A 56,097-nucleotide genomic window follows, 5' to 3' on the forward strand; every position below is an offset into this window, starting at 1 on the left:
CCGCTACGAGCGCAAGGCCGAACACTTCCTGGCCTTCACCGCCATCGCCTGCACCCTCATTTGCTACCGCCGACTCACCAAATGAGACGACGTCTAAGAGGACGTCAAGATGCTCACCAAGACCGCGAGCCGGCGCACATGAACCGTGAAGGCCAAGGTTCAGGCGCCTGAAAAGAAGGAGGGGCCTGTGCCCCCTCCGGGTCCTCCGGGCACAGGCCCCTCTCCGTGTTCCGTACGGAACCGCTCTCGCCCCACACCCGAACCCCGGCCCTCGTGCGGCGTACGACGAACATCGCGCCGGCACCTGCGGCGACGACGCGCCATCGGCGATCCCGATCCCCACGCTTCCCTACGACGCAGGCGCCCTCCGCGGGCTACTTCGAGAAGGCGTTCTCCAGCTCACGGTTGCGGGCTCGAGTTCCTTCAGCCTGACGCGTTCACTACCGAAAGATCCATACCGGCGGGCGACTCATGCTGCTTCTGGCGCTTCCTCACGCAGCCGCCGAGCGTCTCCGCATTCAACTCAAGCTCAGTACGCGCGTGGGCACTTATCGCGTAACACCATTTCTGCCTCCGCGTTTCCTGTTCTGGGAGTTCCTATTGGCCCCCGTCCGGAAACGTCGGGGCAGCCCAGGCTCCCGGCCCCGGCGCATCAGCGCGGAGTATGCGCAGCCTCTCGATCACCGCCCAGCTCCTTCAGGATGCGACGAAGAACCATCACAGGAGAGGGCTACCACCACGAGCAAGGGGCAGCCAGTCATGCCAGGCCCCCAGGAGCGGCGCCAAGTACCCCCACAACCTGATGCAGGGGGCGGAACGGACCAACCCCCTCGCCCCTGTCCCTTCATCGTCCGCCAGCTCATCCACCGAGAGCCATGGAATCAGCAGGTCAGAGGCACTCTCGCTTGGCTTCTCGCCCGCCTGCCCCTTATACCGACACCTCTCCCTGGCAGGCATCCGCTACGCTGTCCCTGGTCGGTCGTTGGTGCGCGGCGCTGTCTGCTCATGTATGGCTGCGGAGCAGGTCGCACCATGCCTGACCAGTGGGCTTGTACTCCTCGCCGAAGATCCACTCCCTGGATTTTCTCCAAGGTTTTCTACAAGCCCCTGCCTTCGTAGCTCAGGGGATAGAGCACCGCTCTCCTAAAGCGGGTGTCGCAGGTTCGAATCCTGCCGGGGGCACAGCAAAAGGGCCAGCTCAGGAGGGTTTCCTCCCAGGCTGGCCCTTCGTCGCGTTCGAGGCCGTGCCACTACGCCCATTCAGCAGTTCGTCGGGGCGGAAGGGATATCCGCTACTTCATGGAGGACGCGTACCCGTCCGTCACCTCACTGACCTGCAGGTCCGAAAAGAGCAGGGTGAGGCGGTGCGCGTTGGTCTCGATGCGAACCTCATGGAAGTCGATCCCCACGGCTTGCGCCCAACGACGGGTCGCTTCCGACTCCGGGAGGACCTCGGCGCCTGGGTACAAGGAGCACCCCACACGTATCCGTCGAGGTCGACGCCCGTCTCATGATCGATGAGGCGATCGTCCAAAGAGACACGCCAGGTCTCCGGCAGCACGGACGATTCACACCGGGCCTCAACGCAGTACCGGAAGAGGTACCGCAGATACGCCGGCTCGACGTCTGTGCGGGGATCCGCCGTCACGTAGACGATGACCTCGTAGTCGCGCATGTAGCTGGTGTACCCATGGTGGACGACGGCGTGATCGAAGATCTCGTCCAGCTTCTGCTCAAGCACTGCGACGTCCATGCGACCGTTTCTATCCCACACGATCAGCCCCTGGCAGCCTGATATCTACAGGTGCCAGGGGCTGAAGACTCAAAGAAGCGGCAGAAGCGCCTGACCGGCGTCGCCGAGATGGTCATCTCGCTCGCCGCGAAGGGCCTGACCACCGGCGAGGTCCAGGCCCACCTGGCCGAGGTCTATGGAGCCGAGGTCTCCCGCCAGACCATCTCCACCATCACCGACAAGGTGCTCGAGGGCATGGCCGAATGGCAGGGCCGCCCGCTCGACACCGTCTATCCGGTCGTCTTCATCGACGCCATCCACGTCAAGTCCGTGACGGTGCGGTTGCCAACCGGCCCATCCATGTCGCCCTGGCCATCACCGCCGAGGGCCGACGGGAGATCCTGGGGCTGTGGGCCGGCGACGGCGGCGAGGGCGCCAAGCACTGGCTGCACATCCTCACGGAGATCAAGAACCGCGGCGTGGGCGACGTGCTCATGCTGGTCTGCGACGGGCTCAAGGGCCTGCCCGAAGCGGTGGAGGCCGTCTGGCCCCGGACGATCGTGCAGACCTGTGTCGTGCATCTGCTGCGGAACTCCTTCCGCCATGAAGCTTCTCAAGCCCGTTCACACCGCTCCCACCGAAGAGGCCGCCCTGGACCGGTTCGCCGAGTTCGCCGATGCCTGGGGCCGGAAGTATCCGGCGATCGTGAAACTGTGGGAGAACGCCTGGGAGGAGTTCACCCCGTTCCTGCGGTTCGACACCGAGATCCGCCGCATCGTCTGCACGACGAACGCGATCGAGTCGGTGAACACCCGTATCCGCCGGGCGGTCAAGGCCCGCGGACACTTCCCCAACGAGCAGGCCGCCCTGAAATGCGTCTACATGGCGATCATGTCCCTCGACCCCACCGGCAAGGGGCAGGCCCGCTGGACCATGCGCTGGAAGACCGCACTGAACGCCTTCGACATCACCTTCGACGGCCGCCTATCCGCAGCCCGTCAGTAACTCCAACCACCCCCAGTTACACCGCTCGTTCGACAGACCCGCTTGACCCACTCGTGAAGACTCCGCCGACCGCGATCACAAGTGCGGCGTGCATGATGACGCAGTGCAAACACTTCTGGTCAAGCGCGGACGACGGGGGAATCGTGGCCTACCAACTCAGCTTCTTCTGCCGCTCTGGAGAAGACAGAGGCGACGAGGCGCTTGATCGCCTGCTGGACTACCTGCTGAAGAGCAGCGACCGTCTGGTGGGCGAGTGGTTGGGGCCGTTCGGGGATTCGGTGGCCGCGTTCAGGCTCGGTACTGGTTCCAGCGACAGTGACAGGCCAGTCGCGGACTTGCTGACACTGGAAGTACACGTGGGCGTAGCAGAGATCGCAGAGTCTGTGATCACTGCATCGCGTAATGACGAGCAGGGCATCTGGGGATGCGACCTGCTAGCCACCGTCACCCTCAGCGGGGACAACCCCGACTGGGCTCTGCTGCACCGCATTTGGGCCTCCGTGGTGAGCCTGTGGGAGGCGGTTCCTTGGGACGAGTCCTCCGGGTTCGAGATCGCTGCCGGCATGCCGCAGCTCTGAGCTCGGACGTTGTCCCAGACCAGGACGATCGGGCCACCGAGCTGGATGCGGGCGCGGATCAGCAGGTCGCGGAAGTCGCGCCAGCCGAAACCCTTGGGCTGGTCCTTGCGTCCGGTGTACTCGCGGACGGAGTAGAAGAGCCGGGACCGCCCGCCGGGCCTGTAGCAGGTCATGCCTGCCATCGATACCCGGCCCGAGCCCCGGCCGCGCACGCGGACCACCGAGGTGCAGCCCCGACGGCCCCAGGACCTGGCTCGCGGCGGCATCAGCGACTGACCGGCCTCGTCCTCGAAGACGATCCATCCGCCGCAGGCCGCCGCGGTGCTCTTACCCGCGGCCATACCTCCTTCTTCCACAGGTCCACCGCATCGTCATCACGCTCGATCGCGCGGCGGGCCGGTTGCTGCCACGACCAGCCGTGCCGCTTCAGCAACCGCCATGTCCCCTCGACTGTGTAGCTCACATGGAACAGCCGGCCGAACAGCGTCTTCACCCGGGCCAGGGTCCACCGCTGATCGACCCAGCCGTGGACCAGGGGGCCGCGCTCCAACTCCCGCTCCAGCTTGGCGACCTGCTTTTCGCTGAGCCTCGGTCGCCCGGGTGAGCCCTTCGACAGGACTCCAGCCTCGCCACGCTCGCGCCACTGGCGGCGCCACCGTTCTACCGACCGCTCGCTGACTTGCAGCGCGGCAGCTATCTCCCGGTTCTTCTCCCCGCGCTCGAAGCGTTCAGCGGCCTGAAGCCGAATCCGCTCCCGCGCGGCCCTCCCAGCGTCGGTCAACCCGCCGCCCTGCGCGTATCTCACGGTCCAGAGCTACCCGAGCTGAGCGACCACCGTCAGGCGAACGGCGCCGACATCACCCAATCAAGTTGGGTAGCCCCGCCACCAGCAAGGCGGCAAGCGAGGTGCTTGTGGTTCTGTCGCGCATTCAGCTTGCCTGCCCGGGGACCTGCTTGGTGGCGTCGACGACCGCGCGCTCGGTGATCGCGCTGGTGTGCGTGACGGTACCGACCTTGAGGGGACTGTCAGCCGTGGCCTTGACCACCACAATGCGCTCGCCGAGGAACCGCAGCGTCTTCTTGTCGAAGATCCACTCGGTGCGCTCGCCGGCTACGGGGTTCTCCCGCGCGATCGCGATCCCGTGCCTGCCCGTGGCGTCGACCGCGTCATTCACCGCGACGACGCCGGGGATCTTGGCCGCGGCCTTGTAGAGGGCGGCGCCGACCTCGGCGGGCGGGTAGCTCTCGGACAGCAGATCGCCGATCGCGACGAAGGCCGCCTGGTCGCGGGGGACTTCGGGGTCCCGGACGGCGTCCGAAGCGCGGTAGATCCGCTGCAGCAGCGCGTCGGGGTCGGTCGGCAGCTCGGCCAGGGCGTTGTAGGCGCCGCTGTCCGGGGTGTCGCTCTGCAGGGTGATGCCCTCGTCGCCGGTCTCACCGGCCTCGATCAGCCAGCCGTCCCTGCCGTCGAGGGATTTCCAGACCTGGCGGGAGTGCAGCTCGGTGCTGACCGCCTCGCTCCTGTTGTCGCCGTCGACCGCGATGTAGGTGTCGGCCACCTTCGAGGCGATGTAGATGTACTGGCCCTTGCGCGGGGTGGGCTCGGAGGTGTCGGCGGCGGCCAGGGAGATGCGTTCGAGGAGCTGGGGGGCGCCCTTGGCGTCGGCGACGCCAATCCTGGTGGTCAGTGCGGGGCCGGTGGCCAGGGCGGTCGTGCCGCCGTGGGCCCCGCCGTCGGTGAGGGCGAGGCCGCCCGCGACCGCGCCGGCCAGGGCGAAGGCCGCGGCGGGCAGGAGGATCGTACGGCGCAGGAACGGGTTGGAGCGCTTCACGGGCGCGACCGGAGAGGTGGCGGACGTACGGGAGGGGGTGCGGAGGTCTTCGTGGATCCGGGCCATCATCTGCTCCTTGTGGAACTGGTGGCGGCCCGCCGGCAGATCCCGCTCGGCGGAGGGCAGCAGACTCTGCGTCTCCGTCCACTCGGCCGGGTGGGGCCGGTGGGAGGGGCTGGCGTTCATCGGTTTCCTTCCTGTGCGGACCGGACCGCGTATCCGCGATCACCTGTTATCTGCCGGTCTGTGCGCGTGGGTTCCCTTTTTTCTCCGAGCAGTTGCGCGTCGGCGAGCTTGCGCAGCTTGGCGCGGGCGCGGGAGAGGCGGGAGCGGACGGTGCCGACCGGGATACCCAGGGCGCGGGCCGCCTCGGCGTACTCCAGCCCCTCCCACAGGCACAGCGTCAGGACCTCACGCTCGGGGCGCTTGAGCAGGCTGAGGGCGGCGAGCGTGGCGTTGATACGGCGCCGGTCGTCCAGGCGTCCGGCGGTCTCCTCGGCGTGGTCCTCGACCCGTTCCTCGGCGGCGTGCGCGGCGGCCGCGGCGCTCGCCGCGTTGCGGTAGCGGCGGTTGCTGCGGTGGTGGGAGCGGGCGACGTTGGTGGCGATGCCCAGCAGCCACGGCCGCAGCGAGCCGCCTTCGGCCTCGACCGAGGCCCGGCGCCGCCACGCCTCCATGAAGGTCGTCGACATCACGTCCTCGGCCAGCGACCAGTCGGCGGTCAGCCGGAAGGCGTGGTTGTACACCGCGCGGGCGCACGCGTCGAAGAGTTCCGCGAAGGCGTCCGGATCTCCGTTTCGCACCCGGGTTCGCATATCTGTGGTCACGTCTTGAGCTGACGTACGGTGCGGGCGAGTTCCGGTGAGGCACGTCACAGCCGTCGTACAGGTCACCGGGGCGGTGACCGCACGAGGACTCGGTGGACAGGGCAGCCGCTCAGCCGCGCACCGCTCAGGCTGCGAGGCTCGACAACAAGAGGGCCGATCTGATGCGGAACACGGTCCGGGGGTGCGCAGGCTGGTCGAATAGCTGTTGGAGGTGTCGAGGCCGAGCGCGGGCGCGGAACAGGCTGATCCGGCAACGCCCACCGGCACGGGCGGTCACCGGTCTCACCGACGGTGAACGGCGCCGTTGTCGTCGTACGCAAACCAGGCCGGGCTTCGGCAGAGCTGCTCGCCCACGGGCCGCAACACTTACGGCCCGGAGCGGCCGAGAACCGACGGGGCCCGGGCCTCGGGCTGACGATCGCGCCGGTCCAGGCACAAGCCATCCAGGCGCGCCCGGAATAGATCTCCCGTGCCCGACGATGCTCCGCCCTGTCCCGAGTGCAACAGCCCCTGTTGTCGCGCGGCCTGGTGCTCGCCGGGCAGGTAGATGCCGGCGGCGCGGCCCTTCGCTGGTGCCGGCCGGAGTGGTGGTGGCGTGCGCGGGGAGCTCCCATCCCGTCTGCCGTCGACCCAGGCAGAGCCGAGCAGACGGGATGGGAGCCGGGGAAGGTAGTGGGTCGAAGGGACCCACGTCCGGCTTCTCACAGTCAGCGCTACTCGGTGGCCTTGGAATGCTTCGCTCCCGCGTGGAGCAACCAGTTGTAGACCGCCGTCCGTTGGGCGACCCGAAGACGTGTGGCGGCAGTACGGCCTTACGGTCGTTGCGCCACGCCCGACAGATGACGGAACCGGCGAGGACGCCGCCCGACTCGCCTTGGAGACTCGGGACCAGGTTCACTGATCACAAGCCGTTCTCACCGGCAGTCAGGTTTGGTTGTGTAGCTCCGTTCGCCGGTTGGGCCATGTAGATCCAGTCGAAGCCGTCGTATCCCTCGGTGTCGAGATGCTGTGCTCGGTTGAGCCCGGCGCGTATCGCGACGCGCTGAGAAGCAAGGTTGGCTGGGCGAACGCGGGCGATCAGCGCGATGTCGGGCAGGTGATGGGATGCCCAGGTGGCAACTGCGGCCGCGGCTTCACCGGCGAAGCCTTGGCCCCAGGCTGAGGTCGCGAAACGGTAGAAGAGGTTCAGGACCGGGGCCCCGTGCAGTTCCATGGGCTTGATTCCGCAGAATCCGAGCTGCTGAGCGGAGCCGTGGTGCCGGACAACCCAGTACCCGTATCCGTACTGCTGCCACTGGTCGTCCCAACGCTGGTAGAGCGCCTCTGCTTCCTCAAGCCGGGCGAGTGCATCGGACGGGTTGTGGACACACGTCTCAGGATCGCGGTGGACGGCGAAGATCGCGTCGACATCGGCTGCGGTCGGGCGTCTCAGCAACAGCCGGGCGGTCTTCAGCTCCACGGCTGCCGGGCTCCGGTCACTCATGTCGGAACCCGTCACCGGTGCGGAAGATTCGGTTCAGGTGGTGGCCCACGACTGTGGTCGCGGACTCCGGGCTGCGCTGGCCGACGAGGATGCTGGTGCCGAGTCCCGCAGACATGGCAAGCAGGCCGGCTGCCTCCAACCGTGCGTCCACACCGGGCTCAAGCAGTGCCGCTTCTTGCGCCTGTCGGAGGAGTTCGGTCAGGCCGTCTTCGGCGGCGTCGGGGTTCTTGATGAAGGGCTGGGCTGCGAGCGCCGGGTCGTTCACGGCCAGAACTGCGTATGACGTGTAGAGGTGGTGGAAGGTGCGGCTCTCGTCGTCTGTCGGCAGCGCCGCCATCAGCAGCGCCTCAACCATCGCACGCGGTCCTGGGCTGTCCCCGGCGGCCCGTACACGGGCGGAGACCCGCTCCCCGAATCTCTCCGCCAGAAGCTCGAGCCCGAAGAGCAGCAATTTTTCCTTGGTCTGGAAGTAGTACTGCACCAGCCGCAGCGATACGCCCGCCTCCGCTGCCACATCGCGCATCCCGACGGCATGCAGCCCGCGTCGGCCGGCGACCCGGACGAGGGCCTCGGCGATCTCGGTGCGCCGTTCTGCGTGGTCCACGCGCTTGGGCATCGGCCTGCTCTCCGCTCCTGGTTCCTGCTACGGCTATCGCGGGGTGGCCCTTGATGATACAGCCGTACCAACCTCGTGATACGTTCGTATCACAAAACCGAAACGCTGGAGGTGGCCATGCCCCAGACCGCTGCCCGAACTCGGGCCGACATCGGCCGTTATGTGAGCGATGCCTGGCGGGAGCGCTACTTCACGGCCTGCGATGCGGTCTACGCACTGGGGGCGCCCTTGCTCGAGGAAGAGGACGTGGAAACGTCCTTCGGCACCACGCACGTATACCGCTACGGCCCCGTGAACCAGACCGCCCGAGACTGCACCCCCGTCGTCCTGGTACACGGGGCGGGCTCCTGCTCCGCCATGTGGTACCCGAACACCCCCGCCCTCAGCGCAGACCGCCCGGTCTACGCGATCGACACTCCGGGTGATCCCGGCCGCAGCGTGCAGCGCGAACCCATCCACCAGCCCGAACATGCGGCGCAGTGGCTGGATGAGGCGCTCGCCGGGCTCGGACTCGACCGCGTCCACCTCGTCGGCTCCTCCTACGGTGGCTGGCTTGCCCTGAACCAGGCGCATCGCAGGCCCGGTCGCCTCGCCTCGGTCACCTTGCTCGACCCCGGCGGCCTGGAGAAGGTGGGGTTGCGCTTCTTCGTCTGGATCTTCGCCAGTCTCTTCGCGACCTTCGCGCCCAAGGTGCTCCGCCCGCGACTGGCGGCCTGGCTCGAACAGCCGGTCCTCGTCGTGCCGGAACTGCGCGCGATGATCCAAACTGCGGTTCGCGCCTACCGCATACGCCGCCCGGCGCCGCTTCCCCTGTCCGAGGAGGAGCTTTCCACCATCCGGACTCCGCTCTATCTGGTGCTCGGCAAGCGAAGCCTCCTCGTGCACCCGCAGCGGCAGGTGGAGCGCGTGCCGCGTCTGATCCCCGGTGCCCGAGCCGAGATCATCTCCAGCACGGGCCACGGGCCGCAGATTGACCATGCGGAGGAGATCAACCGCCGGATGCTGAACTTCATGACCTCAGTCGACTGACAACCGCCCCGCCGATGGGCCAGGACAGTGTCGAGGGACCGACGGCCGGCCAGAGCCTGGGCCGGCAGCGCCCGGCCCGCAGGACTGTTTCCACCACGGAATCCCTCAGTCATGCGAGTGGAGACGCTTTGAAGACCACCTTGTGCCGGGCCCGAACCTCACGGTGCGGCAGCTCACGACCGTCGATAGCAACTTGGTGGTCGACGCGGCGGGATGCGGGCCGCCGCCCGTCGGCAGCCCGGGGATTGATCGTCCGTCTGCACGTGCGTCTCTGACTGCGTGACAACGTCGACACACAACGACAAACGAGCACGGACGCTTACGGATTGTCGTCCCAGGTCAAAACCGAAGCAGAGCAAGGCCGAGGGCCCCCAAGTTGCTTCGGGACGAAGAGTTCGTTGATTCAAATCCCGCCACCCCGACAGAGACGCACCAGGGCAAGGGTCTGACACCGCGAGTGAGTCAGGCCCGTGGGTGGTTGCCAGACCATTGGGACGATCACGGTCATGGAAGGCTCTCCGGCACACCGAAGAGGCAGGGAGGGTGGCGCGATGGGGGAACGCATCCGGGTCAGCACTCGGGTTGCGGAGCGGGTTGGGCAGGATTTCCCCGACCCGAAGGTGATGTCAGCGGTCATGCTTTTCCCACGATCTACATGATCAGCGTCACGTAATTCCCCACCCGTACGGTCACACTTCCCCATGGGGATGGCGGTTGCGAGTGGATGCCCAACGGCAGGAAAAGGCCCACCCCCGCCTCTCCCTGCCGTTCACATGAACAGCGGGTCGACGGGCGGCCATGGGTAGCCCAGTTGCTCGGCATCATGCGAACCTCCCCAGACCTCGGCGGTGGCACGGGGATCGCCCGCGGTCAGCCGCGCTTCAAGGCGCTCGGCTTGGACCGATGGGGCGTCCGCGGAGAGGGGGAGGGTCATCCCGAACTGGAGCCAGGGCAGATCTGCATCGGCCCGGTTACGGGGATGCCTCAGGACGACGTGGATTCGATCGGGTTCCTTGCGGGAGGCCCAGACGCCTTCCAACTCGCAGTCCCACCTGACGAGCCAGTCCCCGCGTCCCCTCAGTCCCGCCTCGAGCAGCCGCGCAACCGCTCCTGCCGGCCACTCCCAACTGCGGTCCTCTCCGGCTCGCACGAGCTCGGCCTCGTACTGACCTGCGGTGAACCGAAGCTCCGGCAGGTCGAAGTCCTGATTGGCCAGGTCGCGCCAACCCGCCCAGACAACATGATCCCCGTCACGCGCGACCGTCAAGTACAGCGCGCCACAGCACTCTTCCACGCCGCACCCGGACCAAGCGAGACGAACCTCGTGGGGCGTCGCCGTGGCATGCAACGGCCCGTCCAGGCCCAGCAGATCCCTGGGGCCTACTCCCAGGTACCGGGAACCTCCCACGCCACTGGGGACCACCTCGGCCAGAAGATCCCGGCCATTGACGATCGGGCGGACCTCCACGCCGCCCTCGTCGGGTGGAGGGCACGCGATGCTCAGACTGAGAAGGTCCGGTCTCGTGTTCATCGGCCAATGATCGCGAAGCTGGCTCGCAACTGTCATGTGCATTCGCGTGGCCTCCGCTCAGGGCGGTAGTTCGGGCCGCCTTCAGGCACGCTGGCCACGGACACCCCTCCGGAACGACGGGATGCCGGCCTGGGGGAATTACGTGATCGTCCACAGGTGACAGTCCACAGGTGACAGTCCACAGGTGACAACGGCGGTGATCGACCTGCTGGAGGATTGGGGCAACGCGTGGCCTCAGTGGGAGGTGCATCGCGTGCAGGCCGCGATCATCCTGAGTGCTGCGGGAGACGTGGATCAGGTCTTGGCGCTACTCGAAGTGGCCTACGCCGACTACCGTGACGCGCTCATGGCCACCGGCTTCGCACATGCGGACTGGAGCGAGCGCATGGAAGCGGAGTTCCGAGCGAAGTAGGCCGTGGTCGGCGGAGCAGCAGGCGCCATGTCGGTTCGGGGCCGCCTTCGGAGGGGCACTCCGACAGCCGGATCGACCACCAGGCGACGGGATGTGACCGCGTAGCCGGGAACCTGGCTGTTCTGTCAGGCCCGGACTGGTCCGGGGCTTTCGGGAGCCGGTCAGCGGGCCGGGTGCCGGGTGGAGCGCCGGATGGAGCGGGCCGCCAGGTAGAGCAGGGCGACGATCAGAAGCAGGACGCCGATGGACATCAGGTAGAACATGCCGTCGACGGCCGCGCCGATGGCGACCAGAGCGATTCCGGCGACGAGCAGGATCAGGAAGAGGACCATGACGGGATGCCTCCCGAGAAGGAACTGTGCGAGATCTGCGCGTCCTCTCGGCCACGGCAGGGCACGCTGTGCCTGTGCTCGATGTCGCGTCGGCCGAGGAGGGGTACGTGGCGGCTCCGGCGCAAGAGCGCAAGAGGCGCCACCCAGGTGGAGGCGGCGCCCACCCCAGGGCTCGCCCGGGTTCCAGGAGTCCTGGGCGCCTCGCAGCCGATACCTCCATGAGGCTTGGCCGAGGGGGTCCTGGCTAGGTGGCGCGTTCGGCGCGGTGGCGGACTTCGCGGAGTCGGACCTTCGACGGGAGGCGGTCGAGGCCGGCCGAGTCTCGTGCGTGTGCGAGCGTTTCCCGGCTCAGTCGCCCCAGAGTCCGCGCCGGGTCCGCGTGAGGCTCCAGCAGCAGCCGTACGCGTGCGGTCGGAGCGGTACGTCGGCCCGTCAGCCGGACATGAGCCCGCGAGACCCCGTCCAGGGCTTGTGCCTCTTCCTCGATCACGTCCTCCAGTGTGCGGCCGTTGAGTCGGGCCGGCGCGCCGTCTGAGCTGTCGACGAGGACACGGTCCAGGCGGTGTCTGCGTTGCGCGAGGAGCCACCACAGCAGCAGGGCCAGCAACACGGCGAGCAGCGCGATCACGGTCGGCCACCACCAGCCCTCCTCCCGCCACCGGGTGCGCCCCCAGGCGCCCAGCACCACATCGTCCGGCCCACGGAAGGGCCACCAGTCCGGCACGTCGAAATCCCAGTGGCGCTGGAGGTCCAGTGCGCCCAGCAGCACCCCGCCCCCCAGGGCGAACAGTCCGAGGCCGAGAAGCCCGAGCAGCACCCGGTTCACCGTCTTGAGCATCAGGATCACCTCAGCCCTTCTTGGGGCGCCGGACGCGCACGGCCAGTGTGGGTTGCCGGGTGAGGCCCAAGGACGTCACGGCTTCGCCCAGCTCGGCGTCCAGGTCCGCGCGGACCTCCTCAAGATCGCGGAAATGTGCCCGTGCCCGGGCTTTGACCTTCCGGCGGCCGACATCGACCTGTGCCGACTGGACACCGGGCACCTGCATGGCCCGGTCGCGCAGCACCAGAGCGGCCGCGCGGCGGTCGAGCCCGGCTCGGACGTCTTCTGTCCCCGGGATGCCGGTGGGCGGACGCATGGGCAGCAGCCTGCGCAGTCCCGGCGTCACCGCCAGCAGGAAGAGCCACAGGCCGAGGGCCATCGCCACCGCGGCCCCGACGATCATCCAGACGTCGTCCAGGGGCCGTGTGGCCAGTTCCTCGGCGAGCCGCCGCCGCCACCGCATCGCATTCCGGCCTGCCCGCACCGCGACCACGTCGTACAGGAGAAATCCGACGGCCGCGGCGGACAGCAAGGCTGCCAGGGCCGCGGGAATCCGCCGCGACGACCAGAAGCGGTGCGCCGACCGGTCTGATCCGTCGATCACCTTCGTAGCGCCCTCGGTCGCTTCCGGGGTGCCGTCGGCGGACGGAGCCGCCTGTCCCGGACCGGAGGAGAGGTCGCTGTCACCGGTCGGCTGCCGCGAGGTGTGCGCGCTCATCTCACCCTCTCCCGGTCCGTGTGCCGTGTATGCGCCGAGTGCAGTTGCTCGACCGATACCGCGAGGTCGGACACTTCCATGCCGGCCCATGCCCTGATCCGCTCGGTGACCTCCCGGCGCACCGCGGCGCACTGGGCCCCGATGTCGGACGGGTAGCCGAGCTCGACGGTGATGTGCAGCCGTGCCTCGCCAAGCAGCGCCTGCCGTCCGGCGGCGGACTCGGCGTCCCGTCCTGCGCCGGCGCTGGTCCGTTCCGGCGCCCGCCGTACGGATGTGCTCACATGTGGCGTCAGGCGGCCGGGGGGTACGTGGCCGGCCGTCTCGGCGAACCGGCTCAGCGCCTCGCGCGCCACCCGCGCCGCGATCTTCGCGACGACCCGGTCGGTGACGGCGGTCGCCCCGCGCTCCGCGCGGGGGAGGCCCGGACGCCCATCGGCTTCCCCGCTCACCGCCGCCCGTCTCCCCGAGCCTGTTGCCGGTCGTCGCGGAACCGATCCTGCCGGTCCCGGCGGCGGACGAAGTCGCCCGGTTCGAGATCACCCTCCGTCAGCCGCCCGATGACGAGGCCGACGAGGCCCAGCCCGAGCACCAGCAGGAAAGCCCAGAAGTTGCCGAAATACGCGGCGAAACCCAGCGCCATTCCGGCCATCAAGCCCACCACGGCCCTGCTCATTTCGCGCTCCTTCACTCATACGGGCTGCCGCCCCGGCTACTGGACCCGCTGCCGCTCCTCCCCTTCGTCCTCCTCGTCGGGCAGTTTCACATCGCTGACCATGATGTTGACTTCCACGACGTCCCGACCCGCCATCCGCTCCACGGCGGAGATCACGTGCTCCCGCACCGCGGCGGCCACGTCCGTGATGGAGACGCCGTAGTCGACGACGAGCTCCAGATCGATGGCCGCCTGCAGCTCTCCGACCTCGACACTGACCCCGCGCGTGGCGGATTTGCCGCTGCCGGCGCCGGGCATCCGCTCCCGCACGGATCCCATCGAGCGGGCGAATCCGCTGCCCAGGGCATAGACGCCGCGTACGTCCCGTGCCGCCATTCCGGCGATCTTCTCCACCACCACATCGGCGATGGTCGTCCGCCCGCGGGAGCCGGGCGCAGCGCCGAGCCTGACGCCGGTGTTCTCAGTCATCGGGATGTTCCTCCCTCGCGAGGCCACGAATCACCCATTAATTGGATTATAGTCTTTTTAGTACCTTTTGCCCGACTGTTGAGCGTGAGACGGGGTGGTCCGACGAGTGGCCTGAGGCCCCTGCCTCGAGCTCTCGCGGACACTCCTGGCAGAGCGCCGCGGGAAGAGAACCGCGACCGTGGAGAAGAAGGGTGAGAGGCCAGTGACCGAGGAGTGGACGCAGGCCGTACGAAGCCGGCTGGGCCTGGGCCGGCTGCTCCCTCTCGGCGGGCCCGACGACGGGACGTGGATCACCGAGCAAGCGGCCGTCGAGGTCCTCGGGCGCACGGCCGCCGAGGTCTCCGGTGCCCGACTGGAGTCCCTGCGCATCGGGTCGGCGCCGCTCCAACCCGTGTCCGAGCCGGCCGTCCGTCCGCCGGCCAGCGCGCTACCGCCAGGCCCGCTCACCATCGAGGCCGCCTTCACCGCATCCCTCGTGCGGCCGCTGCCGGAGACCGCCGACGAATTGAGGAGCACACTGCTGGGCGCGGCCACTGAGCGGCTCGGGCTGGCCACGGTGACGGCCGACATGCGCGTGACGGATCTCCGTGAGGTCCCGGAGGCAGCCGTGACGTCCCGGACCGCGGCGACGGCCACGGGGCCCACGCCGGAAGCCGCGGCCGCGCGGAGCTCGCCCCCGGTGACCGGAACAGGGTCCATGCGGGGACTCGCCGGGGAGCTGGGGGGCGTGGCAGCGGGTGTGCCGGGCGTCGCCCGCCTCACCGCCGTGCTGGGCAGCCGCCCGGTCAGGGTGGAGGACCATGATGATCCACCCGGCCGACACATCGAGGTTCACCTCGCGGTCGGCCCCGGACACCATCCCTTGCACGTCGCCCGCGCCGTCCGGGAGGCGGTGGCCGAGGCAGCCACCACTGACACCCCGGGCCCTGTCACCGTCGCCGTCCTCGTCACGGAAACCGCGGCCTGGCAACGGACCTCGCCGGTCACCGCGATGAGTGCCCCTCAGTGATCAGTCGGCCCACCCGCCTTCATCCGTGATCAGCCAGGCCGACCCGCCTTCACGGACCGACCGTCCCCGTTCTTCCTTGAATGTGCGCGGACCGCTCCGTCGGCCTGTCCTGCCGCGGTGTGAAACCTGCCCGGCAGGGAACCCGCACGCAGACGAAGGGCCCGCGCTCCCCGCCGACGGACGAAGCAGACGTCGTCCTTGCTCCGCGGTCGCGCGATGTGCATCCGCAACGGCGGAAGCGCATCCCTTGCCTGTGGGCCGGTCTCAGCAACTCCCGAGGCGGCGCCTGACCATCTGCCTCCTCGGAGAGAGTCTCAGCAACATGACCACGAACACCACAGTCCGCCCCCCACCCTCGGCGACGCCCGGCAGTGACTTCGCCCGGCTGTCGAGGAAGATCGCCGACGCCGGGCTGATGGGCCGCCGTCCCGGTCACTACGCACGGCGGGTCACGGTGGTCGCCGGGCTCTACGTCGGCGGGTGGCTCGCCGTCGCGCTCATCGGTGACAGCTGGTGGACCCTGACCGTCGCCGCCTTCCTCGCCGTCGTCTTCGGCCAGGTCGCCCTGCTCGCCCATGACGCGGCCCACCGCCAGGTGTTCCGCCGACGCCGGGCCAGCGAGGTGTCCGGACGGATCGCCGGTGCGGGTATCGGGATGGGCTACGGGTGGTGGCAGGACAAACACACCCGCCACCACGCCAACCCCAACCACGAGGACCTCGACCCCGACCTCGACCCCGACCTGCTGGTCTGGTCCCAGGATCAGGCGCGGGCCGCCAGGGGGCTCCCCCGCCTGATCGGCCGCTGGCAGGCCTTCCTGTTCTTCCCGCTCCTGACCCTGGAGGGCTTCAACCTGCACGTGTCGAGCGTGAAGGCGCTGGCCAATCACTCGCTCAGGCACCGAGCGCTCGACGGCGTCCTGCTGTTCGCGCACTTCGCGGTCTACCTGACCGCCCTGCTCTGGCTGCTGCCGCCCGGTATGGCGATCGCCTTCCTCGCCGTCCACCAGTGCCTGTTCGGCGTCTACCTCGGCTCCCTCTTCGCGCCCAACCACAAAGGCATGCCCATCCTGAAGGGCGAGGACCGGCCGGACTTCCTCCGCCGCCAGGTGCTCACCTCACGCAACGTGCGCGGCGGCTGGTTCACCGACATCGCGCTGGGCGGTCTGAACCACCAGATCGAGCACCACCTGTTCCCCAGCATGCCCAGCCCCAACCTGCGCAAAGCCCGGCCCATCGTCAGGCGTTACTGCGAGGAGCTGGGCGTGGACTACGCGGAGACCGGGCTGATCGCCTCCTACCGGCTGGCCCTCGCCAGCCTCCATCGGGCCGGAGCACCGCTCAGGCACCCGCTCGCCCCGGTCTAGAGACGCGCTGCCGCAGCCCTCGGTGCCCGTGATGCGGTGACTGACACGGCACACGTCGGTCCAGGAGCACGGCCACCCGGCATACGGCGACGACTGCGTCACCGTCGGCGACGAGCTGGGGCCGGCGGTCGGGACCCGGCCCGGCGCTACAGGACTGCCGTCGACTCGCCGTCGGGCGAGGTCCCGGCAGAACGGATACAGCGCACATGAGGCCGGGAACCCCCCGTGAACACGTGAGAATCACGGAGGGGCATTTTCCCCAGGCCAGGCACCGCGATGTTGGCGTTTCCACAGGTCACCGCCCCGCCCGAGGAAAACTCCGCAAGCGGGTGTCGCAGGTTCGAATCCTACGGGGGGCACAACGTATTATCGCCCTGACCTGGGGTTTATCCCCCGGGGAGGGCTCCTACTCGGCCTCGGACTCCTCGTCCGGGGCCGTTTGCGTGCGCGGGAGGACCTCACCGTCGCGGTGGGCCGGAGGCTCGGCCGACCCGAGTTGAGGCAGCAGGCCATGGACACCTGGCGCCGACACGGATTCCAGCATGCTCAGGAGGACCACGCCGCGAGGAGGTCCGCCGGGCCGTACGCAGCGTCGAGCCCCGCGCAGTCGATCCCGCTGCGCGAGACAGCGATCACAGGTACGGGAGCGGGCGTGAGCGCGGCGCGATGCCGGTGCAGCGCCGCGAGATCGTGCCGGTCGAACGGGGAATTCTCCAGCCACTTCACCGAGCCGACGAACAACAGGTCCTTGGCGATCGGCGCGCGGTCCGCTCCCACGATGTCGATCTCCACATCGTTGGTACGGGTCCAGTAGCCGCCGATGGCGGGGGCGGCGGGGAGGTTCGTATCGGGCAGCAGCCGTGCCAGCGCCTCGCGGACCAGGGGTTCAACGGCCCTGCCGCGCCAGCTGGTCCAGTTTTCGCGGATGCGCCGCAGTGTCAGGTCACCCCGGCCCCGCTCGACCTCCTCCATAGCCGGGCCCAGGAGCTTCAGCCAGAAGCGGAGGTAGGGATCCGCGACCCGGTAGCGACGATCCTTCGAAGGCCGCGTGGACACGGGAAGCTCCGCCGCGATCACCCGCTTGTCCGCGAGGATCCCCAGCGACCGCTGGAGGGGGGTCGCCCCGATCCCGCCGGCAGCGCGGGCAATATTTGAGAACGTCCGCTCACCGCTGCCGATCGCGGAGAGGACGGTGCGGGCTTGCACTTGCTGGGGGAACTCCGCAGCAAGCGAGCGTTCCGCCGACACCAGCAAGGCCGAGACCGGATCGCTGAGCGCCTCCTGCAGGAAGTCCCACATCCCGGCGCCGTGCGTCCACTCCGCACAGATCAGAGGCAGTCCACCGGTGATCAAGGCCGCGTCGAAGGCCGAAGCGGGATCGAGGCCGAGCATGTCGCCCACCTCCGCCGGGTTCAACGGACCCAGCACCATCTCCCGTCCGCGCTGGTGGAACGGGCGTCCATAGCTGTTCAGCGCCTCCATCATCGACAGGTCGGAACCGATGAGAACCAGCAGAACCGGCTTCTTCTCCAGCACTCGGTCCCAGGCCCGCTGAAGCATGCCCTCGAAGGCGCCCTCCGCATCCATCAAATAGGGCACCTCGTCCATGACCACCACGCTCGCCCGGTCGTGCGGCAGCGCCGCCGCCAGTACGTCGAAGGCCGCATCCCAACTCGCCGGGCGGGCCGCGGACAACAGATGCGCCAGCGGAAGGCTGGACGACTGCGCATCCTGGCTGAGCCGCTCCAGGTCCGCCCCCGGCGACGCCCCTGTGGCGGCATAGAAGAGGAACGGCGCACCAGACCTCTCAGCGAACCGCTCCACCAACCGCGACTTACCCACCCGGCGGCGACCTCGGAGCATCACGCACCGCCCGGGCCGCTCCCCGCCGGCCCCGGCCGTCACCCTGCCCAGCTCGCGATCCAGCGTCTCGAGCTCGTGCCGCCTGCCCACGAAATCTGCCACGTCGCCACCTTCTCGGTTACCCGAAATCCTCACAGATACTAACATCACAGTTAGTAACATCAATGTTAGTGAGGCTGGGAGGAAGACGCGGCAGCACGCCCCCTTGGACGCCCCACGGACGCCGAACGCGTGAGCGACGCGTGAGCGGACGGCGCAACAGGAGCCGCCCGGGGCCGGATGGCCGGTCATGCCGGGCGGTGCTGATCAGGCAAAAGAGCACCACCCGGCACAGCCAAGCACCGCCCGACCCAGATTCGACCCCACACCTCAAGCGGTTGTCGCAGGTTCGAACCCTGCCGGGGGCACCAGGTCAGACGGCCGAAGGCCCAGGTCGCGGAGCATGTTTCCGCGACCTGCCCCTTCGACATGTGCACTCTGGCTACACCCTCAGACCGTCCGAGTGTTCAGGGCTTCTCGCCGTCCCGGTCGACGAGGGACTGGGTCATCTTCATCTCGCAGAAGGTGACCTCGCCCTTCTTGTACGAGCGCCCAGCCGACGAGCCGTCCTGATACCTCTCCTCGTAGTCCCGCACCGCGACCGACTGGTTCCCCTGGTACTGGAAGGTGTCGGGGTCGAGGAGGTACTCCCGGCGCTGAACGGCTTTGCTGCCCAGGTCCGGGTAGATGGCGATGGCGCCATGTCCCATGGGGTCCTTCACCAGGTGCGGGACCACCTCGATCCCGGGGTCCGCGGCCAGGGCCCGGTACAGCTTGGCCATTCCCTGCGGATGCACGGGATAGGCCTCGTCGAGGGTCGCCAGCAGCGCGAAGGTCTCGACCTGCTCACCCGTCAGTCCGGTGTCCTTGCCCATGGGGAACATGTCCGCCGCCTGCTTGCGGATCTCGGCGGGGTCGTCCGGCAGCGAGGCGAGCAGGCGGTACAGCCGCCGCTGCGAGGGCTCGGTGTCGCCGTCCTTGTCGTCCTCCCTCACGGGGCTGTCGTACTGGACCCACTCCTCGCTCACCTCGGGCTTGGCATCGGGCGCCGCGTCCGACGCTCCGTTCTGGCACTGCGCGGTCTTCAGGTAGACCCACTGGCCGTCGCGCGGATGCAGATCCGGCTGCTGCGAGACCACTTCCGCCGCCTGTTCCAGGAGTGCCGTCGCGGACGTCAGGTCGGGGCCGGCAGGCTGAACGCCGCGCTCGGGTTCATCGTCACCGACGAGCATGGTCACGATCACCGCGATGGTGACCACCGTCGCGGCGACCCCCGCAGCCGCCACGCGCCAGTCCAGCCGCGCCCTGCGGGCAGAGCCCTGCTGCGCTGCTCCCAGCAGCCTTTGACGGCCGGAAACCAGCCGCACCCGGTCCGGGGTCGGCGCATCGGCGCGCAGCTCGTGCAGCTTGGTCATGTCATCCATGGGTTACCGCCCCGTTGTGGTCGCTTACGAGGGTGGGGTCGGCGCCGAGCGCCGTACGCATCTTGCGCCGCGCTCGGCTCAGTCGGGAGCGGACCGTCCCGACCGGCACCCCGAGGGCGTCGGCACACTCCTGGTAGGTGAAGTCCGCCCAGGCGACCAGCAGCAGCACATGCCGGTCCTTCCCGGGCAGGGCCGCGATCGCCCCGGCCAGCGCCTGCTGCGAGGCCTCGGCCGTCACCCGCTCGTCGGCCCGTTCCGACCAGGACTCGGCCACCGGGTCGACGCCGGTACGGGCCAGCGCCCGCAGCGCCCGCACTTCGGAGCGACGGTGGCTGCCGATGAGGTTGCCGGCGATGCCGTAGAGCCACGGCCGGGCACTGGCGCGCGCGACGTCGTAGCGGGCGCGGTTGCGGAAGGCGATGAGGAAGGTCTGCGCCGTGATGTCGTCGGCGTGACTGTCGCCCAGCCGGCGCATCACATACCGGTGGATCTCGGCGGCATATCTGTCGTAAAGCCTGGCGAATATCTCCGGCCGCTCCAGGGATTCCTGGATGACCAGCGCGTCGTCGGTGGGTGGATCCCCCACAAGGCCCTCGCTTCTTCGTGCGATCGGAGTGAAGTGCATTCCACCCCTGTTGTCCGAAGCGGCCAGGAGGGTTCACGCGCGGGTATTGCACCGCTCACACGAGCACACCGAGGGAGGTCGGACCGCGCCGGACACGATCTGGCATCGTGACGGACGACGAGCAGCAAGCAGCAACGTGCTCACTAGTACCTTCAGTACCTCAGTGTGATCGGTCCGGGTGCTGAGCCGTCGCCCGGGTCCGCGTTGTCCTGTGACGGTCAGGAGGGGTCTCCTGGTCAGAATCGATCACTCCGTGCGGAGCGCTGACGGGCATGGAGGAGCGGCGAGCGTGGCGGGCGCCCGACCCGTCGTATTCCGGCGAAGGAGGCGGCGGTGAGCGGTGAGTGACGCGGAGCCGCCTGTGCCCCGGCGCAGCGAGGCCAAGCGCGCGCAGGACCGGCGGCGGCGTGAGCGTATGCGGGCGAACGGACGCGTCGAGCGCTACGACGTGGCGGAGATCGGTGCGCGGGACGGCTGGGTGTGCGGCCTCTGTGGCGATCCGGTGGATCAGGCCCGGCGGCGCCCGGATCCCCGGTCCCCGAGCATCGACCACATCCGCACCGTCGCGGCCGGCGGCACGGACAGCCGCGACAACGTCCGCCTCACGCACTGGGGTTGCAACCATGAACGCAACGTCCACACCCCCCTGAGGACCGTCGAGGAAGCCGAAGCGCAGCGCGCCGCCCTCCGCCGGATTCCCTCGCTCCGGGAGTATGCCGAGAGCCTCGACCCGGAGGAGATGGTCCGCCGCTCCCAAGCCGCCCACTCACCCGAGCGGTACCGGGCCAGGCTGGCCCGACGGGTGGAACGTCACGAGCAGGACGGGCGCTGACCGCGCGGGCACGCGCCCCCTACCGGGACCAGTCGCGTCGGCACAGGACACCGGCGCCGGCGCCGCGGGGCTGGGTTGCTTCTGGGACCGGTCCGACGGGCTCCGAGTGAGGAACATGCACACTGGAGGGCAGTATGTGCGGCGCGTGCGGTGACTGCGGTGCGTGCGGCGCGTCTACGAGCGCCCCGGGAAGGATCAGATGTTCGTCATCTTCGGCACCAAGGGATACCTGTACCAGCTCGCGATACTGACGCTGGTGTGCGGGCAGTGCGGAAACCCCGCCGCGCACACGCTCAGGAAGCGGGTCACGAAGTTCACGCTGTTCTTCGTGCCGCTGTTCCCCTTCTCCACGAAGTACCAGACCCAGTGCACGTTCTGCGGCGCGGAGCAGAAGGTGAGCGCCGAGCAGGCCGAGCAGCTGCAGGCGCAGAGCGCGGGCGGGCCCGGCGGGCTGGGCGGTCAGTCGCAGGGCCAGCCGCAGCAGCAGCGGTACCAGTCCTAGGCGGAAGCTCCACAACGTCGTCGTCGGCGACAGTGACGGCGGCCGTAGCGAAACCGCCACGCGCTCTGCCAGGCAGTGGTGCGCCTTGTCGCCTGAGTCCTCCTCCGATTCCTCGACCGGTCCTGGGTCCCCCTGCCGAAGGACGGGCGGATCAAGACCCGGGACCTGGAGATCCGCCCGGTTCTGGAACGCGAGGCAGTGCTGTTCCACCTGGACAACCAGCGGCTTCGCAGCGCCGAGCCGGTCGCACGGCTCGTCGCCTGCCGTGACACGATCCACCGGGCCGTCGAGAGGGGAGGCCCGGCGGCCTACGCCGTGCGACACGACCGCATCGGGCGCACCTGGCCGTGACAGGGCCGCTCCGCTGGGGACGAGCCGTCCGTCACGACCTGCGCGCCGCTGCCGCGAGCGCCGTCCGCTCGCCCCGCCCCACACCCCACAGCGCCGACGTCACCGCCACCGACGCGGCCGCCATCGTCGTCATCGCCGTGCCCGGGGACGTCAGTTGGGCTGTGGCGCCCGCGAGGGCCGCGCTCGCTCCCTGCATCGTGAGCATGCCCGCCGAGTGGAGGCCGAGGGCGTGGCCGGTGAGGTCGGGCGGGGTCAGGGTCAGAAGGTGTCGCTGCTGGATCAGGCTCGCGCCGAAGCCGACGGAGGCGAGGGCCGCGCAGGCCGCCGCGGCGGGGGCAGGGGGGTGGAGGGCGAAGAGGAGGTAGGGGGCGGCCAGGAGCAGGAGGAGCGGGCCGGCCAGGCGGTCCCGGGTCCGGGGCGGGAGCAGACGGCCGACCGTCACGTCGCCCGCCAGCATGCCGAGCGCCGCGCACGCGAAGAGGAGGCCCGCCCGGTCGGGGGCGTACGCGACGAAGAGGGACTCGCAGCCGACGACCAGGCCGTTGGGGATCCACAGCCCCAGGTAGAGGCGGCGGCGCGGGGCGGAGGACCACAGGCGGGCGTTCGTGCGCCAGGTCTCGGCGACGGACGGGCGGCCGGTGGCGCGCGGGGCGCGGTAGGTCAGGCCGAGGGCGGTGCACAGGGCCGCCGTCGCGTAGAGGGCGGCCGAGACCAGGAGGCTGACCGCAGGGGACAGCAGCGCGACCAGGGCGCCGCCGGTCGCGTAACCGGCGATCTGGGTGACCCCGTGGAGCATATTGAACACCGAACGGCCGAGGAGATAGCCGTCCTTCGGGAGGATCTCGTTCAGCAGGCCCCAGCGGACCCCGCCGCCGAGGGAGGCGACCAGGCCCTGGGCCGCGATCACCGCGAAGACCGCCCACAGGGGCAGGCCGGGCAGGGCGAGGGCGGCCGTGCTCGCCGCGAAGACCACGGCCAGGCCCGTCATCGTCGCTCTCGGCGGCAGGCGGTCGGCCGCCGAGAGCAGGGTCGTCGCGCCGACCACCTGCGCGAGGGACGGGCCGAACATGCTGAGGGCGGACAGGAGCGGGGAGCCGGTCGCCGAGTAGACGGAGGTGGCGAGGGCGAGGCCGCCGATCGTGGAGGCCGCGACCTGGAGGGAGGAGGAGAAGAAGAGGGGGGTGAACTCCCGGGTACGGAAGAGGGCTTGGTAGCTGGGCATGAGACAGGACACTCGTCGCCCCGTGCCCATCGGCCGTAATGTTTCGCGGACACACGAAGCGTCCGCCGGGTCGAGGACGTCGGCTCGCGTCGCACTCCGGGAGGTCGCCGCGTGGGCTGGTGGCAGGTCAACGCCGACACCCTCGCCGGGAGCCGGTTCGTCGTCTCCCCGCTCGCGGAGACGTTCGCGAGTCTGAAGATGCTGCACGCCGGGGTCGCCGCGCATCCCGGGGAACGGGCCTGGCTCGCGTCCCATCTGCCGGCGTACCGACGCGAGTTGGGGCGGGACCCGGTCAGCGCGCTGCTGATCCGCGCCGGGCTCGGGAGGGAGTGGATCGCCGACTTCCTGACACCCACGCCGCGCGAGGACGAGTCCTTCGCGGACGAGATCGCCCGCGTCCGGGACGCCGACCCCGCCGCCGCACGCGCCCACCTCACCCTCTCCCTGCGCGGCCCGCTGCCCGCCGCCCTGCACCGGGACGACCTGCCGGACCGCGCCGCCGGCCTGCTGACGTACGTGTGGGAGGAGACCGTACGGCCGTACTGGGAGCGGCGCCGGCGGGTGCTGGAGGCCGACGTGCTCGCGCGGACCGCGCGGCTCGGGCAGGGCGGCTGGGCGGCCGTGCTGGACGCGATGCGGCCGGGGATGCGGTGGCTCGGCGAGAGCCGGCTCCAGGTCAACCTGCACGAGTACCCGCCGCGCGAGATCTCCGGGGCGCGGCTGGTCTTCGTACCGGTCACGGCGCAGCGGACGGGGTGGGTGGCGTGGGAGGAGGGTGAGCGGTACGCCGTCGTGTACCCGTGCTCGGGCGTCCTCGCCGCCGACGACGACGGCCGAAGCGACAACGACGGCCGGAGCGACGACAACGGCCGGAGCGGCGGCGGCGCCATCGCCGTGCCCGCCGCCCTCGGGGCGCTCCTCGGTGGTGCCCGCGCCCGGGTCCTCGTCCTCCTCGACTCCCCCATGAGCACCACCCAGCTGTGCGCGGTGACCGGGCAGGCGCTCGGCTCCGTCGGCCGTCATCTGCGGGTGCTGCTGGACGCGGGGCTGGTCCGGCGCGGACGGGCGGGCCGGTCGGTGCTGTACGCGCGCACGGCGGAGGGCGAGGTGCTGGTGCGGGCGCCGCAGCACCCTCGCGAGGGCGAACGCCCTTCCGGAGATAGCATCCGTTTATGACTACAGACCACGCCACCCCCTCCCCCCTCGACGTCGAGATCGGCGCCCTGAAGGGCGGCTCCGCGGACCTCGCGCAGTACGCCGGACAGGCCGTCCTCGTCGTGAACGTCGCCTCCAAGTGCGGCCTCACCCCCCAGTACACGGGCCTGGAGGCGCTGCAGGCGCGTTATGCCGCGCAGGGCTTCACCGTGCTCGGCGTGCCGTGCAACCAGTTCCTCGGGCAGGAGCCGGGCTCGGCGGAGGAGATCGCGGAGTTCTGTTCGGCGACGTACGGCGTGACCTTCCCGCTGACCGAGAAGGTCGAGGTGAACGGTGAGGGCCGGCACACGCTGTACACGCGTCTGGTGGACCACGCGGACGCCGAGGGCCACACCGGTGACATCCGCTGGAACTTCGAGAAGTTCCTGATCGGCCGCGACGGCTCGGTCGTCGCCCGTTTCTCGCCGCAGACCGAGCCCGAGTCCGCGGAGCTGGTCGCCGCCGTGGAGAAGGCCATCGGCTGACGGCCTTCGTTTGACCTTGCCCCTGGGGCAAGGGGCACCGTCCCTCTCGCCGGGCGGAGGGCGCCCGGTGACGGAGGACGACCCAGTGCACGTGGACGACCCGCACGACCTGCTCACCATCGGCGCCTTCGCCGCCCGCGCGCGGCTGTCGGCGAAGGCGCTGCGACTGTACGACCGGCTGGGGCTGCTCACGCCGGCGTACGTAGACGAGGTGAACGGCTACCGGTACTACCGGGCCGAGCAGGCCGAGCGTGCCCGTCTGGTGGCTCTGCTGCGCCAGCTCGACATGCCTCTCGCACGGATCGCCGAGATCGTGGGCACCGTGGAGCGGGACGGCACGCGGGCCGCCGAGCGGCTCGACACGTACTGGGCCGGGGCCGAGGAGCGGTTCGCGTCGCAGCGGACCCTGGTCGCCTACCTCCGTGGACGGTTGTCGGGAAGGGGATCCGGGATGGACGGGACGTTCACGGTCGAGACGGTCGACAGCGCCGAGCAGGTGCTGCTGACCCAGTCGCGGCACACGCTCGCGGACGAGTTGCCGGCGTGGATCGGGGCGGCGCTGGGGCGGCTGGAGGCGGGCGCGGCGGCGTGCGGGGGAAGCACGGGCGCGCCGTTCGTCGTCTACCACTCCGAGGTGTCGATGGAGAGCGACGGGCCCGCGGAGGCGTGCGTCCCGGTGGCGGACGAGAGCGCCGCGCGGGCGTGGGCGGCCGAGCACGGGCGGTCCTGGGAGACCCGGGTGCGCGTGGAGCCGGCGGGACGGCTGGCGTACACGCGGATCAGCAAGGCCCAGGTGGCGCATCCGCAGATCCTGGCGGCCTTCGAGGCGGTCGAGCGGTGGATCGCCGGGCAGGGGCTGGAGATCACCGGCCCGTGCCGCGAGATCTACTTCGCGGACTGGGAGGCGGCGGGTCCCGAGGACCCGGTGTGCGACGTGGCGTTCCCGGTCGCATCCTGACCCTGGTCCCGGCCCCGCCGGTGCGGGGTGCCGGGTGCCGCTGTGGTCGAATGTCGAGGCGGCCGGGACGCGGGCCGCCGTAGGGGTTTCCCTACGGCCGTAGCGGATCGCACACGTCCTGTCGGCCAACTGTCGGCGAGTGGTTAGCGTCTACCTCAACACACGGAGAACGTCAGGGACGACGTCGGTGAAGACCGCACCCGCCCGCACGAGCCGAAACGGAACGGAAGAGCCGCAGTGGCCTTTGCCGAGCTGACCCCACGACGACCCGTCTCGCGCGCCGACGAACCGTCGCGCGAGCCGTGGCGGGAACGCCATCGGGTGCCTCTCACGGCCGCTCTGTGCGCCCTTCCGCTGTACGTCGTGTGGTGGGCGGTCTTCGCCACCGGCGGCGGCGACCTGGCGGCCCAGGTGGCGTGGGCGGAGTTCGCCAAGATGTACCCGGACTCCGCGGTCAACCTGTTCTGGTACGGGGGCCTGCACGCGGCGAACTACAGCGTGCTCTCGCCGTACCTGATGGCGGCGTGCGGGGTGGTGCCCGTGACGCTGGTGTCGGGGCTCTCGGCGTCCTGGCTGGCCGGTGCCGTCGTCACTCGTACGGGTGTACGTGCGCCGGTGCCTGTCGCGCTGGCGGCGACGTTCTCGCTGTGGTGCCAGGTGGTGTCGGGGCGCTCCACGTTCATACTGGGCACGGCCTTCGCGATGGGGGCCCTGCTGGCGGTGCTGAGCGGGCGCGGCGCCCGGCAGCTGTCGGTGGCGGCGGTGTGCGCGACGCTCTCCACGCTGGGCAGCCCCGTCTCCGGGCTGTTCCTCCTCGTGGTCGGCGCCGCGTATCTGCTCTGCCGTGAGTGGGGCCGGGCGGGGGTGCTGACCCTGCCGCCGGTGACCGTCGTGGCCGTGACCACGCTGCTGTTCCCCTTCGAGGGCGAGCAGCCGATGGCCTTCAGCCGGATATGGCCGCCGGTCGTGCTGTGCGCGGTGGTCGTGCTGGTCGCGCCGAGCGCCTGGCGGGTGCTGCGCCTGAGCGCCGCGATCTACGCGCTCGGCGTGGTCCTCTGTTACCTGATCCCCACGCCGATCGGCACGAACGTCGAGCGGCTCCTGGAGCTCGCGGGCCCTGCGGCGGCCCTGGCGATCTGCCTGTACCGGGGCGAGGCGCGCACGGACGGCTCCCGGCTCCCGCTGCCCTGGTTCACGCCCCGGCGGCGGACGGTGGCCGGGGCGGTGGCCCTGGTGCTCTCGGTGACCTGGCTGACCGGCAAGACGACCGCGGACATCGTCACCAACACGAAGGTGCCGGAGTGGGCGGTGAAGACGGACGGGGTCGTCAAGGAGCTGAAGCGGCTCGGTGCCTGGAAGACCCGTGTCGAGGTGGTGCCGGCCCGCGACCACCGTGAGGCCGCCATCCTCGCCCCGTACATCAACATGGCGCGTGGCTGGAACCGGCAGGCCGACGTCGAGCGCGGCCGTCTCTTCTACGAGGGGCACGGCGGGACCGAGGTGCCGGAGAACGCGTTCACGTCGGCCGCGTACAAGGCGTGGCTCTCGCAGTGGGCGGTCGGGTTCGTGGTCCTCGTCAACGGCGAGCCGGACGGGCCCGCCGAGCTGGAGCACGCGCTGGTGACCAGTGGGCCGGACTATCTGCAGCCCGTCTGGCAGGACGCCAACTGGAAGATCTACCGGGTGAAGAACGCGACCCCGCTGGTCGACAGGCCGGCCACCGTCGTCAGCGCGGACGGCGCGAACCTCGTCGTCCGCATGCCGAGGGCCGGCGAGGTCACCGTGCGCGTCGCCTACTCCCCCTGGCTCTGGGCCGACAACGGCTGCCTCACCGCCGACCGGGAGTCCGACGGCGACCTCACCGAGTTCACCCGCCTGACGGTGCACGAACCCGGCGACATCCGCATCAGCTCCCAGTACGGCGGCCCGTCCCGCACGACGGCCCTGGAGTGCGAGAAGGAAGCGGACGAGAAGGGGACGCCCGGCGGGGAGGGGTGAGGGGCGCGCGTCCAGGGGTGGGCACGCGCGGGGCCTTGGGGGGACAGCCGGAGGGGGTGCGAGGCTTCGCCGGGAGCTGTGCGGGTGGCGGGGTGCCCGTGCCATGGCGCTCGATCGCCGGTGAGAAGCACCGAACCGCCTTGAGAGGCAAGCCCCGGACACGCGGAAGCGCCCCTGTCCGTCCGTACGGTCGGAAGGGGCGCCTCAGCCTCGTGTCACGGGCGGCCGGCCCGCACCGGGCGGCTCACCCGGGTCGGCCCGCGCGGGTCAGCTCACTCGGGTCAGCTTGGTGAGGAAGCCGGGTTCGGTGAGGGTCTCCTGGAGGGCGACCGGTACCTCCACGCCCTCGCCGGTGCCGTTGCCGACGATCAGTGAGCCGACCACGGTGCCCGGCTTCGCCTCGTGCGGGACGGTGGCGCTCGCGTCGAGTTCGAGCTTGACGGTCTTGCCGGCCCAGCCGACCGCCGAGACGTTCTTCGTGACGACGACCGGGGTCCGGCCGCCGAGCCCGTCGTCGACGTGTCCGACGACGTCGCCCTTCTTCAGGATCGTGTCGGAGGTCAGCGCCTCCTGGGCGGCGATCATCGCGGTCTTGCTGACGGCGTTGACCGTGTCGATGATCGGCGGGGTGTGCTGGCCGAGGATCGCGCCGACGACGATCGCCGTCTCGCCGCCGACCTCCTGCGTGCCCGCGAACAGCAGGTTGCCGCCGGCGGCCGTGGTGGAGCCGGTCTTGATGCCGATGGCGTTGTTGTACGGGACGAGCCGGTTGTAGTTGTCCCAGCGCTGCCCCGAGGGGTCGTACCAGACGGGCAGCCTGGTGATGTCGGTGAGGGCCTTCATCTTCACCAGCGCGTTGCCGAGCTTGACCTGGTCCTCGGCGGTGGAGACGGTCGTCTCCTTCAGACCGGACGGGTCGGTGTACGTCGTGTTCTTCATCCCGAGGTCCTTGGCGGCGGCGTTCATCTTCTTGACGAACGCCTCCTCCGAACCGTTGCTGTCCCAACGGGCCAGCAGCCGCGCGATGTTGTTCGCGGACGGAATCATGATGGCCGCGATCGCGTCGTACTGGGAGAGCTTGTCGCCCTCCTTGACGGTGTTGAGCGTGGACTCACCGTCCTTGTCGTAACCGCCCTCGGTCTCCCCCTTGGCGTCGACGGTGATCGTCTCACCCTTCTCGCCGGGCTTCATCGGGTGATCCTTGAGGATGACGTACGCGGTCATCGCCTTGGCGACGGAGCCGATGGCGACCGGCTTCTGCTCGCCGAAGCTGTCCATCGTGCCGATGCCGTTGACGTCCATCCAGCCCTGGCCCTCGGTGGGCCACGGCAGGTCGACCTTGCCTCCCTTGAACGCGTACGACTCGTCCGCGGTCAGGGCGAGAGTGGCGGCGGGCAGCGGACGCAGGGACTGTGCGACCGCGAACACGATCACCAGCAGGATGGCGAGCGGGGTCCAGATCTTGACGCGGCGGATGAACGTCCGTACGGGGGTCTGGCGCGGCGGCGGGGTGTTCGTCAGCTCGGCCAGCAGGTCCAGCGGCGGCTTCGGCGGCAGCGGCTGCTGCGTCGTCCGCTCCGGGCCCACCTGGGGGATGGCCCGCGTCGCCTCCGCCGGGGTGACGGCGGGCCCGTCGGGCGCGGCGGCCGGGGGCCTGGACGGGGCGTGCTCGTCCAGGGGCTTCAGGGCGACGAACCTGCTGGTGCGCTCGGACGGGGGCGGGGGGTCCGCGACGGCCTTGCCGGCGGGCTCGGCGTCGGCCTCGGCCTGGTCGATGCCGTCGGGCTTGGCGCCCGCCTGGTCGATGGGCCCCGTGGCCTTGGGGGAGGCGGCGCCGCCCAGCTTGAGCATGGTGGTGGGCTGATCCACCGCGGGCGGCCGGGGAGCCCGGAAGACGGCGGTCGCCTGGTCCACCGCCGGCCCCGCCTCGGCCCCGCCGTCGCCCTCCGGCTCACCGTCCGTGCGGCTTTCGGCGTCGGCGTCGTCCGGGTTCTCGTCGTCCGGGGCCGCGTCGGGGCGCGCGGCGGCGGAACGGTCCTCCACCTCGTCGGCGGCAGCCGGACGCGCGTCTTCGGGGTGCGCGTCACGCACGGAACCGGCGACGATCGCGTCCTCCGGCTCCGTCCGCTCCTCCGCGACGGAACCGGCGGCGCCCCCGCCTTCCGACCCCGCCCGCACGGCTGCGGCGGGGACGCGGAGGGTGGTGGTCTTCGAGTCGTCGCCGCTGCGAGGGGGCTTGGGGGCGGCGTCGGCCCCTGTGCCGGTGGCGGTGCTGCCGGTGCCGGTGTCGGTGGCGGCTTCCGCCGACGCGTCCGCGTCCGGGGCGGCTTCCGTACCGGCGGCGGCCTCGCGGTCGCTCTCCTCCCCCGCCCGGGCCGCGGGCAGGCGTGCCGCCGAGGTGGCGTGGGCGGGGGCGTCGGCACCGCGTTCGCTTCCCGGGCCGGGCTCGTCGTCCCCGGCGTCGGCGTCGTCCTCGGCCGCCCGTGCCGGGTCGGCGGTCTCGGGCTCCTCGACCGCGCGCGGGCTCGGGGCGCCTGCAGCGGCTCCGGCGGCAGGCTCGCCGCCGTCGCCGTCGGGCTCGTCCCGGCCCTGGTCGTCCGCCACCTCGTCGGAGCGGGCGGAGGACCGCGTCGAGGCGTTCGGGCCCTTCACGGCGTCGCCGGAGACGTCACCGGCGGCGTCTGCGTCCACGTCGTCACCGGCGTCGGCGTCGGCGTCCGACGAAGCGCCGTCGGAACCGGAGCGGGAACCGGAGCCGGACTCGGTGTCCGTGACAGCGTCAGGCGCATCGGTGTCCGCGTCCCCCGTCTCCGGGCGGCGGTCGCGCGCGCCGGTGTCCGGATCACCGTCACCCGAGTCGACGGCCGAGTCCCCGGGAGCCGCCGAGCCTCCGCCATCCGAGTCGGCGTCCGAGCGCCTGACATCGGAGCCTCCGTCACCCGCATCCGCTCCCGCGTCGGCACCCGAAAGCCCCGCGTCCGAGCCGCCGGAATCCCCGTCGGCGACCGCAGGCCCGGCATCCGGGCCCTCGGTGTCCGCGTCGGTGTCCGTGCCGCCGTTCATCTCCGGGTCACCGTCACCCGGGACGGCTGCCGCGTCGGCCTCGTCCGGGCCCGGGCCGGCTGTCGGCCCGTCCGTCTCCGGTTCGGCGGCCACCCGCCCCTCGGACGTCCCGGACTCCCCGGAAGCCGGTTCCGCACCCCGGTCCGCGTCGCTGCCGGAGTCGGCCTCCGCCGCTTCGAGCAAGGAACGGCGGGAGAACACCGCCGTCGCCTGGTCGGGCTTCGGAGCGGCGTCCCGGGACATCGCGAGGCGTGGGTCGGGGGACGGCTTCGCGGGGCCGGGGGTGTCCCGGACCGGTGGCTCGTTCCCCGGTGTCGACTCCGTCGACGACTCGTACCGCTGCGACCTGTCGGGGGACGTGCCCGCCACCGATGCCTCCTCCCGCGCGCCGCCCGTCCAAGGAGCGCGCGCCCAACCGAACCGTGAACCGTGAACCCGTGAATCCGTGAAAGACCCGCCGCCCGGACACTAGTCACCGGCGCACCACCGCGCCTCACCGCTGTCCGAACCATGTACCAGTGTCCTGTGTGCGGGCTTAACCCCTGCGGTAGACGAGAACGACATACCTATCGGTTCCACTACATTCCGGTCACGCACTCTCGACAGACCAATGTGAGAGGGGTCACCCTGTCTTTCATCCACGCGGGGAGGCATGGATGGGCAGGAGCCGCAGAACACTTCCGGAGGAGCTTCTGCTGCTGGCGTTGGACCCGGCCACGGGTACCACCGCACAGCCGCAGTCGCTCGACCTGGGTCTGGCCGGAGCGCAGCTAGTGGAGCTGGCGCTGGCCGGACGGATAGCCCCAGACGGGGATCGTATCGCCGTGGTGTCCCCACGGCCGACTGGAGATCCGACTCTGGACTGCGCGTTGGAGTTGCTGCGAAGGCGTGGCGCTCCCGTACGGGCGGTCCACTGGATCGGCGGGCCGCGTCTCGGGCTCCGCCAGATCTACCTCTCGCATCTGGAGCGGTGCGGCATGGTGCATGCCGTGGCGGGCCAGATGTGCGGAGTGCTGCCGACCACTCGCTACCAGGCGAGTCAGACCGAGATCAGCCGGGAGATCCGAGCCCGGCTGGATTCCGCGATCCGCACCGGCGTACCGCCGGACCCGCGGACCGCGGCGCTCGCCGCCCTGGCGCACGCGGTCGGCCTCGGCAAGCACCTGTATCCGGGGAACGAGGGACGCTCGTCCCGCTCCCGGCTGCGGGACCTGATCCGGCACGACCCCATGGGCGGCCTGGTGGCCCACGCCGTCATGGACGTGCAGAACGGTGTGGCCGCGCAGCCACGCCGCAGCCCGGCACCGACCGGCCGTCAGGCCGCCCCCGGCGCCAGGCCACCCGCACCGGAGCCCGCGCGCGGCGTTCCGATGCAGCCACGCCGCGGGTCGATGGCCCGCGTAGTGGCGCACTGAGCAGTTCGCGCAGCACCACCGCCAGACCCGAAGCACCCGCAGCACCACAGTTCGCGCAGCACCCGAAAGACCCGACGCACCCGCGGCACGCGCAGAGTTGGAAGCGCGCGCCACGGCACCGTGGTGCGGTGGGAGCAGGACCCCGGAGCCGCGGGTCCCGCCCCCACCGCACCACGGACGTCACGCGCGCACACGCGTCGCGTGCGCCACGCGTGCCGAGGGACCCAGGAACCGGTTCGGGAGCCGCAGGTTCGCGCGGGGCGTGCGGGGGCGCAGTACGCCTCCACACGCCCCGCGCGACCGCATGTCCGCGTCCGGGACGCTGCAGGGTCACCCACATCGATTTGCGCATCGCACCACCAGACGCACCACCAGACGCACAGCGCATCGCACCGCGGCTGCGGGCCGTGGTCTCGGGCCGCTCGCGGGCCGCGCACCCGCGTCCGTCCGGCGAAGATCCCTCCGCGGCGGAAAATCACCGGCACAAACGGCGCGTGCGCAGCGCATATCCGCTGTTTTCCAGCGGTACTCGGCACCTTGGTGGCAATCTGCTCAGCAGCAGATACGCAAAGTAGAGGCACGCAGCCGGAGGTGCACGTCCCGTGGCGTCCAACGTCAATCCCACCGTCAGGCGACGCCGGTTGGGCCAGGAGCTGCGTCGGCTCCGCGAGCTCAAGGGCATGACCGCCGAGGAGGTCGCCGAGCGGCTGCTGGTCTCCCAGTCGAAGATCAGCCGCCTGGAGAACGGCCGTCGCAGCATCAGCCAGCGTGACGTCCGCGATCTCTGCGGGGTCTACGAGGTCGAGGACCAGCGGGTCGTCGACTCCCTGATGCAGATGGCCAAGGACTCGCGCCAGCAGGGCTGGTGGCACGCCTTCGGCGACGTTCCGTACAGCGTCTACATCGGTCTGGAGACCGACGCGGCCAGCCTGCGCGTCTACGACCCCCAGGTCGTCCCCGGGCTGCTGCAGACCCGGCCGTACGCCGAGGCGCTGATCGCGGGCGCGCTGCCCGAGACGACGCCCGCCGACATCGACAAGCGGGTCCAGGTACGGCTGAGGCGACAGGAACGTATCTCCGCGCCGGAGAGCCCCCTGCGGCTGTGGACGGTCCTCGACGAATCGGCGCTGCGCCGGGTCGTCGGCAACCGCTCCCTCATGCGCGAGCAGCTGGAGCACCTGGTGGAGCAGTCCCAACTCCCGCACGTCACCGTCCAGGTGATCCCTTTCGACATGGGCGCGCACCCCGGTCTGAACGGGCAGTACGCGATCCTGGAGTTCCCGGACGCGTCGGACTCCAGCGTCGTCTACATCGAGGGTGTCACCAGCGACCTTTACCTGGAGAAGCCGGCCGACGTGCAGAAGTACAGCGTCATGTACGAGCACTTGAGGGCCCAGGCGCTGAACGTGGATCAATCCCGCCAGCTCATCGAAAAGATCGCGAAGGAGTACGCGCAACTCCGTCCCCACTGAACGGCCTCTTCCGGCCCTGGTGGGGCTGAAGGGGCCGGAAGATACACCCTAGACACACTCGGGGGGAAGACCCCCATGGAATATGCCACCCACCCGAGTGAATAGTCGCTTCGTCAGCCGATGTTGGCGAGTAGCGTCGATCACGCCAAGGAAATCAACGACCTTGGCGCAAACCGAGCCGTGGATTCCGGAAACGGTCAGTACCCCTCCGCGGCTCGGCGACAGCAACTCAGCGACCAACCGGCAAGCGGAGCAGAAATGGCAATTCAGCAAGGCGCCCAGAACTCGTGGGTCAAGTCGTCCTACTCCACGGGCAACGGCGCGTGCGTCGAGGTCAAGTCCCCCGTCGTCTCGGCCCTGTCCGTGCGCGACTCCAAGGTCACCGACGGGCCGACGCTGGCGTTCCCCGCCGACTCGTGGAGCGCCTTCGTGGCCGAGGTCGGCCGGGGAGCCTTCGACCTCGCGTGACCATGGTTCACCACAACCATCATCACCATCCCCCTCACCCCAACTCCACACACACCCACTGACAGAGCCCTCTCGACCGGCCCGCCGTCCTGGCCGAGGGGGCTCGGCCTTGCCCGGGTCCCAGCGGCGGCCCCGGGCATGGAATCAGCGCAGCCGGTCCACGTATCGATCCGTCCCCGGGACCGTGGGCACGAACGGTGCCAGCAACTCCTGCCGCCCCAGGCCGGATTCGGTGACCGCCTCCCCCAGTCCGCCGAAGTACGCCTCCCAGCAGTCGCGCGGGTCGGTCTCCAGGAACCACAGCAGCGTCAGGCGGGTGTCGACGCCCTCGACCTGCTTGACGTACGACATCCGGTCCAGGGGCAGCGGGGTCGGACGGAAGACGGTGACCATGGCGGCAGGTGAACCGGCGAGCCGCTTCGGCAGCAGCCGGGCCCGCAGCCACTCCAGCAACTCCCGCCGTTCCCCGGGCCCTTCGGCGTCGATCACCTGGAGCACGAGGCCCGCGTACGGGTGGTCGAGGGCGTGGAAGTCCCGGGGTCCGGCGGCACCGTCGCGGTAGACGGTCACCTCGTGGTCCTGGAAGGCCGTGAAGACGTGCGTACGGTCCTGGTAGACGCGTGCGTCGCGATTCAGCCGCCTGTTGATCGCGACCGTCCACCTCATGTGGTCGTCGTAGCGGCCGTCGGTGATCCAGTAGGTGGAGAGGTAGCAGCCGGCGGTGACCGGCTGGGCGATCGCCGACTTCTCCGGCGTACGCAGGAGCTGGAGGTCCCGCGTGGCCACCCAGCGTCGGCCCGAGAACATCCAGGGCATGGCCATCGCGCCCGCGTAGTAGTGGTCGTCCTCGTACCAGCGGTTGTACGCGTACTCGTGGCCCGGATGCGGCTCCACCATGGTGATCAGCGCGTGGCCGGGGCGGACGCCGTACGGGCCGACGGCGGCCAGCTCGGCGTACGTGGCGCTGCGGGTGTCCTCGCCCGTGTGCTCGGCCTCGCTCATGTGCTTCCCCTTCCGTCCACCTGCGGTCGCCCATACTCTGACGCTCCGTCAGATAATGCGCCAGAGCCGGGAGGTCTCCGATGTCACTGCTCAGCGGAAAGACGGTCGTCGTCTCGGGAGTCGGGGCCGGGCTGGGCCAGCGGGTCGCCGCGGCGGTCGTACGGGACGGCGGGAACGCCGTGCTGGGGGCGCGCACGGAGGCGAATCTCGCCAAGGCCGCGGCCGACGTGGACCCGGGCGGGGCGCACACGGCGTACCGGGCGACCGACATCACCGACGAGGAGCAGTGCACGGCGCTCGCGGCGCTCGCGCGGGAGCGGTTCGGGGGCGTGCACGCGGTGGTGCACGTGGCGGCCTGGGACAGCTACTTCGGAGGCCTGGAGGACGCCGACTTCACCACCTGGCAGGCGGTCCTCGACGTGAACCTGCTGGGCACCCTGCGGATGACCCGGGCGTGCCTGCCGGACCTGAAGGCGGCGGGCGGCGGGGCGGTCGTCATCATCGGCACGCAGTCGGCGGTGGCCGCGCCCTCGCAGGTGCGCCAGGCGGCGTACGCCGCGTCCAAGGGCGCGCTGACGAGCGCGATGTACTCGCTGGCGCGGGAGCTGGGGCCGCACCGGATACGGGTCAACACCGTGCTGCCCGGCTGGATGTGGGGGCCGCCCGTGGAGGCGTACGTGCGGTTCTCGGCGCACGGCGAGGGGGTGTCCGAGGCGGAGGTGCTGGCGCGGCTCACCGAGCGGACGGCACTGCCGGAGCTGGCCACGGACGGGGACGTCGCGGACGCGGCGGTCTTCCTGGCCTCCGACCGGGCACGGGCGATCACCGGCCAGTCGCTGCTCGTCAACGCCGGGGAACTGATGCGCTGACCTGCCCCACCGAATCCCTCACCCGAGGAGAAGGGTGATCCTTTTCGGCCATCCATTGTTCACGTACATAAACTGAAGTCATCGCTCGGAACTTTTTTACCCCCTCTTGACCTTCCACTTCCTTGCCGTGGCCATGCCACCGAATCCAGAGTTCACATGCCTGACCCTGGCGGCGGACCCTGGAAGGGGGCCCATGAACAGTCTCGACTGGGCCGTGCTCATCGGCTACTTCGGTGTGATGGTCGCCATCGGCGTCTGGTCGCACAAGCGCGTGGACAACGTGAGCGACTTCTTCACCGCCGGCGGCAAGATGCCCTGGTGGCTCTCCGGCATCTCGCACCACATGTCGGGCTACAGCGCGGTGATGTTCACCGGTTATGCCGGTATCGCCTACACCTACGGTGTCACGTCGTTCGTGACCTGGTCGTTCCCCATCGCCCTCGGCATCGCCATCGGCTCCAAGCTGTTCGCACCCCGCATCAACCGGCTGCGCTCCCGGCTGCAGGTGGCCTCACCGCTCGAATACCTGAAGAACCGGTACAACCTGGGCACGCAGCAGGCGTTGGCGTGGTCCGGGATGCTGCTGAAGATCGTGGACGTCGGCGCGAAGTGGGCCGCGATCGCGACCCTGCTGTCCGTCTTCACGGGCGTGTCCCTGAACCAGGGCATCCTGATCACGGGCACGATCACGGCCGTCTACTGCACGATCGGCGGCCTGTGGGCCGACGCGCTGACCGAGCTGGGCCAGTTCGTCATCCAACTGCTGGCAGGCATCGCGATGTTCGTCGCGGTCGTCGCCGAACTCGGTGACTACGGAGGCTTCTTCGGGGTCTGGGACCGCCCGGAGCTGAAGGGCCACGCCGAGCCGCTGGTCGGCCCCTACGGCACGGTCTTCCTGCTCGCCTTCCTCTTCATCAAGCTGTTCGAGTACAACGGCGGCATGCTCAACCAGGCCCAGCGCTACATGGCCACGGCCACCCCGTACGAGGCCGAGCGCTCCGCCCGGCTGTCGGCGATCCTGTGGCTGGTCTGGCCGCTGGTGCTGTTCTTCCCGATGTGGATGTCGCCGCTGCTGGTGAAGTCGGAGACGGGCAACGGCTCCGACACGTACGCCCTGATGACCGAACAGCTGCTGCCGCACGGTCTGCTGGGCCTCGTCATCGTCGGCTTCTTCTCCCACACGATGGCCATGTGCTCGTCGGACGCGAACGCCATCGCGGCCGTCTTCACCCGGGACTGCGCGCCGGTGATCTGGCGCCGGGCGCGGACGTGGAGCGAGGGGCAAGGGCTGCGGGTCGCCCGGATCACGACGGTCGTCTTCCTCGGCCTGTCGATGGCGGCGGCCACCCAGGTCAACTCGCCCGCCTTCAAGGACATCATCACCGTCGTCATCAAGTGGGTCGCCGGGCTCATGGGCCCGATGGCCATCCCGATGATGCTCGGCCTGCTGCGGCCCTTCCGCCGCTCCGGACCGACCGCGGCACTCACGAGCTGGGCCTGCGGCCTGTTCGCCTTCTGGCTGGTGAACTACCCGATCCACTGGAACATCGACGGCGGTGTGCCCCTGCAGTACCAGGTCTCCATCCCGCTGGCCGTCTCGCTCGTGCTGTACATCGTCATCGGCTTCATCAAGCCGGAGGACACCCCCGAGCGGCTCGCGCTCATCGAGATCATCAACACGGACGGCGACGGGGACGGCAAGGGCGGCGCCGGCGCGGCGGCGGTCCCGTCCCGGGGCAAGGACGCGTCCAGTCCGAGCGGGGTCTGAGGCACCGCGTCCGGCAGGTCGCGTACGAGGCCGGTGTCGTACGGCCGTGAGCTACGAGGGCCGTTCCCGGGAGGTGTCCCGGGGGCGGCCCTCGCGTTCGCCGAGGTGGGCCGCGATGGCGCGGGCGCAGGTCAGCGACTCGGTGTGGGTGGTGTCGACCTCCAGGTCGTAGCGCACGCCCTCGTGGACGAGGCGGGCCTGGGCCTCGGCCATGCCCGGGGCCCGGTCGCCCCGGGCGATCTCGCGGCCCGCTGCGACGGCGCCGTCGCAGCGGACGCCGACCCAGAGCACGTCCACGCCCTGCGGGCCGTCGAGAAGCCTCTGCCAGCGCTGCTGGGAGGCCGCTCCGCCGAGGAAGACGTCGTCGACGATGACGCGGGCCCCCGCGCGGACCATGGCCACGAGGCCCTGGGCCCAGGCCTGCTCCAGCGCGCGGAAGTCCGCTCCGATGCCGACCTCGCCGTCGGCCGAGATCGAGATGCCGCCGTCCGACGTCTGCATCCGCGCGGGCATGGCCTCCGTGAGGGAGTCGACGCCGAACGCCAGCCACTGGTCCGGCAGTTCGGCCTGCAGACAGCGCACGATCCCGGACTTGCCGGCGCTGGAACCGCCGTTGAGGATGATCATCCGTGTGGTCACCGGGCTACGGTAGAGGCCCGCTCTCGCGGCACGAAACGCATTTCACGCGGGGCGTGTGGCCTCGGGGCGTGTGCTCACGCGGGGACGCCCGGTCTGCGGGTCAGGAACACGTCCACCTGGTCCTCGGTGTCCAGGTGGAAGCCGTGGCGTTCGTAGAGGCGGCGGGCGGGGCTGCCCCGCAGGACGTTCAGGCGGACCGGGAGCCCGGTGGGCGCCGCGCGGGTGAGGAGGGTGCGCAGCACGGCGGAGCCGATGCCGGTGCCCTGGTGGCGCGGGGCCAGGTAGAAGTGCTCCAGCCAGTGGGCGTCGGCGGCCGGGCGCAGGGCCACACAGCCGGCGAAGGCGCCGCCGACCTCGATGATCCAGGTGTGGGCCGGGTCGAAGGAGTCACGCAGGCGCCGGCGGACGCGCTCGGGGTCGTAGCGGCCGAGACGTTCGAGATCCGGGCGCATCACCACGGCGCGCAGCTCGGCGATGGGTTCGACGTCCGCGGGCAGGGCCGGGCGCATGTTCCAGTCAGCCATGACCGGCACCGTATCCGCGCCGTCTCAGGCGCGCGGGTACCGGGTCAGCCAGCCCGGTACCGCGCCGCCCGGGGCGTGCAGGGCCGGGCCCTGGGTCATTTCGAGGGCGAAGTCGTCGGCGAGGACGAGGATCGTGGGGCGGCCCTCCAGCTCGGCGAGCCAGGCGGGGGGCAGCGCGGTCTCGCCGTGGAGGGCGCCGAGGAGGCCGCCCGTGAGGGCGCCGGACGCCCCCGAGGGGCCACCGTGGTTGACGGCGAGGCACAGACTGTGGCGGACGTCCTCGCCGACGAGCGCGCAGTACACGGCGACGGCCAGCAGGCCCGCCGCCGCGCCGTCACCGGCGAGGCGTTCGACGACGGCGGGGGACGGCGCGCCCTGCCGGGCGGCGGCGACGGCCTGCTGGAGGGCGTCGGCGACGGGCTCGTGGCCGGGGCGGGCCGCCAGCAGGACCAGGGTCTTCTGCACGGCGGCGTCGAGGCCCTCGCCCCGCGCCAGGGCGTGCACGATGACGGCGTACGAGCCGGCGGACAGGTAGGCGGTGGGGGCGCCGTGGGTCTGGGCCGCGCATTCGACGGCCAGCTGGAAGACCAGCTGGGGTTCCCAGCCGACGAGGAGACCGAAGGGCGCGGAGCGGGCCGCGGCCTCGGCGCCGGACGCGCCCGGGTTCTTGGGGGCGTCGAGCGTGCCCATGGTCCCGTCGGCGAAGCCCAGGAGGCAGATGAGGGAGGGGTCGCGGCGCACGTAGAGCCACTCCTCGCGGGCGAGCCAGCCGTCGTCCTTGCGGCGCTCGTCGGGCCCCCAGTCGCGCTGGGTCGCCGCCCAGCGCAGATACGCCCGGTGCAGATCGGTCGGCGGGTGCCACACGCCGGTGTCACGGCGGACCTGGGCGCGGATCAGCCCGTCGACGGTGAACAGGGTGAGCTGGGTGAGGTCGGTGATCGCACCGCGCCTGCCGTAGGCGGAGGCCAGATCGGTCAGCCACTCGGGGCCGTACGCCTCACCGATCTGCGCCAGGCTGAGCTGCTCGACCGGGGCGCCCAGCGCGTCGCCGACGGCCGCGCCCAGCAGCGTCCCGCGCACGCGGCTGCGGAAGTCCTGCTGCTCGACACGCCCCCAGACGGCACCGGCTGTCGCACCCACCCCAGCCTCCTCACGGCCCCTGCCCCGACCCGTACGTCAGTACATCCGTACATCCGTACGCCCGTACGGCTCGACAGTCCAGCACTGTAATCGAACAGGAACCTTCGATTCAGGGCCCGCATCGAGCACGGAACAACACGCGATGTGCGACCGTGCGGGCAATCCAGCACGGACGCGCAGAGGTGAACAGGTCGTGCGCCGGGGTCCCACTCTCGGAGAATCCGTGCGCCGGCGCAACATCCGCAGACGGTCCGTTCCGGACGCTTCACTCCGGGCGGCTCAAGCCGGGCGCTTCACTCCGGGCGGCTCACTCGGGAGGCTTCGCTCCGGCCGATTCGATTCACTCCGGGCGCCGCGGATGCTCCGCCCGCCCCGCCACCGCCGCTGCCGCCCGCTCGTACACGTCCGCGACCGCCGGGTCGCCGGGGAGCAGCGTCCGCGCCCGCTCGGCGTCGGCCAGCGCCCGCTCCGGGGACCCGAGTTCGAGATGGAGGGCGGCGCGGTGGCGCAGGGCCCAGGCGTACTCGGGGGACAGGGCCACCGCCGCGTCCAGGTCGGCGAGGGCGTCGTCGTGGCGGCCCAGCCGGAAGCGGGCGACGCCCCGGCTGGCGTACGCGGAGGCGTACAGGGGGTCCAGCTCGACGGCCCGGTCGTAGTCGGCGAGGGCCTCCTCGTCGCGGCCGGCGTCGCGCAGGGCGTCGCCGCGTTCGCAGCGGACCCAGGGGGCGTCCGGATCGAGGGCGACGGCATGGTGCAGATCGGCCAGCCGCCGCTCGTGCTCACCCCGGGAACGCCGTACGCGCGCCCGGCGCACCAGGGCCCAGACGTACTGCCCGTCCAGCTCCAGCGCGCGGTCCAGGTCCGCGAGGGCCTCGTCGAGGCGGCCCTGTGCGTGCCGGGCGGCGCCGCGCGAGGCCCACGTCGAACGGCGTACGGGGTCGAGGGCGACCGCGCGGTCGAGGTCGGCGACCGCCGCGTCCGGGTCGCCGAGGAGGCGGTGGTAGTCGCCGCGCAGGACGAGGGTGGTGGTGTCGTCGGGCGCCAGCGCGTCGGCCCGGTCGAGGTCGGCCACGGCGCCCGCGTGATCGCCGGCGTGCGCCCGTGCGACCGCCCGGCCCTGCCACGCCGTGGCCGACCCGGGGTCGAGGGCGAGGGCCTGGTCGTACTCGGCCACCGCCCGCTCGTGCGCGCCGTCCCGGTGCAGCGCACGCCCCCGCAGGGCGCGCGCGTACGCCTGCTGCCCGGTGTCGAGGGCGGCCCGGAGCAGCAGGACTCCGAGCGCGTCATGGACGCCGCCCCGCTCCAGCGCGCCCAGCAGGTCCCGCCCCCAACGGGCCGTGTCCTCCTCGTCGGCGTCCTGCCCCGCCTGGGCCAGGGCCTCGGCCCACCGCCGGGCCACCGCCGTGTCCTCGCCGCACGCGTCCACGACGTCCCGCAGCACCCCGGCGAGCGCGCCGCGCTCCCCCGCGCACAGCCGGTGGTACGCCTCGGCCAGCCGCAGCTCACGCCAGCGCGCCTCCCCCCACGGCTCCCTTCCCTCCAGTCCGGCCTCGGCCCGCGCACGCCACCCGGCGAACGCCTCCGCCAGCCGGCGGTGCCGCTCGCCCCAGTCCCGGGGCGACCGCGTCCGCTGCAGCCGCACCATCGGGGCGCGTACGACGTCGTGGAACACCACCCGGTCGCCGCGGTCGGTCACGAAGGGCAGGGCGCGCAGCCAGGCGAACAGCGCGTGGGGGTCCTCTGCGCCCGCGCCCCGGCCGGCTTCCCCGGCTTCCCCGCCGTGCCCGCCGTTCGGCCCCTGGGTCACCCCCTGGCCCGAACCCACCCCCTGACCCGCGCCCGTCACGGCCACGCGGAACACCTCGGCATCCAGCCACCGGGGCAATGCGCAGGTCAGCGCGGCGGCCCGGCGTACCGGGTCACCCTCCCAGCGCAGGAAGCGCTCCACGGCGGTGGCGCTCGCGTCGCCCGCGTCGGCGAGGTCGTCGAGGTCGGCGGGGCGGGCCTCGGCGAGGGTCGAGACCAGGACGGGCAGGCCGCCGGTGAGCCGCAGGACCTCCTCCACCACGGGCGGGGCGAGCACACCCCGGGCCGCGAGGAGACCGCGGGACTCGGCCTCGGTGAAGGGCCTCAGCGGGAGGTCGAGGACGAAGTCGCCGAGGCCGCCCCAGCGGGTGGCGTCGAGCGGGCGCTGTCCGGCCGTCACGAGGACCAGGTTGCCGGGGAGGGGGCCGTAGCGGTCGCCGGAGACGAGGTCGTGCAGCCACGGGTCCAGGAACGCGCCGGTCCGTTCGTAGGTGTCGAAGATCAGGACCAGCCAGGGCTCCTCGGCCGCCGCGCCGGTCAGCTCCTCCAACAGGGCCGGGGTGAGGACGAGTTCGGGGGCGAGCAGCAGTTCGGCGTTCTCGTGACCGCGGGTGCGCGCGCCGAGGCCCGTCCGCAACCGGTCCGCCTGGCGGGCGAGTTGGGCGGGGTCGACGGCGCCGGCGAACGGGCCGACGACCGGGACGAGCCCGAGTGCGACGAGGGTCGCCCGGGCGGCGGCCATGCTCGCGGCCGACGGCTCGGCGGCTCCGGTGAGCCGGGCCCGCGAAGACGCCTCCGGCGGCCCTGACTCCCCCGCTCCCCCCTCGTCCGCCGGTCCCCCGGTCGCCCCGTGCCGCGGTCCCTCCTGCTCGGCCGCGGCCATGGCGGCCAGTTCGGCCTCGTACCGGCGCTCGTGGTGGGCGGTGAGCAGCCGGCCCAGCTCCTTGAACCGCCGCCCCTGCCGGGCGAACCGGTCCGCGATCACGGCCATGGCCTCCGGCACGCTGCCGACGCCGTCGTCGACGTACGCGGTGAGGGCGCCGTGCTCCTGGGCGATCTGCTCCAGCTCCCGGACCAGGAAGGTCTTCCCCATGCCGGCGTTGCCGTGCACATGGAAGAGGAAGCGGCGCCGCTCGTCCTCGACGGGCAGAGCGAGATTGGCGCGGAAAGCGGCCCGTTCGGCGGTCCGGCCGACGAAGCCCTGGCGGGTGCGCCGCCGGATCAGTTCCTGCATCGTCGGGATCGACGGCTGCGCGCGCCCCATGCGTACTCCTCCGGCCGTCCTCGGTTCGCCGTGGTTTTCCGCCATCGGCGCCTCCCATTGTGATCCAACGCGCCGAAAAACACCTGGGGATGGTCCATGGCCCCGGCACATAGTGGAACCATGGCTGAAACCCGGACCCTCCGCGGCTCACTCCTCCCCCTGGCCTCGACCCTGCTCGTCGGCACGGTCGCCCTCTACATGGCGCTGGTGGCGTTCAGCAACATCACCGACTTCGGTACGAACCAGCAGTTCGTCCATCATGTCCTCGCCATGGACACCACGTTCAAGGACGAGGACCTCATGTGGCGGGCCATCGAGTCGAAGGGCGTCCAGGACGTGGCCTACGTCCTGATCATCGTCTGGGAGACCGTGGCGGCCCTGGTCCTCGTCGCCTCCACCGTCCTGTGGGCACGGGCCCTCCGCCACCGCACCTTCCACACGGCCCGCCGCTACAGCACCCTCGGCCTCCTCATGGTCCTCCTCCTCTTCGGCGCCGGCTTCATGGCCATCGGCGGCGAGTACTTCGTCATGTGGCAGTCCGCCGACTGGAACGGCCTCGACGCCGCCCTGCGGGTGTTCCTGCTGAGCGGGGTGGTGCTGGTGGTGACGTATCTGCCGACGGGCGGGACCGAGGCGGGCTGAGGCGGCCTTCCGGGCGACGCACCGCCGGCGGTCGGTGGACCGCCGGCGGTTCGGGAACGGGACTCAGCACAGGCAGGGTTCGGTGCCCCAGCCCAGTCCGTTGATCTGGTCGTCCTCCAGGGCGCCGGTGAACGCGTGCACCTCGTCGACGTCGCCGTGCAGGTACTCGCCCCAGCCGTCGCCGACCTGGGCCCGGCCGATCTGGAGCGGGCCGGTGCTGGGCAGGCCGTCCGCGAAGTCGGCGGTGGCCCCGGTGGCGAGTTCACCGTCCAGGAACAGCTTGATCCGGTCGGTGGCGTCGTCGTAGACGACGGCGATGCGGTGGCCCTGTCCCTCGCCGCCGTCGGCCATCGCCGCCTGTGCCACGACGGTCTCGGGGGCGTCCGGCTCGTCCGCGTTCGGCATGATCAGCTGCCAGGCGTGCGTGGCGGGCTCGTACCGCACCCGGAACACGTCGGTGTGCTCACCGCCCTGGGACAGCACGGTCATCGGGCGGGTCGGCTCGGCGTCCGCGAGGCGCACCACCACGCCGATCGAGAAGCTGTCGGAGGTGTCGACGACGGGCCGCTCCGTGGCCGCGTACCCGCGCTCGCCGTCGAGCGCCAGATGTCCGTCACCGACGAGCGCGTACGGCACGTCGGCGCAGTCCGGGTCGAGGTCCGGGATGCAGGAGCCGCTCGGGCCGCGGTGGATGCTCGCGCCGGTGCCCAGCTTCAGCGGCGCACCGCCGCCCTGTTCCGGGCTGGCCCCGTCCGTCGCGTTCTCCAGCGACCAGTGGGCGAGGGCGCGCGGCTTGCGGTGTCCCAGTTCGGCGGCCTCGTCCGGGACGACGACCCGGTCGTGGACCCGGATGCCGCCGAGTTCGCCCTTCCAGTGGTCGTGGTAGCCCGACCCGTTCCGGGCGCGCCCGATCTGGAAGGCGCCGGCGGCCGCGCCGGGCGCCGCCTCCTTCTTCGTGCCGACCGCCCGGCCGTTGACGTACAGCTGGGCCTCACCGGTCTCGGCGTCGTACACGCCCAGCAGATGGGCCCACTCCCCGGCCTCGGGCGCGCCGCCCGTCAGCCGGGCGCCGCCGACGGCGAACGACCAGACGGGTTCCTCGCCGCGGGCGTCGACACCGAGCGCGAAGCCCGTGGTGTCACCGGCGTCCTGAGCCGCGACGGTCATGGGCCGGTCGGTCCGCGCGGGCCGCGCCCAGCCGCTGACCGCGAACGTCTTCCGGGGGTCGGACACGACCGGGGCACCCGGAGTGAGGTAGCCGCCGCTGCCGTCCAGGGTCGCCGTCGAGGTGAGGGCCGTGCCGCTGGGCGCCGGGCCGCCGAAGGTCACGCCGGTTCCGGCCTCGGCGGCGGTGCCGCTCTCGGCGGCGGCGGTGGTGGCGCCGGCCGGGTCGGCGAGCTTCCAGTGGGCGACCGGGGCACGGCCGGACTTCACGTAGAAGCGGTACGTGGTCTCGCCGCTGCTGCGCCCCGCCCGGTCGATCGCGCGGACCGTCAGTTGGTCGGGCCTGGAGGTGAGCGGCAGGAAGGGGACGGTCACGGCTCCGCCGGGTTCGTCGGGCCGGACGGTGCCGTACGGGCCGCCGATGAAGCCGTACGTGTAGGCGACCACGTCGTCCGAGGGCGAGTCCATGGTGAAGTGGCCGTAGACGCCGACGCCGTCCGTCCAGAGGACGTCCTCCGGGTACTCCGGTGAACTGACCACCGGCTTGTCCGGGTTCACGTCGTCGATGACGAACTCGCAGGCGGAGCCGTCCCCCGCGGAGCTCCAGGGCGACTTCGACGTACCGTCGTCCGCCCGGACGTGCCAGGAGACGACGGTGTTCGCGGGAAGGTCCTCCCACGGCAGCCTGAGGGTGAACGGTGTGCCCGACCACTTCGAGGTGGTCGTCAGCGTCCTGCGCTGCTCGGCGCCCTCGGCGTCCTTCCACCAGAACTCGAACTCCCCGCCGAGGGAGCCGCTGCCGGTGTCGTACAGGACCGCGTTGACCTGAGGGCGCGGATCGGCGACGTACGCCTTGCCGTCACCCGCTCCGCAGCCCTTGCCACCCGTCTTCAGATCCCGCACGAGCGGCTGCTTGGGCGGCGGGTTCTCGGCCGCGTACGCCCCTGTGGACGTGGTCGCCATCATGGCCGCCACGGAGCATCCCATCGCCAGCAGCGCACGGCCGCCGGATCTCCTCAACCCCTCCAACTGTCCCCTCCCCGGTGAGCTTTCCCCATGACCCGTGTGTCGCACGGGCCGGTGGAGGCTAACAGGGGTCACTGACACCGCAGAAAGGGTTTTCCGGACCGGTCACCGGCAGGTGTGTCACTCCAACACCGGCAGCAGTTCCGGCAGATGGCCGTCCGACAGGGTGGCCGCGCGTTGCCGTTCCTCCGGGACCTCGCCGTAGAGGGTGGTGCGGGGTCTGGCGGGGCGGCCCGCCGCTTCGGCGACGGCGATCAGGTCCTTCACCGACTTGTAGGAGCCGTAGGAGGAGCCCGCCATGCGGGAGATGGTCTCCTCCATCAGGGTGCCGCCCAGGTCGTTCGCGCCCGAGCGGAGCATCTCGGCCGCGCCCTCGGTGCCGAGTTTGACCCAACTGGTCTGGATGTTGGGGATGTGGGGGTGGAGCAACAGCCTCGCCATCGCCGTCACCGCCCGGTTGTCGCGCATCGTCGGGCCGGGGCGGGAGATGCCCGCCAGGTACACGGGCGCGTTGGTGTGGATGAAGGGGAGGGTCACGAACTCCGTGAAGCCGCCGGTCTCTTGCTGGATGCGGGCCAGGGTGCGCAGGTGGCCCAGCCAGTGGCGGGGCTGGTCGACGTGGCCGTACATCATCGTCGAGGAGGAGCGGATGCCCAGCTCGTGGGCGGTGGAGATCACCTCGATCCAGGTGGCGGCCGGCAGTTTGCCCTTGGTCAGGACCCAGCGGACCTCGTCGTCCAGGATCTCCGCCGCCGTGCCGGGGACGGAGTCGAGGCCCGCCTCCTTCGCGGCCGTCAGCCACTCGCGGACCGACATCCCGGTGCGGGTCGCGCCGTTCACCACCTCCATCGGGGAGAAGGCGTGGACGTGCATGCCGGGGACGCGGGTCTTCACGGCCCGCGCGATGTCGAAGTACGCCGTGCCCGGCAGGTCGGGGTGGATGCCGCCCTGCATGCAGACCTCGACCGCGCCGAGGTCCCACGCCTGCTGCGCGCGGTCGGCGACCTGGTCGAGGGAGAGGGTGTAGGCGTCGGCGTCCGTGCGGCGCTGCGCGAAGGCGCAGAAACGGCAGCCGGTGTAACAGACGTTGGTGAAGTTGATGTTCCGGGTGACGATGTACGTGACGTCGTCGCCGACCGCCGACTTCCGGACGTCGTCCGCGATGCGGGTGAGCGCGTCGAGCGCCGGGCCGTCCGCGTGCAGCAGGGCGAGCGCCTCGGCGTCCGACAGCCTCGTGGGGTCGTCGGCGGCCGTCGCCAGGGCCGCGCGCACGTCGGTGTCGATCCGCTCGGGGACCATGCCGGGTGCCGCCGCCTCGCGCAGGGCACCCCAGTCGCCGTAGACGGAGTCGAAGTCCTCCCGGCGGTCGCCGGTACGGCCCTCGGTGTCGATGGCGGTGTGCAGATCCGTGCGGCCGGCGGCGACGAAGACCTCCTCGGGCTCCTGCCACGGGTGGCCCTCGACGACGGCGTCCGGGCGCGCGAGCCCGGTCTCCGCATCGGCCAGCGCCCGTACGTGGGGCAGGAGGCGCGGGTCCAGCCAGGGCTCGCCGCGCGAGACGAACTCCGGGTAGACGCAGAGGCGTTCGCGCAGTTCGAAGCCGGCCGCCCGGGAGCGTTCGGTGAGTTCCTCGATCTGCGGCCAGGGGCGCTCGGGGTTCACATGGTCGATGGTGAGGGGGGACACCCCGCCCCAGTCGTCGATCCCGGCGCCGATCAGCCGCTCGTACTCGCTGTCGACCAGGTTCGGCGGGGCCTGGATGCAGCCCGCCGGGCCCATCAGGAGCCGGGCGACGGCCACCGTGGCGACCAGCTCGTCCAGTTCCGCGTCCGGCATGCCGCGCATCGCGGTGTCCGGCTTGGCGCGGAAGTTCTGGATGATCAGTTCCTGGATGCCGTGGTAGGCGCGGGAGACCTTCCGGAGCGCGAAGAGGGACTCCGCGCGCTCCTCGTACGTCTCCCCGATGCCGATGAGGACGCCGGACGTGAAGGGGACGGAGGAGCGGCCCGCGTCCTCCAGGACCCGCAGCCTGACCGCGGGCTCCTTGTCGGGCGAGCCGTGGTGCGGGCCGCCCGGCTCGGACCACAGCCGGGTCGCGGTCGTCTCCAGCATCATGCCCATGGAGGGGGCGACGGGCTTGAGGCGCTGCAAGTCCGTCCAGCTCATCACGCCGGGGTTGAGGTGCGGGAGGAGGCCCGTCTCCTCCAGGATGCGGATCGAGATGGCGCGGACGTACGCGATCGTGTCGTCGTAGCCGTGCGCGTCGAGCCATTCGCGCGCTTCCGGCCAGCGGTCCTCGGGCTTGTCGCCGAGTGTGATCAGCGCTTCCTTGCAGCCGAGGGCGGCGCCCTTGCGGGCCACGTCCAGGACCTCGTCCGGCGACATGAACATGCCGTGGCCGGTGCGGCGGAGTCTGCCGGGCACGGTGACGAAGGTGCAGTAGTGGCATTTGTCCCGGCAGAGCCGGGTGAGCGGGATGAAGACGCTCTTGGAGTACGTGATGACGCCGGGGCGGCCGGCTGCCTCCAGGCCCGCGTTCCGCACGCGTGCGGCCGAGGCGGCCAGGTCCTCCAGGTGCGCGCCGCGCGCCTGGAGGAGGACGGCCGCCTCGGTCACGTCGAGGGCCACGCCGTCGCGGGCGCGTTTGAGTGCCCGCCGCATGGAGTTCTCGGTCGGGCCGGTCCCGGAGGTCGCGGAAGTCGTCATTCGTCGAGCATACGAGCGGCTTGGCTCCGCCTTGCCGGGGGATCCACGTGGGGCTGGGGACGGCGGGGGGTGGGGGGTGGGGGGTTCGGTGTGTTGGCGGGTGCGGGCCGGTGGGGGTTGATCGCGCAGTTCCCCGCGCCCCTGAAAAGCCGGGGCACAAGCCCAGGACTGGAACGCCACCGGCACCGGCCTGAAGCGGGCGCCCCAGGGGAGGGGACGTGCTGTGTGTCGGTGGGTGCGGGTCCGTGGAGGCTGATCGCGCAGTTCCCCGCGCCCCTGAAGAGCCCAGGCCCCGGCGGCCCGAGAGATCAGCCTCCTTGCAGCCCTGAAAGACCAGGCCTTGGGTCTCAAAGCCCAGGCCCAGCGGGCCTGAGAAGTCGGGGCGCAGCCCCGGCCTTTCAGGGGCGCGGGGAACTGCGCGGGACGCCCCACCGGACCCGCACCCGCCGGAGCGACCCGCACCCCCGAGCTGGACGGCGTGAACGGCCCTGAAACCGGGCCCGCTAGAGAAACGTGCCGTACTCGTCCAGCAGCCCGAGCACCTCCGCCTCCCCCGCCGGAGGCAACTGCACCACGGCCTCCTCGATGCCCAGCTCCGCGTAGTACGCCAGCTTCCCCGCACTCGGCTGCACCGCGTACGGCACCACCTGCAACCCCGCGGGATCGCGCCCCGCGTCCGCCCACGCCGCCCGCAGCACCGGCAGCGCCTCCCCCAGCCCCCGCCCCCCGATCGGCAGCCACCCGTCCGCGTACTCGGCGATGTGCGCGAACAGCTTCGGTCCCGCGGCCCCGCCGATCAGCGTCCGCGGCCCCACCACCGGCCCGCGCGCCTTCTGCACCGGCTTCGGATACGCGGAACTCGCCCGCACGCTCCCGAACTCCCCCTCGTACGCCGTCGGCTCCTCCGCCCACAGCGCCCGCATCAGCGCCATCCGGTCCCGCACCAGCTCCCGCCGGGTACGCCAGGTGACCCCGTGGTCGGCGGCCTCCTCCACGTTCCAGCCGTAGCCGAGGCCGAGGGTGAGACGGCCGCCGGAGAGGTGGTCGACGGTCGCGATCTGCTTCGCGAGGTCGATGGGGTCGTGCTGGGCGACCAGCGTGATCCCGGTACCGAGCCCCAGCCGCTCGGTGACGGCGGCGGCCTGGCCGAGCGCCACGAAGGGGTCGAGGGTGCGGCCGTACTCGCGCGGCAGGTCTCCGCCGGCCGGGTACGGGGTCGTCCGCTCGACGGGGATGTGCGTGTGCTCGGGGAGGTAGAGCCCCGCGAAACCGCGTTGCTCCAGCTCACGGGCGAGCCGGGTCGGGGTGATCGTCTCGTCGGTGAGGAAGATCGTCACGGAGATGCGCATGGAGCCATCTGTAGCGGCTCGGGACGGGGTTGTCCATACCGACCGGTCGGCACTTGGCGTTGGGGGGTGGTCACGCGCGGCCCGTCGCCGCGAGCACCCTCGTCGCGAGACGTTCCGTGCGGGCCAGGCCGCCGAGCCGGTGGAGCAGGATCCACCGCCCGTCGTCGTACGCGGCGGCCAGCACGGACGAACCGCGGGTCGCGCCGTCGTGCCACCTGATCGAGGGGCCGCGCTGCCAGGAGGGCGCCGGTTCGCCGAGCCGGCGCTCGACGAGCAGGGCGACGAGGACGTACGCCAGTGTCCGGCAGGTGGACCACAGGCCGCCGGCCGGCAGGACCGGACCGGTCAGCGTCCACAGCGGGCGCGGCCGGCCGAACGGGTCGCGCGGTACGAGCCGTCGGCCCTCCGGCGGACCCGCCGTCACCGCCCCCGCCTCCAGCCCCAGCGGCGCCAGGACGTGACGGTCGACGAGCTCCTGGTACGAGCGCCCCGTGACCGCCGTGAGCGCGGACCCGAGCACGGCGTAGCCGAGGTTGGAGTACTCCCGCTCGCCCACCCGTCCGGCCGTCAGCCGGTCCAGGCCGCGCAGCGACTCCCGCAGCGCCGCCTCCGTGAAGGGGAGATACGGGTCGTCCGGCGGGCCCGGGGGCCCGGCGGGCAGACGGGGCAGGCCCGAGGTGTGCTCGGCGAGATGCCGGAGGGTGATGCCCGTGCCGCACGGCACCTCGTCGAGGCAGTCCTCCAGCGGGGTGTCGAACCCGACCGCCCCCTCCGCCGCGAGCCGGGCCAGCACGGTTCCCGTGAGCACCTTGGTCAGCGAACCGATCTCCACGAACCGGTCCACGTCGTGGCCGTGCGCCACCCGGTCGGTGATACCGGCGCCGCCCAGCAGGCAGGTGGGTGTGCGCATGCCCTGTGCCTCCTGCTCCTCGTATGTCTCCGACATGTCCTTCCCGGGCGAGACGAAAACCGGCGATTTCCTTCCCTTGTCCCCCAGTTCACCACCGCATAGGAAGGTGGCACTCACCACCCCTGCACCACCCACGCCATGTCACTCACGACGACCGACCTGGGGAGCAGCAGCATGTGCGACGACGACCGCGACCACGACCACGAACCCGTCGACGTCGGCGGGAACGAGAACGGCAACGGCGACGCGCTCGGAAGGCGCGCACTGTTCGTGACGTCGGCGGCGGCCGCGCTTACGTTGGGAAGCGTGACCTTTGGGACGAGCGGCGCCGAGGCCGCGCACGGTGACCAGGAGACGAGGACCATCCGGGGGACCCTCCCCACCGGCTCCCCCGACTTCGTGTATCTGCCGGTCGAGGTGCCCTCGGGGGTACGGGAGTTGAGGGTCTCGTACAGCTACGACAGACCGGCCGTCCCGGCGGGCACCCCGGGCAACGCCCTCGACATCGGGGTCTTCGACGAGCGCGGCACGGAACTCGGCGGCAAGGGCTTCCGGGGCTGGTCGGGCGGCGCCCGCTCGGAGTTCTTCATCCGGACGGACGAGGCGACCCCCGGCTACCTCCCGGGTCCGGTCCGCCCCGGCACCTGGCACATCGCACTGGGCCCGTACACGGTGGCGCCGGACGGGCTGCCGTACGAGATCACGATCACCCTCACGTACGGCACCCCGGCCCCGGTGGTGCGGCCGGTGTACCCGCCGGAGCGGGCCGAGGGGCGGGGGCGGGCCTGGTACCGGGGCGACTGCCACCTGCACTCCTGGTACTCCGACGGCCGCCGTACGCTCGGCGAACTCGCGGCGCTGGCGCGGGCTGCGGGGCTGGACTTCATCAACAGCTCCGAGCACAACACCCCGTCCGCGCACGCCCATTGGGCCGAGCACGCCGGGGACGACCTGCTCGTCATGCTGGGCGAGGAGGTCACCACCCGCAACGGTCACGTCGTGGCGCTCGGCATCGATCCGGGGACCTTCGTCGACTGGCGCTACCGGGCCCGGGACAACCGGTTCGGCAGGTACGCCCGGCAGATCCGCCGCGCCGGGGGCCTGGTCGTCCCGGCCCATCCGCACGCCACCTGCGTGGGCTGCAACTGGAAGTTCGGCTTCGGGGAGGCGGACGCGGTGGAGGTGTGGAACGGCGCCTACTCGCCGGAGGACGAGGTGGCGCTCGCCGACTGGGACGGCATGCTCGTGGCGTCCGTGAAGGAGGGACGCTCCTGGATCCCGGCGATGGGCAACAGCGACGCCCACCGCGACCCCGACCCGGTCGGCCGCCCCCAGACGGTGGTACTCGCCGACGACCTGACCAGGGAGGCCATCCAGGAGGGCCTGCGGGCGGGCCGGTCCTACGTCGCCGAGTCCAAGGACGTGTCCGTGTCCTTCACGGTGTCCGGCGCGCGCGGCGAGCACGCGGGCATCGGCGAGCGGCTGCAGGTGGCGCCGGACACCCCGGTCACGGTCCGTCTGGAGGCCACGGGCTGCGCGGGCTGCACCATCCGCTTCGTCACCGACCAGGGTGTCCTGTTCACCTCGGCCGCGCTCCCGGAGTCCGGCACCGGCTCGGCCCAGTGGCGTACGACGGCCTCGTACGCGGCGTACGTACGCGCCGAGGTCCGCCGGCCACCGATCGTGCCGGGCTTCCCGGGCCCGCTGGCGGCCTTCACGAACCCGGTCTTCCTCGGCCGGTGACGGGGGAAGGGCCCTGGCTCCGGCGAACATAGGGAGAACCCCCATACGGAACAACCGTGTTGGGCCTTAGGTTTGGATCGACACATCACCTGCGTCCGTACGGCTGCCACGGCCCCGCACGGCCGGAACGGCTGCGCCGTTCGCGCGGACGCACCTGCACGGCGGAGGAGACGGCGCCCATGACCGATCACGCGACCACGCCCGACCCGGCGGCGGCTCCGGCGGCGAAGGAGAAGGTCGACACCTCGGTGCCCGCCTCCGCCCGCATCTGGAACTACTGGCTGGGCGGCAAGGACAACTACCCGGTGGACGAAGCGGCCGGTGACGCGTACGCCGGCTCCTTCCCCGGCATCGTGACCATCGCCCGCAGCAGCCGCGCGTACCTGCGGCGCAGCATCCGGCACCTGGTGGAGGTGGAGGGCGTCCGGCAGTTCCTGGACGTCGGCACCGGGCTGCCCACGGCGGACAACACCCACCAGGTCGCGCAGCGGAGCGCGCCGGATGCGCGGATCGTCTACGTCGACAACGACCCGACGGTCCTCGCGCACGCCCGCGCACTGCTGTACTCCGCCCCCGAGGGTGCCACCGCGTACGTCGACGCCAGCCTCTACGAACCGGAGCGCATCCTCGCGGCCGCCGCCGGGACGCTGGACCTGTCCCGGCCGACGGCGCTGATCCTCAGCGGCATCCTGGGTCACGTCGCCGACTACGAGGAGGCCCGCGACATCGTCCGCCGCCTCCTGGCCGGCCTCCCCTCGGGCAGCTACCTCAACATCAACGAGGGCTCCCGGGGCACCGACCCCGACTACGAGCGCGCGCAGGACGCGTACAACGAGACCGGCGCGGTCCCGTACTTCCTGCGCCCCATCGACCAGATCACCGGCTACTTCGACGGCCTCGACCTGATCGAGCCCGGCATCGTCTCCGTACCGCTGTGGCACCCGGACGCCTCGGACGCGGGCGAGCCGAAGCCGATCGGGCAGCACGGCGGGGTGGGCCGGAAGCCGTAGTCCGTCGGGCGGGTCGTACGGGCGGCGCGGGCGGCCGGGGCTTTCAGCCGGGGCCGGTGCCGCCCGCGAGGCCGTCCCTTCGCGCCGCCCGCCGGGCCGGCCAGGTCGGCGACGAGGGCCAGATGATCGGGCGGCCACAGGGCCCCGCCGCCTCCCACGTCCCGAGGAGAATCACGCCCATGTCGAGCCATGCCGGCCAGGTGAACGGCCCGGAACGCCTGGGCCCCAAGCAGCGGGCCGTCACGGCCTTCCAGCGTCACGTCGCCAATCCGCTGCTGCGCCGGATCCCGCTCCAGACCGTCCTGGAGACCACGGGCCGGACCTCGGGCCTCCCCCGCCGCACCCCCATCGGCGGGCGGCGCGTCGGCGACACGTTCTGGCTGGTCTCCGAGTACGGCGAGAAGTCCCACTACATCCGCAACATCAAGGCCGACCCGTCGGTGCGGGTACGCATCCGGGGCCGCTGGCACACCGGCACCGCCCACCTCCTCCCCGACGACGACCCGGTGGCCCGCCTGCGCACCCTGCCCCGGATGAACAGCGCGGCGGTACGGGTGCTGGGGTCGGGGCTGCTGACGGTGCGGGTCGACCTGGGCGGGGAGCGCCCTCCCGGTCAGTCGTCCTCGGGATCCGGTTCGAAGCTGAAGTAGACGCTCAGCACGCAGGGTTCGTCCTCGTCGTACTCGAAGTCCCAGGACACGTCCACCAGGAAGACATCGTGCTCCCCCACCCACACGGAAGCCCTCCGGAACGCCTCCGCGGCGCTCGTGGCCGGGAACAGCTTCCGGGCCATGGGATGCACCCGGGTCTCGGCGTCCGAGTCGTCGAACCCCTCCGGAACGGCCAGGCAGAGATCGGGATCGAGTCGCATGAAGCACACCCTCCTGTCGATGACGCCGGGTAAGACCGCCGGGGCCCCGGGAGGGGTTGCCTCGGGCCGGACGGCGACTGTGCCTGGGTGGGGGCGCGTTGTCGGGTGCGGATGTGTGGGGCCGGCCGCGCTGGGGCCTGAGCCTTCTGGGGACGCGGGGAACTGCGCGAGAAGCCCCGCCGGAGCCGCGCCCGCCCACGAACCCGGACTCCCTGCCCGGACGGCGAGGGCGGTCCGACAGCCCTCGCCCACGCCCGCAATTCGGGCGACAGGCCGCGGCCGCTCTGGGACGCTGTGCGTCGACCGCCGTTCTCCGCTCCTCCGACTCACCTACCGAGGGCTCGTATTCATGACTTCTCGCCGTCCGGCCGTGTCCATCCGGGAGTTTCCCGTCTCCGATGCCGAGGCCGGGCCGTACGCTATCGCCGCCGGGCCGGACGGCGCGCTGTGGTTCACGCTGGTCCACGCCGGGCGCGTCGGCAGGCTCACGCCTGACGGTGAGACCACGTCGTACGCCCTCGCATCGGCGTCCGGCGGGCCCTCGGTCATCGCGGCCGGGCCGGACGGCGCGCTGTGGTTCACGGAGTTCCGGGGGCATCGGATCGGGCGGATCACCACGGCCGGGGAGGTCACCTCCTTCGCCCTGCCGACGCCCGACGCGGGACCGTTCGGGATCGCGGTCGGGCCCGACGACGCGTTGTGGTTCACGGAGGCGGGGGCCGACCGGATCGGCAGGATCACGACCGAGGGGGAGGTCGCCGAGTTCCCGCTCGCGGTCGCCGGGGCGTTCCCGTCGGGCATCGCCGCCGGGCCGGACGGCAGGCTGTGGTTCACGATGAACCAGGCGAACGCGATCGGTGCCGTCACGGTGGACGGTGAGGTGACCGTCCACCCGCTGCCGACGCCGGGCGCCGGTCCCGTGGGCATCACCGCCGGTGGTGACGGGGCCCTGTGGTTCGTCGAGATCGGGGCCGGGCAGATCGGGCGGATCGCTCCGGACGGGAAGATCGACGAGTTCCCCCTGCCGGACCGCGCGTCCCGCCCGCACGCCATCGTCGCCGCCGCCGACACCGACGGCGGTTGCTGGTTCACCGAGTGGGGCGCGAACCGTGTGGGCCGGATCACCCACGACGGCCGCCGTCACGAGATCCACGAGCACGAGCTGCCGACCCCCTCCTCGGAGCCCCACGGCATCGCTCTCGGCCCGGACGGCTCGGTGTGGACGGCCCTGGAGACCGGCTCGCTGGCCCGCCTCCGGGCCGTCGAGGACGCGGGGTGACGTCCGTCGTCCTGCGCGGCCCCGCGGCCATCGTCGGCGGGGC

At 71.3% G+C, this 56,097-nt stretch carries 50 protein-coding genes, 1 tRNA gene and 1 pseudogene; 24 read left to right on the plus strand and 28 right to left on the minus strand.

Features of this window, described 5'->3' with window-relative positions; translation table 11 throughout:
• Window positions 1-1,109 precede the first annotated feature (1,109 nt).
• Window positions 1,110-1,182: transfer RNA gene (locus ACFU5F_RS25900), tRNA-Arg, on the plus strand.
• 139 nt (window positions 1,183-1,321) lie between these two features.
• Here the strand turns inward: ACFU5F_RS25900 and ACFU5F_RS25905 are convergent.
• The gene (locus tag ACFU5F_RS25905) at window positions 1,322-1,753 is read right to left on the minus strand and encodes a hypothetical protein (protein ID WP_383891734.1); all 432 of its coding nucleotides are present in this window, start codon (window positions 1,751-1,753) and stop codon (window positions 1,322-1,324) included.
• Between the two features lie 72 nt (window positions 1,754-1,825).
• Here ACFU5F_RS25905 and ACFU5F_RS25910 point away from each other — a divergent pair.
• Together ACFU5F_RS25910 and ACFU5F_RS25915 are read left to right on the plus strand one after the other, a co-directional pair.
• Window positions 1,826-2,737: pseudogene (locus tag ACFU5F_RS25910) on the plus strand (IS256 family transposase); the annotation flags it as partial.
• Between the two features lie 143 nt (window positions 2,738-2,880).
• Window positions 2,881-3,315: a hypothetical protein gene (locus ACFU5F_RS25915; protein WP_383891737.1), complete on the plus strand. Its 435-nt coding sequence runs from the start codon at window positions 2,881-2,883 to the stop codon at window positions 3,313-3,315.
• Between the two features lie 265 nt (window positions 3,316-3,580).
• Here the strand turns inward: ACFU5F_RS25915 and ACFU5F_RS25920 are convergent, their stop codons facing one another.
• The 5 genes from ACFU5F_RS25920 to ACFU5F_RS25940 all read right to left on the minus strand — a co-directional run bounded on the left by ACFU5F_RS25920 (window position 3,581) and on the right by ACFU5F_RS25940 (window position 8,073).
• Complete coding sequence (locus tag ACFU5F_RS25920) at window positions 3,581-4,120, minus strand: winged helix-turn-helix domain-containing protein (RefSeq protein ID WP_383891740.1); 540 nt, start codon at window positions 4,118-4,120, stop codon at window positions 3,581-3,583.
• A gap of 124 nt (window positions 4,121-4,244) precedes the next feature.
• The gene (locus tag ACFU5F_RS25925) at window positions 4,245-5,333 is read right to left on the minus strand and encodes a CU044_5270 family protein (RefSeq protein ID WP_383891742.1); all 1,089 of its coding nucleotides are present in this window, start codon (window positions 5,331-5,333) and stop codon (window positions 4,245-4,247) included.
• Window positions 5,330-5,974: an RNA polymerase sigma factor gene (locus ACFU5F_RS25930; RefSeq protein WP_383891745.1), complete on the minus strand. Its 645-nt coding sequence runs from the start codon at window positions 5,972-5,974 to the stop codon at window positions 5,330-5,332. The genes ACFU5F_RS25925 and ACFU5F_RS25930 overlap by 4 nt, the downstream gene beginning before the upstream one ends.
• Window positions 5,975-6,875: 901 nt before the next feature.
• Complete coding sequence (locus ACFU5F_RS25935; RefSeq protein WP_383891748.1) at window positions 6,876-7,433, minus strand: GNAT family N-acetyltransferase; 558 nt, start codon at window positions 7,431-7,433, stop codon at window positions 6,876-6,878.
• Between the two features lie 16 nt (window positions 7,434-7,449).
• Window positions 7,450-8,073: a TetR/AcrR family transcriptional regulator gene (locus ACFU5F_RS25940; RefSeq protein WP_383891751.1), complete on the minus strand. Its 624-nt coding sequence runs from the start codon at window positions 8,071-8,073 to the stop codon at window positions 7,450-7,452.
• Between the two features lie 117 nt (window positions 8,074-8,190).
• On the opposite strand from ACFU5F_RS25940, the gene ACFU5F_RS25945 reads away from it, so the two are divergent.
• Window positions 8,191-9,102 carry an alpha/beta fold hydrolase gene (locus ACFU5F_RS25945; protein WP_383891754.1) on the plus strand — a complete coding sequence of 304 codons (912 nt, stop codon included), beginning with the start codon at window positions 8,191-8,193 and terminating at the stop codon, window positions 9,100-9,102.
• Window positions 9,103-9,871: 769 nt separating this feature from the next.
• Here the strand turns inward: ACFU5F_RS25945 and ACFU5F_RS25950 are convergent.
• Window positions 9,872-10,633: a hypothetical protein gene (locus ACFU5F_RS25950; protein WP_383891757.1), complete on the minus strand. Its 762-nt coding sequence runs from the start codon at window positions 10,631-10,633 to the stop codon at window positions 9,872-9,874.
• 196 nt (window positions 10,634-10,829) lie between these two features.
• Here ACFU5F_RS25950 and ACFU5F_RS25955 point away from each other — a divergent pair, with 196 nt between their 5' ends.
• Window positions 10,830-11,045 carry a hypothetical protein gene (locus tag ACFU5F_RS25955; protein ID WP_383891760.1) on the plus strand — a complete coding sequence of 72 codons (216 nt, stop codon included), beginning with the start codon at window positions 10,830-10,832 and terminating at the stop codon, window positions 11,043-11,045.
• A 161-nt stretch (window positions 11,046-11,206) separates the two neighbouring features.
• Here ACFU5F_RS25955 and ACFU5F_RS25960 read toward each other — a convergent pair whose 3' ends face one another.
• The 6 genes from ACFU5F_RS25960 to ACFU5F_RS25985 form a co-directional block, all read right to left on the minus strand.
• Entirely contained in the window at window positions 11,207-11,377 is a 171-nt protein-coding gene (locus ACFU5F_RS25960; protein WP_383891763.1) for a hypothetical protein, read from the minus strand.
• A gap of 244 nt (window positions 11,378-11,621) precedes the next feature.
• Window positions 11,622-12,215 (minus strand): alkaline shock response membrane anchor protein AmaP, encoded by a 594-nt coding sequence (gene amaP, locus ACFU5F_RS25965; protein WP_383891766.1) that lies wholly within the window; start codon window positions 12,213-12,215, stop codon window positions 11,622-11,624.
• A 10-nt stretch (window positions 12,216-12,225) separates the two neighbouring features.
• A complete protein-coding gene (locus ACFU5F_RS25970; protein WP_383891769.1) occupies window positions 12,226-12,915 on the minus strand; it encodes a DUF6286 domain-containing protein in 690 nt (229 codons plus the stop codon).
• Window positions 12,912-13,364, minus strand: coding sequence for an Asp23/Gls24 family envelope stress response protein (locus tag ACFU5F_RS25975; protein ID WP_383891772.1), 453 nt, complete (start codon window positions 13,362-13,364; stop codon window positions 12,912-12,914). The genes ACFU5F_RS25970 and ACFU5F_RS25975 overlap by 4 nt, the downstream gene beginning before the upstream one ends.
• The gene (locus ACFU5F_RS25980; protein WP_383891775.1) at window positions 13,361-13,588 is read right to left on the minus strand and encodes a hypothetical protein; all 228 of its coding nucleotides are present in this window, start codon (window positions 13,586-13,588) and stop codon (window positions 13,361-13,363) included. The genes ACFU5F_RS25975 and ACFU5F_RS25980 overlap by 4 nt, the downstream gene beginning before the upstream one ends.
• A gap of 36 nt (window positions 13,589-13,624) precedes the next feature.
• A complete protein-coding gene (locus tag ACFU5F_RS25985; protein WP_383891778.1) occupies window positions 13,625-14,056 on the minus strand; it encodes an Asp23/Gls24 family envelope stress response protein in 432 nt (143 codons plus the stop codon).
• A 202-nt stretch (window positions 14,057-14,258) separates the two neighbouring features.
• Here ACFU5F_RS25985 and ACFU5F_RS25990 point away from each other — a divergent pair, with 202 nt between their 5' ends.
• Together ACFU5F_RS25990 and ACFU5F_RS25995 are read left to right on the plus strand one after the other, a co-directional pair.
• Window positions 14,259-15,065, plus strand: coding sequence for a hypothetical protein (locus ACFU5F_RS25990; protein WP_383891886.1), 807 nt, complete (start codon window positions 14,259-14,261; stop codon window positions 15,063-15,065).
• A gap of 322 nt (window positions 15,066-15,387) precedes the next feature.
• On the plus strand, window positions 15,388-16,431 hold the full coding sequence (locus ACFU5F_RS25995; protein ID WP_383891781.1) for a fatty acid desaturase family protein: 1,044 nt from the start codon (window positions 15,388-15,390) through the stop codon (window positions 16,429-16,431).
• Between the two features lie 546 nt (window positions 16,432-16,977).
• Here the strand turns inward: ACFU5F_RS25995 and ACFU5F_RS26000 are convergent.
• The 3 genes from ACFU5F_RS26000 to ACFU5F_RS26010 all read right to left on the minus strand — a co-directional run bounded on the left by ACFU5F_RS26000 (window position 16,978) and on the right by ACFU5F_RS26010 (window position 20,343).
• Window positions 16,978-18,396, minus strand: a complete 1,419-nt coding sequence (locus ACFU5F_RS26000; RefSeq protein WP_383891784.1) for an ATP-binding protein — start codon at window positions 18,394-18,396, stop codon at window positions 16,978-16,980.
• A 404-nt stretch (window positions 18,397-18,800) separates the two neighbouring features.
• Window positions 18,801-19,748 (minus strand): CU044_5270 family protein, encoded by a 948-nt coding sequence (locus tag ACFU5F_RS26005; RefSeq protein ID WP_383891786.1) that lies wholly within the window; start codon window positions 19,746-19,748, stop codon window positions 18,801-18,803.
• Window position 19,749: 1 nt separating this feature from the next.
• Window positions 19,750-20,343 carry an RNA polymerase sigma factor gene (locus ACFU5F_RS26010; RefSeq protein WP_383891789.1) on the minus strand — a complete coding sequence of 198 codons (594 nt, stop codon included), beginning with the start codon at window positions 20,341-20,343 and terminating at the stop codon, window positions 19,750-19,752.
• A gap of 379 nt (window positions 20,344-20,722) precedes the next feature.
• Here ACFU5F_RS26010 and ACFU5F_RS26015 point away from each other — a divergent pair, with 379 nt between their 5' ends.
• The 3 genes from ACFU5F_RS26015 (at window position 20,723) to ACFU5F_RS26025 (ending at window position 22,067) form a co-directional block, all read left to right on the plus strand.
• Window positions 20,723-21,214, plus strand: a complete 492-nt coding sequence (locus tag ACFU5F_RS26015) for an HNH endonuclease (RefSeq protein WP_383891791.1) — start codon at window positions 20,723-20,725, stop codon at window positions 21,212-21,214.
• A 199-nt stretch (window positions 21,215-21,413) separates the two neighbouring features.
• Window positions 21,414-21,716, plus strand: a complete 303-nt coding sequence (locus ACFU5F_RS26020) for a zinc-ribbon domain-containing protein (protein WP_383891794.1) — start codon at window positions 21,414-21,416, stop codon at window positions 21,714-21,716.
• 198 nt (window positions 21,717-21,914) lie between these two features.
• Window positions 21,915-22,067, plus strand: a complete 153-nt coding sequence (locus tag ACFU5F_RS26025; RefSeq protein ID WP_383891797.1) for a hypothetical protein — start codon at window positions 21,915-21,917, stop codon at window positions 22,065-22,067.
• 31 nt (window positions 22,068-22,098) lie between these two features.
• On the opposite strand, the gene ACFU5F_RS26030 is transcribed toward ACFU5F_RS26025, so the two are convergent.
• Window positions 22,099-23,289, minus strand: coding sequence for an MFS transporter (locus ACFU5F_RS26030; protein ID WP_383891800.1), 1,191 nt, complete (start codon window positions 23,287-23,289; stop codon window positions 22,099-22,101).
• Window positions 23,290-23,400: 111 nt separating this feature from the next.
• Between ACFU5F_RS26030 and ACFU5F_RS26035 the strand changes: the two genes are divergently transcribed.
• From ACFU5F_RS26035 to ACFU5F_RS26050, 4 genes are all read left to right on the plus strand, one after another.
• A complete protein-coding gene (locus ACFU5F_RS26035) occupies window positions 23,401-24,465 on the plus strand; it encodes an ArsR/SmtB family transcription factor (RefSeq protein WP_383891803.1) in 1,065 nt (354 codons plus the stop codon).
• Entirely contained in the window at window positions 24,462-24,968 is a 507-nt protein-coding gene (locus tag ACFU5F_RS26040) for a glutathione peroxidase (RefSeq protein WP_383891806.1), read from the plus strand. The genes ACFU5F_RS26035 and ACFU5F_RS26040 overlap by 4 nt, the downstream gene beginning before the upstream one ends.
• 67 nt (window positions 24,969-25,035) lie before the next feature.
• Window positions 25,036-25,926 carry a MerR family transcriptional regulator gene (locus ACFU5F_RS26045; RefSeq protein WP_383891809.1) on the plus strand — a complete coding sequence of 297 codons (891 nt, stop codon included), beginning with the start codon at window positions 25,036-25,038 and terminating at the stop codon, window positions 25,924-25,926.
• Window positions 25,927-26,247: 321 nt separating this feature from the next.
• Window positions 26,248-27,924, plus strand: coding sequence for a hypothetical protein (locus ACFU5F_RS26050; protein WP_383891812.1), 1,677 nt, complete (start codon window positions 26,248-26,250; stop codon window positions 27,922-27,924).
• A gap of 267 nt (window positions 27,925-28,191) precedes the next feature.
• Here ACFU5F_RS26050 and ACFU5F_RS26055 read toward each other — a convergent pair whose 3' ends face one another.
• On the minus strand, window positions 28,192-31,356 hold the full coding sequence (locus ACFU5F_RS26055) for a D-alanyl-D-alanine carboxypeptidase (protein WP_383891815.1): 3,165 nt from the start codon (window positions 31,354-31,356) through the stop codon (window positions 28,192-28,194).
• A gap of 287 nt (window positions 31,357-31,643) precedes the next feature.
• On the opposite strand from ACFU5F_RS26055, the gene ACFU5F_RS26060 reads away from it, so the two are divergent.
• The 3 genes from ACFU5F_RS26060 (at window position 31,644) to ACFU5F_RS26070 (ending at window position 34,342) form a co-directional block, all read left to right on the plus strand.
• Window positions 31,644-32,402: a GPP34 family phosphoprotein gene (locus ACFU5F_RS26060; protein ID WP_059084037.1), complete on the plus strand. Its 759-nt coding sequence runs from the start codon at window positions 31,644-31,646 to the stop codon at window positions 32,400-32,402.
• 602 nt (window positions 32,403-33,004) lie between these two features.
• A complete protein-coding gene (locus tag ACFU5F_RS26065) occupies window positions 33,005-33,874 on the plus strand; it encodes a helix-turn-helix domain-containing protein (protein ID WP_383891818.1) in 870 nt (289 codons plus the stop codon).
• 258 nt (window positions 33,875-34,132) lie between these two features.
• Window positions 34,133-34,342, plus strand: a complete 210-nt coding sequence (locus tag ACFU5F_RS26070) for a DUF397 domain-containing protein (RefSeq protein ID WP_046917909.1) — start codon at window positions 34,133-34,135, stop codon at window positions 34,340-34,342.
• Window positions 34,343-34,486: 144 nt separating this feature from the next.
• Here ACFU5F_RS26070 and ACFU5F_RS26075 read toward each other — a convergent pair whose 3' ends face one another.
• Entirely contained in the window at window positions 34,487-35,344 is an 858-nt protein-coding gene (locus ACFU5F_RS26075; RefSeq protein WP_383891821.1) for a hypothetical protein, read from the minus strand.
• A gap of 80 nt (window positions 35,345-35,424) precedes the next feature.
• Here ACFU5F_RS26075 and ACFU5F_RS26080 point away from each other — a divergent pair, with 80 nt between their 5' ends.
• Window positions 35,425-36,213 (plus strand): SDR family oxidoreductase, encoded by a 789-nt coding sequence (locus ACFU5F_RS26080; RefSeq protein ID WP_383891824.1) that lies wholly within the window; start codon window positions 35,425-35,427, stop codon window positions 36,211-36,213.
• A 193-nt stretch (window positions 36,214-36,406) separates the two neighbouring features.
• Window positions 36,407-37,981, plus strand: a complete 1,575-nt coding sequence (locus ACFU5F_RS26085; protein ID WP_383891827.1) for a sodium:solute symporter family protein — start codon at window positions 36,407-36,409, stop codon at window positions 37,979-37,981.
• 51 nt (window positions 37,982-38,032) lie between these two features.
• Here ACFU5F_RS26085 and cpt read toward each other — a convergent pair whose 3' ends face one another.
• From cpt to ACFU5F_RS26105, 4 genes are all read right to left on the minus strand, one after another.
• The gene (gene cpt, locus ACFU5F_RS26090) at window positions 38,033-38,620 is read right to left on the minus strand and encodes a chloramphenicol phosphotransferase CPT (RefSeq protein WP_383891830.1); all 588 of its coding nucleotides are present in this window, start codon (window positions 38,618-38,620) and stop codon (window positions 38,033-38,035) included.
• A 74-nt stretch (window positions 38,621-38,694) separates the two neighbouring features.
• Window positions 38,695-39,144, minus strand: coding sequence for a GNAT family N-acetyltransferase (locus ACFU5F_RS26095; protein ID WP_383891833.1), 450 nt, complete (start codon window positions 39,142-39,144; stop codon window positions 38,695-38,697).
• Window positions 39,145-39,168: 24 nt separating this feature from the next.
• Window positions 39,169-40,284 carry an ADP-ribosylglycohydrolase family protein gene (locus tag ACFU5F_RS26100; protein ID WP_383891835.1) on the minus strand — a complete coding sequence of 372 codons (1,116 nt, stop codon included), beginning with the start codon at window positions 40,282-40,284 and terminating at the stop codon, window positions 39,169-39,171.
• A gap of 340 nt (window positions 40,285-40,624) precedes the next feature.
• Window positions 40,625-43,354 carry a tetratricopeptide repeat protein gene (locus ACFU5F_RS26105; RefSeq protein WP_383891838.1) on the minus strand — a complete coding sequence of 910 codons (2,730 nt, stop codon included), beginning with the start codon at window positions 43,352-43,354 and terminating at the stop codon, window positions 40,625-40,627.
• Between the two features lie 120 nt (window positions 43,355-43,474).
• Between ACFU5F_RS26105 and ACFU5F_RS26110 the strand changes: the two genes are divergently transcribed.
• Window positions 43,475-43,996 carry a DUF2165 domain-containing protein gene (locus ACFU5F_RS26110; protein WP_383891841.1) on the plus strand — a complete coding sequence of 174 codons (522 nt, stop codon included), beginning with the start codon at window positions 43,475-43,477 and terminating at the stop codon, window positions 43,994-43,996.
• A gap of 63 nt (window positions 43,997-44,059) precedes the next feature.
• Here ACFU5F_RS26110 and ACFU5F_RS26115 read toward each other — a convergent pair whose 3' ends face one another.
• From ACFU5F_RS26115 to ACFU5F_RS26130, 4 genes are all read right to left on the minus strand, one after another.
• Complete coding sequence (locus ACFU5F_RS26115; RefSeq protein ID WP_383891843.1) at window positions 44,060-46,147, minus strand: LamG-like jellyroll fold domain-containing protein; 2,088 nt, start codon at window positions 46,145-46,147, stop codon at window positions 44,060-44,062.
• Between the two features lie 159 nt (window positions 46,148-46,306).
• Complete coding sequence (locus ACFU5F_RS26120; protein ID WP_383891846.1) at window positions 46,307-48,892, minus strand: bifunctional FO biosynthesis protein CofGH; 2,586 nt, start codon at window positions 48,890-48,892, stop codon at window positions 46,307-46,309.
• Between the two features lie 503 nt (window positions 48,893-49,395).
• A complete protein-coding gene (locus ACFU5F_RS26125; protein ID WP_383891850.1) occupies window positions 49,396-50,241 on the minus strand; it encodes an LLM class F420-dependent oxidoreductase in 846 nt (281 codons plus the stop codon).
• 70 nt (window positions 50,242-50,311) lie between these two features.
• Window positions 50,312-51,187, minus strand: coding sequence for a serine hydrolase domain-containing protein (locus tag ACFU5F_RS26130; protein WP_383891853.1), 876 nt, complete (start codon window positions 51,185-51,187; stop codon window positions 50,312-50,314).
• Between the two features lie 138 nt (window positions 51,188-51,325).
• Between ACFU5F_RS26130 and ACFU5F_RS26135 the strand changes: the two genes are divergently transcribed.
• The 3 genes from ACFU5F_RS26135 to ACFU5F_RS26145 all read left to right on the plus strand — a co-directional run bounded on the left by ACFU5F_RS26135 (window position 51,326) and on the right by ACFU5F_RS26145 (window position 54,554).
• Window positions 51,326-52,894, plus strand: coding sequence for a CehA/McbA family metallohydrolase (locus ACFU5F_RS26135; RefSeq protein WP_383891889.1), 1,569 nt, complete (start codon window positions 51,326-51,328; stop codon window positions 52,892-52,894).
• A 179-nt stretch (window positions 52,895-53,073) separates the two neighbouring features.
• Window positions 53,074-53,904, plus strand: a complete 831-nt coding sequence (locus ACFU5F_RS26140) for an SAM-dependent methyltransferase (RefSeq protein ID WP_383891856.1) — start codon at window positions 53,074-53,076, stop codon at window positions 53,902-53,904.
• Between the two features lie 179 nt (window positions 53,905-54,083).
• Window positions 54,084-54,554, plus strand: coding sequence for a nitroreductase/quinone reductase family protein (locus tag ACFU5F_RS26145; RefSeq protein WP_383891859.1), 471 nt, complete (start codon window positions 54,084-54,086; stop codon window positions 54,552-54,554).
• On the opposite strand, the gene ACFU5F_RS26150 is transcribed toward ACFU5F_RS26145, so the two are convergent.
• On the minus strand, window positions 54,518-54,775 hold the full coding sequence (locus ACFU5F_RS26150) for a hypothetical protein (RefSeq protein WP_383891862.1): 258 nt from the start codon (window positions 54,773-54,775) through the stop codon (window positions 54,518-54,520). The genes ACFU5F_RS26145 and ACFU5F_RS26150 overlap by 37 nt on opposite strands.
• Window positions 54,776-55,124: 349 nt before the next feature.
• Here ACFU5F_RS26150 and ACFU5F_RS26155 point away from each other — a divergent pair, with 349 nt between their 5' ends.
• Window positions 55,125-56,054, plus strand: coding sequence for a virginiamycin B lyase (locus ACFU5F_RS26155; protein ID WP_383891864.1), 930 nt, complete (start codon window positions 55,125-55,127; stop codon window positions 56,052-56,054).
• Window positions 56,055-56,097 lie beyond the last annotated feature (43 nt).

Origin of the sequence: Streptomyces sp. NPDC057438, assembly GCF_042802995.1 — a bacterium.
Classification (GTDB): domain Bacteria; phylum Actinomycetota; class Actinomycetes; order Streptomycetales; family Streptomycetaceae; genus Streptomyces.

Coding starts and splice junctions, on each gene's coding strand:
- ACFU5F_RS25905 (WP_383891734.1), bottom strand. CDS start 1,753: ATGGACGTCGCAGTGCTTGAGCAGAAGCTGGACGAGATCTTCGATCAC.
- ACFU5F_RS25925 (WP_383891742.1), bottom strand. CDS start 5,333: ATGAACGCCAGCCCCTCCCACCGGCCCCACCCGGCCGAGTGGACGGAG.
- ACFU5F_RS25940 (WP_383891751.1), bottom strand. CDS start 8,073: ATGCCCAAGCGCGTGGACCACGCAGAACGGCGCACCGAGATCGCCGAG.
- ACFU5F_RS25945 (WP_383891754.1), top strand. CDS start 8,191: ATGCCCCAGACCGCTGCCCGAACTCGGGCCGACATCGGCCGTTATGTG.
- ACFU5F_RS25950 (WP_383891757.1), bottom strand. CDS start 10,633: ATGAACACGAGACCGGACCTTCTCAGTCTGAGCATCGCGTGCCCTCCA.
- ACFU5F_RS25960 (WP_383891763.1), bottom strand. CDS start 11,377: ATGGTCCTCTTCCTGATCCTGCTCGTCGCCGGAATCGCTCTGGTCGCC.
- amaP (WP_383891766.1), bottom strand. CDS start 12,215: ATGCTCAAGACGGTGAACCGGGTGCTGCTCGGGCTTCTCGGCCTCGGA.
- ACFU5F_RS25970 (WP_383891769.1), bottom strand. CDS start 12,915: ATGAGCGCGCACACCTCGCGGCAGCCGACCGGTGACAGCGACCTCTCC.
- ACFU5F_RS25980 (WP_383891775.1), bottom strand. CDS start 13,588: ATGAGCAGGGCCGTGGTGGGCTTGATGGCCGGAATGGCGCTGGGTTTC.
- ACFU5F_RS25985 (WP_383891778.1), bottom strand. CDS start 14,056: ATGACTGAGAACACCGGCGTCAGGCTCGGCGCTGCGCCCGGCTCCCGC.
- ACFU5F_RS25995 (WP_383891781.1), top strand. CDS start 15,388: ATGACCACGAACACCACAGTCCGCCCCCCACCCTCGGCGACGCCCGGC.
- ACFU5F_RS26005 (WP_383891786.1), bottom strand. CDS start 19,748: ATGACCAAGCTGCACGAGCTGCGCGCCGATGCGCCGACCCCGGACCGG.
- ACFU5F_RS26020 (WP_383891794.1), top strand. CDS start 21,414: ATGTTCGTCATCTTCGGCACCAAGGGATACCTGTACCAGCTCGCGATA.
- ACFU5F_RS26030 (WP_383891800.1), bottom strand. CDS start 23,289: ATGCCCAGCTACCAAGCCCTCTTCCGTACCCGGGAGTTCACCCCCCTC.
- ACFU5F_RS26040 (WP_383891806.1), top strand. CDS start 24,462: ATGACTACAGACCACGCCACCCCCTCCCCCCTCGACGTCGAGATCGGC.
- ACFU5F_RS26060 (WP_059084037.1), top strand. CDS start 31,644: ATGGGCAGGAGCCGCAGAACACTTCCGGAGGAGCTTCTGCTGCTGGCG.
- ACFU5F_RS26070 (WP_046917909.1), top strand. CDS start 34,133: ATGGCAATTCAGCAAGGCGCCCAGAACTCGTGGGTCAAGTCGTCCTAC.
- ACFU5F_RS26075 (WP_383891821.1), bottom strand. CDS start 35,344: ATGAGCGAGGCCGAGCACACGGGCGAGGACACCCGCAGCGCCACGTAC.
- ACFU5F_RS26080 (WP_383891824.1), top strand. CDS start 35,425: ATGTCACTGCTCAGCGGAAAGACGGTCGTCGTCTCGGGAGTCGGGGCC.
- ACFU5F_RS26085 (WP_383891827.1), top strand. CDS start 36,407: ATGAACAGTCTCGACTGGGCCGTGCTCATCGGCTACTTCGGTGTGATG.
- ACFU5F_RS26095 (WP_383891833.1), bottom strand. CDS start 39,144: ATGGCTGACTGGAACATGCGCCCGGCCCTGCCCGCGGACGTCGAACCC.
- ACFU5F_RS26105 (WP_383891838.1), bottom strand. CDS start 43,354: ATGGGGCGCGCGCAGCCGTCGATCCCGACGATGCAGGAACTGATCCGG.
- ACFU5F_RS26110 (WP_383891841.1), top strand. CDS start 43,475: ATGGCTGAAACCCGGACCCTCCGCGGCTCACTCCTCCCCCTGGCCTCG.
- ACFU5F_RS26115 (WP_383891843.1), bottom strand. CDS start 46,147: ATGGGATGCTCCGTGGCGGCCATGATGGCGACCACGTCCACAGGGGCG.
- ACFU5F_RS26120 (WP_383891846.1), bottom strand. CDS start 48,892: ATGACGACTTCCGCGACCTCCGGGACCGGCCCGACCGAGAACTCCATG.
- ACFU5F_RS26125 (WP_383891850.1), bottom strand. CDS start 50,241: ATGCGCATCTCCGTGACGATCTTCCTCACCGACGAGACGATCACCCCG.
- ACFU5F_RS26130 (WP_383891853.1), bottom strand. CDS start 51,187: ATGTCGGAGACATACGAGGAGCAGGAGGCACAGGGCATGCGCACACCC.
- ACFU5F_RS26135 (WP_383891889.1), top strand. CDS start 51,326: ATGTGCGACGACGACCGCGACCACGACCACGAACCCGTCGACGTCGGC.
- ACFU5F_RS26140 (WP_383891856.1), top strand. CDS start 53,074: ATGACCGATCACGCGACCACGCCCGACCCGGCGGCGGCTCCGGCGGCG.
- ACFU5F_RS26145 (WP_383891859.1), top strand. CDS start 54,084: ATGTCGAGCCATGCCGGCCAGGTGAACGGCCCGGAACGCCTGGGCCCC.
- ACFU5F_RS26150 (WP_383891862.1), bottom strand. CDS start 54,775: ATGCGACTCGATCCCGATCTCTGCCTGGCCGTTCCGGAGGGGTTCGAC.
- ACFU5F_RS26155 (WP_383891864.1), top strand. CDS start 55,125: ATGACTTCTCGCCGTCCGGCCGTGTCCATCCGGGAGTTTCCCGTCTCC.